Source organism: Shewanella sp. 10N.286.52.C2 (assembly GCF_002874545.1).
Taxonomy (GTDB): Bacteria; Pseudomonadota; Gammaproteobacteria; order Enterobacterales; family Shewanellaceae; genus Shewanella.
In genome coordinates this window covers 1-57,671 of record NZ_MCTV01000033.1, presented here as the reverse complement: position 1 = coordinate 57,671, position 57,671 = coordinate 1, and the positions used below count along the sequence as shown (strand labels likewise).

The window sequence follows — 57,671 nt, the reverse complement described above, 5'->3', positions numbered from 1 at the left end:
TGTCATGGTGCAGCATGCTAAATTAAGCGATAATGACTTATCTTAACTTTTAGAGACTTATCATGATTGTCGATACCCTAGCAAATCATCAGCTTTATCATGCTATTAGCCCAAGATTAGCCACTGCACTTGCTTACCTCGCAGCCACTGATTTTAGCCAATATGAATTAGGTAATTACCCCATTGAAGGCAAAGATATATTTGCTATCGTCAATGATTACCAAACTAAGCCGAAACACACCGAGTCTTTTGAAAGTCATCAGCGTTATATTGATGTGCAATTTGTGGTTAGCGGTGAAGAAGAATTTGGCTATTTACCACTTGCAGATCAAGCGCCGTTAGCGCCTTATCACAATGAGCATGATTACAGTAAGTACGATTATGAAGCCAATAAAGCTAATGCGGCTTTTATACCCTTAAAGGCGGGTATGTTTGCGATTTTCTTCCCTGAAGATATGCATATGCCCGGCACCAGTGATACAGCCAAAGATGTCAGAAAAGTAGTCATCAAAGTGAGAGTTTGAGTTTCAGTCAGCTGTTGAGTTTACGTCTGCTTCAAAATCTGAAGCAAAACTTAAGCCTAGTCTGCTCATCACAAATAAAAAGGGAATAAGCGCTAACCGCCTTATTCCTTTTTTTTATCGTTCTTAAAATCAATAACAAAACAACTTCAAATCTTAGTTCACTCTAGTGACCTTTGGTTCCATACAAAGTTGCCGCCACACCAATTTAAAAACTCTCTTTACTAAAATGACAATTTATAGCTGTATTTTTTAATCTAAGCAAAAATGTGATCTTGATCGTTGTTATTAAGCTGTTAATATAACCACAAGAAATTAGTTATAACTAAAAGCTATATAACAACTAATCAACATGCGAGTCTTACCCCTATGAAAAGCGCCACTGAACTAAGCCAAATATATCTCGATGCTAATGCCACAACTCCTGTGCTACCCCAAGCTGCAACGGCAGCATTAACTACAATGGAAACCCTATTTGGTAACCCAAGTAGTAGCCATATCAGCGGCCTTAAAGCCAAAAACCTGATGGAGCAAACTCGGGTAAAGGCTAAACAAGTGATTGGCGCTGACACAGGTACCGTTATTTTTACCAGCGGCGCCACAGAAGGGATTCAAACCGCGATCATTTCCGCCTTAGTCGCGGCTAAAGCTGCCGCTAAAACTAGCCTCAAGCAAGATCAAACATACAGCTTGTTATATGGCGCCACTGAGCATAAAGCGGTGCCAGAATCCTTAAAGCATTGGAATGCCATTCTTGAAATAAACGCAGAAATTAAAGCGATCCCCGTTGATCATATGGGTAAACTTGATCAGGACTTTATTGCTAAAGAAGCGCCGAATGCATTAATGATTTGCACCATGGCAGTAAACAATGAAACCGGGGTTTACCAAGACTTAACTCAGCTTGATCGCATCATCCGCCAAGCTAACCCTGATATTTATTGGTTAGTTGATTGTGTCCAAGCACTGGGTAAAACGGCATTAAACTTAGCCAACACCAGTATCGATTACGCGCCTTTTAGCGGCCATAAACTGTATGCCCCTAAAGGCATTGGCTTTGTTTACATCCGCGAAGGTGCTCCATTTACGCCGATTATTGCTGGCGGCGGCCAAGAAAGCGGCCTGCGCTCGGGTACTGAAAACCTGCCCGGAATGGCAGCCATAAGTGTCATTTTCGATATGCTGTTAAATAACTCGCAATCGATGGGTACAAACCAGTTTGCCGATGTCGACACCTTAAGGGCTTATCAACAACAATTAATTGATACCCTTGAAAGTGCTTTTCCTGCTGTAGTGTTTAACCACAGTTTTAGCAATAGCGTGCCAACAACCATCAACTTTGCTATTGCAGGCTTTAGTAGCAAAGAGATTATGGATTTATTTGATGCCGCCAATATTCGCGTCAGTTCAGGCTCTGCTTGTTCATCAAAAGTCACCCGTAGCTTTGTATTAGATGCCATGGGATTACCCAAGTGGCAAAGCGAGTCAGCCATCAGAATGTCTTTTGGCCCCGCCATGACTCAAACGCAGGTGGATGAAGCCTGCATCAGAATTCAATCTGCCGCCAATGCATTAACCCATAGCTGTATGATTTTAGACAGTGGTGAAATAAGCGATAAACAGCCATTAAATGGTTTGGTTCAATTACGCTCAGGCCCGAGCTGTAGTTGGATTTATGCCGATCAACAAAGTAAGCAAGCAATCATCATCGATCCACTGCCAGAACTAAATGAACGCTTAGATACCCTATTGCAGTGTCAGCAACTTGAATTAGTGGCGGTGATCGACACCCATGGTCATGCCGATCATGTCTCTAGTCGCCAATACCTTGCCGACAAACATTTGCCGGATCAATTAAGCGATCATTTAGGCTGGCCGCAAAACTGCAGCAACGTCACCCAAGCGGGCGAGTTGTTTGAGTACATCACTATTGGCAATCAAGCACTGCTGAAAGTTGCCACCCCAGGCCATACCGCTGACAGTATTAGCTTGCTGTTATGTGACCCATTTTCTAATGAATTATCTAATGAATTATCTAATGAATTACCTAATAAATCGACTGATGAATTACCTAAGGCAGTATTAAGCTCTAAACCACTTAGCCAGCAATGCCGCTTTGCCTTTGCTGGCGACACGATTTTAATGGGCAGTCTCGGCAGAACTAACTTTGACAGCAGCTGCGCTAAAGCCATGTTTACCAGCCTTAAGCGACTGCATCAGCTTATCGGTGACAACACCCTGATTTGTGCCAGCCATGACTATAACAATGAGTTTACGACCTCATTAGCAGCTGAATCTAGCCGTAATGCACTGCTGGCCAACACCTTAAATGGCCAATTAAGCCAAAGCCAATTTGAAAGCCTAAAAGCCCAGCTTGATAGTCAGTTGTGTGATGAGTCAGGCAGTGAAATTCTTTGCGGCGCATTGCCAGCTAACGCTGCAGCTAAAGTGAATATTACCGAATACAACACAGAGAGCTTAAGCAGCGCTTTATCAGCACAGCAAGTTAGCGTCATCGATATTCGTGAGCCCCATGAATACGCACTGCAACACACCAGTAGCTCCACTGAGAATGTGCCACTAACCCGTTTAGTGCAGTTTATTCAGCAACACCAACACCAAAAACATAAACCTTGGGTGTTAGTGTGCCGTAGTGGTAGCCGCTCAATGGTGGCAGCCCAAGCCATGCAGCGCTTAGGCTTTGATAATATTGCCCACCTTAAAGGTGGTTATGCTTTAAGTTAACAGCCATTGTGAATACATTGACCACAGAGTAAATAACCAGCCAATTGCTGACAACTTAAGGTGTATATTGCTTGATTTGAATCGCCCCAGAATTTTCTCTGGGGCTTTTTTATTGGTAAAGATTGGTCAGGCGGTTATTTCTTGTTAAAATCGCTGAAAATTTATAGGAGCGTACCAAATGGCAATGTATGTTGTGGGTCATAAGATCCCTGATTCAGATTCAATCTGCGGTGCAATCGCACTTGCTTACTTAAAAAATCAAATTGAAGAACCTGCTATTGCAGCACGTTTAGGTGAGCTTTCACCAGAAACAGCCTATATCCTTGATAGATTTGGTTTTGAAGCACCAGAGTACAAAACAAGCTACGCTGGCGAAGAAGTGTATATCGTTGATCACTCTGAATTAACTCAAGCACCAGATGACATTGCCGAAGCAACCATCGTAGGTATTGTTGATCACCATAAATTAGGTGACTTAACCACTTCTACTCCGCTTGAGTGCTGGATCCGTCCAGTAGGTTGTAGTAACACAGTGATTAAAATGATGTACGATTTCTACCAAGTAGAAATCCCAGCTAACATTGCTGGCATCATGATGTGCGCTATTTTAAGTGACACTGTGATTTTCAAATCTCCAACCTGTACTACTGCTGATATCCGCTGCGTTGAAGCATTAGCTGAAATTGCCGGTATTGAAGACTTCAAAGCTGTGGGCATGGAAATGTTCAAAGTTAAATCAGCTGTTGAAGGTACGCCAGCACGTGACTTAGTCATGCGTGATTTTAAAGACTTCAACATGAACGGTAACCTAGTGGGTATCGGTCAATTAGAAGTTATCGACTTATCAGTATTTGACGATATCAAAGCTGATTTAGAAGCTGATATCGCAGCGCTGAAAGCTGAAGGTAACCGTCACAGCGTATTATTATTGCTAACCGATATCATGAAAGAAGGCTCAGAAATGTTAGTGGTTTCAGATGACGCTGACTTAACTGAAAAAGCCTACGGTAAAGCAACCGTTGAAGGCCGAGTCTGGCTAGACGGTGTATTAAGCCGTAAGAAGCAAGTGGTGCCATCGCTACAAGATGTATTTGCTAACGCTTAATATGCGTTTTTAGCAATATAGCGAGTCGCCCAACTAAAAAGCTGAATCAATGATTCAGCTTTTTATTAGCCTAAATTCATCAGTAAGCGGTTCTCACATAGCTTAAGGTAATGAGTTAACGATTCAATCGCTCCAGCCATTCAGCAGAGTCAGCCACCATAAATTTATAGGACTGATGGTTTTTAAGTTCCACTTTAATCGCATCTGCGGTAAGGGGTAACACTCCACCACCGGTCCCCCAACATTTTTCAACACTAACAATATCCTCAAGGTCTATCTCATAAGGACCCATTTCAAAGATTTTATTAAAGGCTTCAAAACATAACCGTGTTTCAGTCAAATATAGTTGTCCATCACCGCTAAAGGCACCGTTTTGCGCAGTAGCAAAAGTAGACTTAATCACGGTTTCATTGGCTAAATTGATGCTACCCATGTGTATATCCCTATGTTTACTCTTTCATGAAACAGTGAACGCCAACATGCTGATTGCATAGCGAAGCTTAACCAAGTAAGTTGACTTTAACTCTACTACGCTGCTGATTAAGTATAGACTTGCTATATGAACATGGCGTAATTAACAGCAAATTTTTAAGGCCTATATGAATCCAGTCAATCGCAGTGCCAGATTAATGGGGTTATTAATGATACTCATGCCAATAGGACTCACGGCTTGTATTAACGTCCCTCATTATCAAAGCGAACATGTGCAAATTTTATGGCAAGGACAACAGCTTGATGATTGCCAACTAAAAGGGCCAATAATTGGCTCCCAAGGGCATTGGTATGATTACTTGTTTATTTCGAATAAGGATTTAACTCAAGGGGCGATTAATCAGCTGAGAAATGAAGCATTAACGCTAGGGGCAAATACGGTTTATTTGCTTAAGCCGCAGTCGTTTACCACTTCAGTGACGATATTGGGCAATGCTTATAATTGTTCTAGTACAGTAGATTTGAAGTAAAGATTTAAAACAGATATTTAAAACAGGCCTTAAATTCAAAGCTAATTCAATTTAGTAACAATTCATTTGTAGGATGATAAATGATTACCCACGATCCAAACCCGCAGTACCTTGCCAGCAACGAACGCTATACAAAAATGGCTTATGCCCGTTGTGGTAACAGCGGTATTCGCTTGCCAAAAATTTCATTAGGCTTATGGCAAAACTTTGGCGCATCAGACCCCCAATCGAATGCGAGAAACATCCTGCAAACAGCTTTTGATGCTGGTATTACCCACTTTGATTTAGCCAATAATTATGGTCCCCATTACGGCGCGGCGGAGTCCACCTTTGGTGATATTTTCAAACAAGACTTTAAGCCATATCGAGATGAGTTGATCGTTTCTAGTAAAGCGGGTTACGACATGTGGCCAGGGCCTTATGGTATTGGCGGCTCGAGAAAATATTTGATCGCTAGCTGCGATCAAAGCCTTAAACGTACTGGGCTAGATTACTTTGATATTTTTTATCATCACTGCATGGATCCTGACACTCCCATTGAAGAAACCATGCAAGCGCTAGATTATATTGTCCGCTCAGGCCGGGCGATGTATGTGGGTATTTCAAGTTATCAGCCAGCAGAAACGCTGCAAGCGATCAGTATCTTAAAACAGCTAGGCACGCCATTATTAATCCACCAGCCACGCTACAATATGTTTGATCGCTGGATTGAAGATGGCTTAACCGAGGTATTAAAAGATCAAGGCGTTGGCTCAATTGTATTCTCGCCATTGGATCAAGGTGTGCTCACTGATAAATACCTCCATGGTATTCCCAAAGACTCGCGCGCAGCCCAAGCCCATCAAATCTATTTAGCTGATAACGATCTAACTCCAGAGAAAATCGCCAAAGTGCAGGCATTAAATACCATTGCCCAAACCCGGGATCAATCTTTAGCGCAAATGGCGATCGCATGGAACCTTAACAATGATGCGGTAACCAGTTGCTTGATTGGTGCAAGTCGCCCAGCACAAGTTCTCGATTCGGTGGCCGCACTAGATAACCTTAACTTTAGTGCAGCTGAATTAGCCGCCATTGATGACATTGTTATGTAATTGCTCAAATCCAAGGATTACAGATGAAAGGATTACAGATGAAAAACAGCATCATGGGAGCCGCGTTAATGACAATGGTAACCAGTAGCTTATTAAGCGTTAGTTTAGTCAATCCTGCAGCGGCGCAAATTGACCCAAGCCAGCTTGATAACATCAAAGCGCTCAAGCTCAATAACAGCCAAGTGATAACCGCAGGCTTGCCCACAGCAGAGCAATTTCAGACGCTTAAAAATTCAGGGGTAGAGGTGGTGATCAATTTAATCCCCAAAAACAACTCAAATTATTTAGCGGCAGAAGATAAACTAGTCACAGATGCTGGCATGGTTTACCACAACATTGAAGTCGATTGGCAGCAACCCACCATGGAAGATGTAGCGCAGTTTATTAGCATCATGGAGCGCAATAACGATAAATCGATTTTAGTCCATTGTGCGTTAAATTATCGCGCCTCGGCTTTTTACTATTTATATCAACTAAGCCAAGGCGCAGATCACTCAGAAAATGCCATGATGCAAGCGTTATCACCTTGGGGCGATTTACCCCAAAGCTTTGCTAAATACCCGCAGTGGAAAACCTTAATCGATGAAGTACGCGGCAAATATCAGTAATAAATACTGATATTTTAGCTGTGAGTTTTCAGTAGCGAGTTACTCAGTCGTTAGTATTTCAGTAGTGAGTAATCAGAATTAGCCAACAAAGCGGCGATATTCACTTCATATATCGGCGCTGGGCTACCCTCTGAGGTGATATAAAAGCGGCTGGCATCGTGATTAAAGCTCACCGCTTCTGCTTGAAATAGTGTCGGAAAATCAATAATCTTTGGCGTGGTTGATAACAGTGTTAAAGCGCCTGTAGGCTGTTGCTGCTGAAAGTAATAAGCATGGCCATAGGTTAACACCACCGCAGATAAGCCATCCTTTGAAAAGCTCATTGCTGTCGAGTTTCCGGCAAAAAGTGCTAAGCGTATACTCCCGAAATAATCTGAGAATGATTCTGGTAATGCCGGCGGTGCCCCTAAAGGTGTTGCCACAAGCGTGTCCCTTTCTTGCTTAGGTAATGGCATAGGTAATTGCGAAGGAAATTCTGAAGGCAATAACGCCGGTGATTGCGCTAACTGTAACGGTAACGGCAATTGATATAGGGTTTGTGGGGTGTGCCGCTTACTCAGTAATACAATTTGCTGGTTAACCACATCAACAGCAACAGACTCACAATCCTTTGGACCATCTGGGTAATTAAATGCCAGTGACACAAGCGGGGTGAGCTTAATTGATGCGGCCAATTCAAGTTTGCTGACATCTGGCTCTGCAATGATATGAATAAAATACTGACTTCGATTGGCACGATTATCACCGACATCGGCGATTAACAGATACGCTTTACCATCGATAATAAACGAGCTCATATCTTCCCAATCGATATTTTTTACCCCTTCAATGTTCACCGTCGCCAGCACGTCACCGGATAAATTTATCGCATACACTGCGGCGCTATCGCCGCCATCATTGTGCAGCCACAGCACATCATGGTGTATATTTGAGTAAGCTAAGCCACTGGCTTCAGCAATTTTTTTATGGCTAATATTGCCCACTTGGCTAATGTTAGCTTGCTCGGTTTTGACCGAACACGCCGTAATAGCAACGGCAAATACTAAATATAAACAGAGACGTAAAAACTGATTTAGACATTTTGCGGCCATGTGTCAAACCTAATCCATTAGCTGAGATGCGAAATTTGATAATGACACAGTTAGCGTGATATTTAACCACCTTGCTAATATTTAAATCTAGACTGTGCTAGAAAGAGATTAAATTCGATCTAAAAACAAACAAACAGACAGTGATAAATTAATCTTCAATTGGCTAATTTACGGGTTTTTCCCTTGGCCATTTGTTAGAATCCCAGCTTATTTTTTGGCAACTGTATTATTGCCACATTCTTTACCTAGCTCGGGCTGACAATCAGTTTAGTTCAGTGCACTCAAGTTTTACTATTAAAGGCAGGCTATGACCGTTCTTCTAATGACTCCACCTATGACCCAGTTAAATACGCCCTATCCGGCAACAGCCTATTTGACTGGTTTTTTGCGTACGAGAGGCTATGAAGCAGTGCAGCGTGATCCTGCCATTGAGCTTTTCCTAGAAATGATGACTGCGCCTGCGCTGGACATTATTCGTCAACATGTGGAAGCTAATTTCGAGCACTTTGAAGACGATGAATTACCTGATGCTATTCATAATTTTCTGGCTGAATTTGATCGTTATCATTTGACTGTTGAGAGCGCGATTCGGTTTTTACAGGGTAAAGATCCCAGTCTTGCACTGCGGATTAACTCGCGCCGATTTTTACCTGAAGGCCCAGCATTTGAAGCCATTGCGCAAATGGAAGCGGTATCAGGCGATGTACTGCAAGCCGCTTTTGGTAATCTTGGCGTTCAAGATAAAGCCAAATATCTCGCGACCTTATTTATTAACGATCTCTCCAGCGTCATCACTCAAGGGGTTGATCCTTACTTTGAAGTGAGCCGCTATGGCGAGCAGTTAGCTGCGGCTAATCCAAGCTTTGATAACCTTTACGATACCTTGATGGACGAGCCAACCTTTAGCTCAGAAATTTTAGCGCAATTGGTTGAGCACTATTTAGAAGAAACCCAACCTAGCGTTGTAGCCTTAACCGTGCCTTTTCCCGGTAATATGCTCGGCGCGTTACGTATTGCCCAAACCTGTAAAGCCATTAATCCAGAGATCCCCATCATCATCGGCGGTGGTTTTATCAATACCGAACTACGGGCACTCAAAGATCCTCGGGTATTTGAGTTTATCGACTTTATCTGTCTTGATGACGGCGAACGCCCGTTAATCACCCTGCTGGAATACTTTCAAGGCCAACGTGAAGTCGATGATTTAGTGCGAACTTACTTCCTTGCCGAAGATGACAATGGCGAGCCTTACGTTCACTTTAATGAAAACCCAGAACTCCACGATATCCCGCAGGTGGAAGTCGGCGCTCCGATATACGATGGCTTGCCATTGAGCGAATATCTGTCTTTGTGTGAAATGCTCAACCCAATGCACCGTATTTGGAGTGATGGCCGCTGGAATAAACTCACCATCGCCCATGGCTGTTACTGGCGTAAATGTAGCTTTTGTGATGTCAGTTTGGACTATATCGATCGCTACGATACTGCTGGCGCTGATATTCTGGTTGATCGCATTGAGCAACTCATTGAAGAAACCGGACAAACAGGGTTCCATTTTGTCGATGAAGCGCTGCCACCAAAAACCTTATTTGCCTTTGCAAAACGCTTAATTGAGCGCAACGTGGTGATCAGTTGGTGGGGTAATATCCGTTTTGAAAGAACCTTTAGCCAAGCCCGCTGTCAATTGCTAGCCGACTCTGGTTGTATCGCGGTCAGTGGCGGCCTTGAAGTGGCGTCTGATCGTTTATTGAAACTGATGAAAAAAGGCGTCAGTGTTGAGCGCGTTGCCCAAGTCACTAAAGCCTTTAGCGATGCCGGTATTATGGTGCACGCATATTTGATGTATGGCTTTCCGACTCAAACCGAGCAAGAAACGGTGGATTCATTGGAAATGGTGCGACAGATGATGCAGCAAGGTTGTTTCCAGTCTGCCTATTGGCACCGTTTTGTGGCCACGATCCACAGCCCTGTTGGTATGAATCCAGAAAAATTTGGTATTACTCTTAGCGATCGCCCTGAAGTTTTATTCGCTGAAAATGATGTCGATTTTAGCGATCCTACCGATACTGATCATGAGATGTTAGGTGAAGGGCTGCGTAAAGCGATTTACAATTACATGCATGGTATTGGGTTTGATCAGCCGATGAGTTTTTGGTTTGAACAAGGTGTCGCTCGCACTAGCATGAAAAAAGATCTGATCTCAAAAGCGATTAGCAATCTGATCGACAGCAGTGAAGAATGATCTGCTATTAAGGCTCATAGCTAACGAGCTAATTTTATAACTCACAGCGCTTATAACTAATAGCGCTTATAACTAATAGCGCTAGCCAATAAAAAGGCCACTTTCTTGTTCCAAAAGAAAGTGGCCTGTTACTTTTACAGCTTATTTTACATACTGCATACAGCCTTTTGCAAAGCTGCCAACTTCTTTGTTAAGTCACGTAGTCTTAAATAACGCTTACTGATAAAGAAGCGTGCGATATTGGCGTGTTCCAAACACCTAGATATCACACTGTGCACTTGGCTTTTAGCATTTAAAGGATGAGGTAAAAATGCTAAAAACCAGTACCTGTTGTCACTCTGTTAATCGCGAACTCATTATCAATATTAGTATTGATAATCAAATTGCAGAGTGAATTCTGTGCCAGGCTCTTTCGCGTATACCACCACATCTTGTTGGTCGTATTCGGTGGTTTCACCTAGGATATTTTTCACTTTAAATTTCACCCCAAAGCTTTCAGTAGGTAAAAAGCTATAGCTAAAATCTAAGCTGTGAAAGGGTTGCTCGTACACATCATCTAAACCACCACGGCCACCATAAGCAATACGCTCACCAAACACGTTATACACTAAGGTTGCACTGTGAGACTCATTAGACGAATCAAAGCTTAACTGCATGTTGGCAACCCACTCAGAATGGCCTGTCATGCGGCGCTTATTATTGGTTGGGTCAATTTCACCATTACTGGCAATTTCAATTTCTGAGTCACTTAGGGTTAAGTTACCCGCTACGAAAAAGTCCTCCCAAACACTACCATTGCTGCCAATAAAGCCTAAGTCATGTAAAAACTCAGTTTCGATACCGTAGATATAACCTGACTCAGCGTTGTAAAACTTAAGCTGACGACCCGCTTCTGAGATACGTTGAATCGCTTCTATGGGTGCTGCAACGTCTTTATAAAAGCCACCAACACTTAAGTTTGCGCCATCTTCTGAGTAGTATTCCCAGCGTACATCTAGGTTATAGATATCTGAGCTTTCAAGTTCTGGGTTACCGAAGAAATCAAAACCGGTAATTGGGTCTTGAAACCGCACTGGCGCCACTTCACGTAAGTCTGGGCGAACCAAGGTTTTACTGGCGCCAAAGCGCCATTGGCTTTCATCTGATGATTTCCAGGTTAATGCCAATGAAGGAAACCAGCCGTCTTCTGCGATAGCATAATCTTCAATATCGTAACGACCACCTTCATCTGAAACCTCACCATCTGGGGTTAATGGCAATGTCACGCGGCGAAAATCTTCATAACGCACACCTGCGGTTAAGCGCCATACATCATCAAAATCCACATCAAAATTGACAAAACCGGCGTCTATCATTTCAGCGGCGACATAATCTTCGGTGTCGGTTGAGGCGTCTTTTAATTCTAAATCAAGCGTGTCATTGGCAATGTTGTCATCAGAAAATATATTGTCAAAGTCACCCGCTAGAATATCGCCATTGGGGTCTGTTGGGCTTAAGCCGACATCAAATCCCAATCGCGTGGCATAGCTTTCACGGGTACGTTCAAAGTACTCATAACCACCACTGATTTTTAGCACGTTCATGCCAAACTCAAAGGGTAGGGTTAAATCAAATTTGTAGTTTTCGGTATTATCATCAAGGCGGCTATAAACATATTTAGGCGCATCTTGGGTATTTAAGTTACGGCTAGTAATGCTATCAGCATCATCAAGTATTACATTGTAAGTGTAAGATAATTCGCTCGGTGCATAGCGCTTTGATCTGGCGTTTGAATACATCCAGTTGGCTTCTAAATCCCACAGATATTCAAAGAAATGCTCACCTTGAATTTGATTGCTGATAAGGTTACGTTCTTCATAAGCAATATCATAAACCTGCAACGCATTAGGCTCGGCGATGGTATCAATGGTTTCTTCGATGGCCACTGAAACATCATCAGATGTATCACGTAAATAAGTCGAGAAGGTTTGAATTTTATGGTCGTAACCAATTTCTAAACCTAAGTTAACCATGCCTGACATTTGTACAATTGAATCGGTGCCCATGACGTCTTTTGAGTTTTCGATTTGTACCTTGTTCTCATCACCATCTAGCTCAACTTCGCGCTTGGTGTAGTTTTCAGCTTGTTGTTTATATGAGCCTGCTGCCATCATCCCGAAAATGATGTCATCGCTTAAGTCCCAGCGATCGCCAATGGCGATATTACCGCGAACTCCAGGATCCGTACTTTCAGTAAATACCGTCATGTCGCGATACATATCATTGGCTAAACCACGGTTAATGGCTTGAGCACTGGCAAAATCAATTGTGCCATTTGAACCAGTAACAATATCAATGGGGCTAATTCCGCCATATTGATTGGTCACCTCGTTAATGCTGTTTGGCATTGCCCGAGTGCCATCATCTTGGCCAGTCCAATCATCGCCGCCACCGTTATAGGTATAAGTGTCATCGCTATCATTAGTGTTATAACGGCCACCTATTGACGCTTTAAAGAAAAAGTCTGCAGGAATAGATTTTGTACGAATATCAACATGACCACCGCCAAATGCAGCTGGCGTGCTGGCTGAACTGGATTTTTGTACTGATAAAGATTCAATGATAGAGGCTGGGAACATATCCAGCGGTACCACATTACGGGTAGGGTCTGGCGATGGTACAACCGCACCATTTAATGATGTACTAGAATAGCGCTCACCTAAACCACGTACATAAATGAACTTGCCATCCTTCAGGGTTAATCCGGTAACACGTCGAAGCGCGGCGGCGGCATCACTATCTCCGGTGCGAGAAATCTGGTCTGCGCCCATAATATCAACCACGGCGGGTTGCTCACGGCGCTCTTCCATCGCTTCTGAGGCAGAGCTACGTAAACGCCCCGTTACCGCAATGACTTCAATAGGGAAATCTTCACCAGGATCATAAGCTGGTGTCTCTTCCGAGTAAGCTGGTAGTGTTGCAAAAAGAGAAGCTGCAGAAATAGCAGTAACAACAGCTAGGCTTAGCTTATTAGCGATAAAACTCGGCTTGGTTTTCATAACGTTTTTCAATCCTGTACACAGTTCAGGTCGCGCCACTAAGATGTGATACACCGGTGACAATTAATGTAAATTTAACTAACTATTTTGATTATCTAATCGGACTTTAAGCAGCATCGAGGAGTACTCACTCCCCGATGCCTAAGGTTTACTACTCGCTTTTATTTAATAAAAGCCCAACCTTCACGCCAATCAGTTTGGCCATCGAATGCACCGATATAATCAGTTGATTCGAAGAAGGTGTCAGTCGTACTCATATCAAGACCCGTACCCAATAACACAGTGTCAGTGCCAGCAGGCATGCCATTAGTTAACGTCACTTCTTGAGCAGAGTTACCTGTTTGAGCTAAGAACCAGGCCTGCGTGTCTACCGCATCGGTTGTATCTGTGTTGTCAGAGCTGTATTTGAATGGCTCGTTACAGTCGATAACAGAGTGAGACATCACTAATGTTTCATCGTTAACGTTGGTAACAAGACCTGCGTAAGTACCGTCTAGTTCTAAACACTCACCTGATTCAGTCTCAGAAGTTGCACCTTTGCGACCTTGAATCAATAGGTTGTGAATTGATGCACGAGTAGCAACACGAAGAATGATGCCTTCGCCTTTATCGCCACTGGCATTTTCAATATCAGCACCAGGAAGAATTGTTACGTTAGAGATAGTTGGGTTTGAAATCGGCGTGTCGTCAGTGCCTTTATGACTATCGCCTTCAATACCACGGTTAGCTTGACCATCTTCATGGGTGATATACACGTACTGTGCTTTACCCTGCCAGCCGTTAGTCCAATCTAAGCTGTCATCAAAGTTATCCGTTAGGTAAACATATTTAAGATTGACTGCACCGCCCCAAAACTCAACACCATCATCGCCATTTGCATGGACTTGAATATGGTCAACTTGGGTTCCACTGCCCACTGCCGCAAATGAGATGCCGTTCATTTCTTGGGTATCATTGACTTTAAAGCCGGCGTATTTGACTACCACATAGCTGATTTGACCGCTGTTATCTGCATTGTCGTTACCGCCGTATGGGAAGTCGCCCACTTCAAATGACACATCACAGTTGTCTTTATCAGGACACTTGTTGGTTTCGCCATTACCCAGAATAACTAAACCGCCCCACTGACCACGCTCACCTTCTGCGCCAGCTATTACATCTTGCTGAGAGGTCATAACGATTGGATGCTCAGCACTGCCTTGGGCGATGATTTTAGAGCCACGACTAATGGCGATGTAGCTGTTGTCGGTCGCAAATAATTGCGTACCCGCTTGAATTGCCAGTGTTGCAGAGTCTGCGTTATCACCACCTACAATCACCGCGCCGCCATCTACTTTGTACATCACGTTTTGACCAGCAAGCAGTGTTGTATTGGTGGTGATGTTACCTTCGATTGAACAGACTAAAGTCACGCTGTCATCTTTATAAAGGCCTGCAACCACATCTTCTGAAGTTGTGCCTACAGGGCAAGATGTTAAAACTGGTAATTCAGTTGGTGCAGGCGCTACATCTGCATGAATGGCCGTGGTCCAGCCTTCCGTCCAGTCAGTGCTGCCATTAAATGCGCCGATATATTGGGCATCATCTAAACGGTCATCCATGTTAGCTAAATCAGCTGCGCCGCCAGTTAAAGCAACAGAAGATGAATTAGGCATATACCCTGATAAATCTGCAGCACCGGCTAAGTTACCTTCTTGGGCCATAAACCAAGCTTCAACGTCGTAAGCTTTGGTGTAACCTTTATCAGCATCAACCTTGGCACTCTTAAACGGCTCAACACAATCGATTAAGCTGTTTTGCATGTTTAAGTTGCCAGCTTCAGCGGTATCAACTGTATTGTCGTCATTGATTTCTAAACATTCGCCAGAATCAACATCGCCTTTAACCAGCATGTTGTATGCGTTAACAGCCGTGCCTTTGCGCAGTAAAATACCTTCAGCGTCATCACCACCACTGTTAGTGCCGTTAGCCACTTGAATGGTGAAGTTAGCTAATGTAGGCATAGACTGTGGTTCAGCATCAGCGCTGCTGTTGCTGTCACCTTCGATACCACGGTTTGAACCGTTATCCTCTTGACGGATATAAACGTGCTGGGCACTACCTTGCCAACCGTTAGTCCAATCTAGAGAGTCATCAAAGTTTTCAGTTAACACCACATGTGAAAGCGAAACGTTACCGCCCCAAAACTCAACACCGTCATCGTTATTTTTATGAATTTGGATATGATCAACAGTTGTACCTGCGCCAACTGCCGCGAAACTAATACCGTTCATTTCTTGGGTGTCGTTGATTTTAAAGCCACCAAACTCAACCCGAACATACTGAATAACACCTGAGTTATCTTCAGTGTTATCACCACCGTAGTTGTGGTTACCCACTTCAAATGCAGCATCACAACTGGTTAAATCAGGGCATGAGTTAACAGGTGCGTTACCTAAAACGACTAAGCCGCCCCATTGACCCGCTTCGCCAGTTTGGCCTAGCGCCGCTTCAAGGGAAGTAAATACGATTGGCGCGTCAGCTGTGCCTTCGGCCATAATTTTTGAATCACGGCTAATGACTAAATAAGACTCGCTACCACCAATAATTTTAGTGCCAGCCATAATTGATAATTCAACCGAGTCAGCTTTATCGCCGCCAGCGATAACTGCACCATCAAGCATCCACACCACATCGTTTCCTAAAATGATGTTCGCGCCATCTTGACCACCTACCTTTACTGTTGAAGCTGCAGTAGAAGGTGCCAGTGTGCCTGTTAACACCCACACTTCTTTACCATCGATAGCCGCTATCGTAGTGCTTTTTTCTGCAAAGCCGCCGTAAGCAAGTTGTTGGTCCGTTTCAGTCGGTGTGGTTGGATTCGTTGGATTTGTAGGGTTAGTCGGCTCTTGTGAACCCGTATCAATATTGATATCGCCACCACAGCCCGCAAGTAATAAGGTTGCAGAAAGCGCAGCTGATACAGCACTAAGTTTAAACATTTTTTTCAGTTCCATTGTCATCTCCGAAGACGGGTGTAAGCGAGTTAAGTTGTTTCAATGGACGACAAACTAACCCGCAAAAATGACAAAAAGACTGCGTTAAAATGACAGTGAAATTTCACTAATATGATACAAATATTAATAGATAATAAAAACAGAGACTTACTGAGCGGTTTAAGTTACTTTTTATTGTCACATTATTAACAATTATTTTACCTAGGTGTCTTGTGGTGTGTTTTTTGGAGTTGAAAAAGTCTGTTTTTTGAGTTGAATAAGTGACGTTTTATCATTAATAATTGAATTATCAATATAGTCATCATTCAATTAGACAATTGTTACTAGCCTAAGCAGATTTGAGGTTGGAATGAAAATTAAACGCAAGATACACAACAAACCGATTTATTAAAATAGCCTAAAAATACTGCTTAATAACAGTATTTTAGAATAAACTGGTTCGCTATTATTTCGATTTAAGCCGCTACCACAGCACGTGTTTTCCACTGCACGCCAATCAGACCTAAAATCACTAATACGCCCACAAAACCAGTACTTAACGGGTTAAACAATACCCAAGGTACCACGGCTATTGCCAGCACTCGCTCAATCGGTTTAAGCGGTCGTAATAGATAACCTTCTATCGAAATGGCTATCACGACAATAAAGGTCGCGGTTTGCACTATGGCAAACGTAAACGCCATTAAACCGGCATCAGGGTTAAGTAAATCAGTGTAAGCCATCATGATGGGGATAATAAATAAGCCTTATCTTAACCAACAACCTATATATCACATGCTAATTTATGATCAATTCAGGTTTAGGTGATCAAGCTAAACCTCTCAGTTAATACTCAAAAAAACGAGTATTGCTGACACTTATCATTAGTTCACTTTAATGCGCTCTACATCTGCAGCAGGCTCATGGATGACAAAATCAAGCTGCACTTGTGCATTTTTAACGCCATTTTCTGATTCGTTATAAACCCATTGTGATAAGGCATCTTTAGCTGATTGGTCAAATACACCTGTAGGAGATGACTTAATCACTGCAACATTCGACACTTTACCGGATTGACTAATATCAAACTCCAGTTGCACATAGCCATTGAGCCCTGCAGTTGCCGCTTTAGCAGGATAAATAGGGTCTATACGCATTGTAGGGACAACATGTGTCTCCGCTTGCTTAGCTTGTGAACCGGCATGAACTTGCTGGTTTATTATTAATCCACTGATACCTAATGCTAGGGTGATCCCCATGATGACGAGTGTGTTTTTTCCGTGCTGTTTTTTCATCTGTATAATCCTTTCTTTTAAGATGGTTTTATCTCCATAGTGAGTGTGTAACATGCTCAAAGGAACATGTTGCGAGTAGGCCAATAGCGCATGGCTATAGGCAATTTTATTATTTTTATCCATTTCTGATGTTACTTGAGCATCACACGACAACTCTTGGTCATGTCTAAAACGCCTGTAAGCAAACCACATCAACGGATTAAACCAGAACATCAATAGCACGCTACAACCAATGACATTGCACCATAAGTCTTTACGCTGATGATGGAACGCTTCATGAGCGATGATTGCTTGCTGTTGATTAATATCTAATGATTTGAAATTTAACGGCACCAGAATACAAGGTGACAATAACCCCACCAGCATTGGAGACTGAACGGATTCATGAGCCAATATATCAACCCCCTTATTGGTTTCAGCGACTTTAACCGCTGAGGCCACAATGGGATTAAATTGAGTCTGTTGGTACACCATACTCAATAATAACAAGCTCATAATCGCGATGTATAAGTAGTCGAGATACAGTGAGCTAATGAGCATAGAAGATAGCTTGATAGTATCAGTGGCAAGCACTTGATAATGCTGCATGACTGCAGCAGGCTCAGGCAATGACAACCATGAAAGCTTTAGGTGCATAAAGCCCTCAGGAAACCACAGCTGACCTACTGAAATTAGCAATAGTATCGGCACTGAACTCCATAACACATAAGTATAATGGGCACCGATTTTTGCCAAAATAACCCGATGAAACACCATCATCGGTAAACAAAATAGCGTTAATATTACGGTTTGTTCCATAAACCAATTCAGCATCATTTTTGCTCCTGCTGCCAATCATCAAGTAATGACTTTAATTCAGCAACATCTTCAGCTGATAACTTATTGTTCTTTGCAAAACCCGCCACTAAAGGGGTTAACTTGCCAGAGAACATACGTTCAACAAATGATTCGGACTCTTTAGCTGTGTAGTCATGCTCAACAATCAATGGTGAATAATGGTAAACCCGACCTTGCTTCTCAAAACTAATCGCCTGCTTTTTTACTAAGCGGTTAATTAAGGTTTTAACGGTTTTTTCATGCATGTCATGACTTAATGCCAGAGCATCAACCACTTCAGTTGATGTTAAAGGTGCCCGTTGCCAAAGTTGTTTAAGGACTAATAGTTCGCTATTGCTGATGTCTTTCATCGTTTACTTCCAATGCTATTTGTTTTCGATGCTATTTTTTCAATACTGTTTTTTCAATGCAGTGTTGGATAAAAGATGTTTGAAATACTGCTTCTTTCAATAAAGTTTGCTTCAAACATTAGGATTACGGTTGTAATCTCCAATTAAGATTACAATCGTAATCCTAATTAAGCAACACCTTATTTGCAGTTTTTTTGAACAGCTATATTCGTGAATGGAGACTATGGCCAACATGCCAGTAAGTGAAAATGCAGCTTAAGCGACAATAAAGTGATGTAAATCAAAACAAAAATGCCAGTCGATTTACATCGACTGGCATTGGTTTTAATGGCTATCTGTACTGTGATTGAATTTAAATAAACAGTATGGAAAGTCTATTTCATTTCAATCAACTAGCGAGCTTACTTAAGCTCTGCTGGCCATTCTTTTTTAACGCGCTTATCTAAGAATATTTCTTTAGACGCTTGCATTGCTTCTAAGTCAAGACCCACTAAAGGTTGTACCTTCGCTTTAGTGTCGTACTTAGTCGCATCATACTTGTAGCTAGGTGCGTACTTGGCTAGTAATGCATTAGCTTCAGTCAATGCTGCATCTAAAATGCTATTAGATTTTTCAAGCAAACGTACTGCTTCAGTCGGGTTATGCGCATGAATACCGTGAGATGCTGTTGCACTATCCCAGAACCATTGCGCATTTCTGACTTTAGTCAGTAAGCTATTCATTTCACCGGCTAATGGTGTTTTCGCTTTAAGTGCAGCTTCATAGTTGCCTTTTGCTTGTGGAATAGTTTGACCAGCTTCTAGGCCTTTAATGCCATTAGCAGCCCAAATAGCTTGTGCTTTAAAGTGTACTTCAGTTAACCGTGGGTCGGTGCCATTAGCATCGAAACGTAACTTAGTGATCTCAGCTTTACGCTCATCAAGGATCTCTTTAAAGTCACCGGCTTCATGACAAGATTGACAGTCTGCTGGCAATTTATCAGCTTCAAAAGTCACTTTATGGTTAGAGAATTCAGCGCCTTTAGCGTTAGTCGCTTTCGGCATATGACAAGTGGTACAACCAAACTCTAAATGGTCATCCATTGCATGTTCTGTTCTATCTAACATGTTTTCAAATTCTGGATGCTGCGCTTTAATCATTGGCGCACCAGATACTGCGTTGGTCCAATCTTTAAAGCCGCGTTGGTCAAAATACGCAAGTTGTGCTTCAGCAGCAAAACCTAGGTATAAACCATCAGTACCGGTGTAGTTAACAAACTTTTTGTAATCAGTTTCTACGCCAGGCACCCAATAATCAGTTGGGTATTTCACTTTTTTACTGTCTGTGCCATCAAAATAGTATTCAACATGACACTGAGCACAGGTTTGACTGGCTTGCATCGTTGAATCTTGCTTAGCGAAATCTTTACCAATCGTTTTCATCGCACGATCGGTATAAGGACGGCTCAATCTAAGCTCTTCTTTACCTAACTCATGACAATCGGCACAGCCAATAGTGTTAGACATTTCATGGCCCCATGTAGACCATGCATTGTCAGAGAATTTTCCTTCGCCTACTTCGTCATACATACGGGCGACATCAGGACTTTTACATGACCAACAGCTAGCAGCCATTGCTTCGCCAACGACTTTACCGTCATGACCAACAACAGGATGACCTACACGTAATGTTTCGATAATATCGGTCAAAGCATAGTGATGACCACGAGCACGGTTATAGTCTTTAGCAAAACCATAGCCAGCCCAAGCTGAAACTAGGTTTGGGTTAGCCGCTAAAAGATCGTCAAGTTCACCAGACGCTGGTGTGCTTTGCTCAGTTTCAGCCCAAGTTTTATATTGCTCAGGGAAGGTTTGCTGCCAGTTTTCACTCTTGTATAGATCAACATCTTTAGCAACTGCAGTACCTGTAAAAACTGCAGATACCATCACCGCTAGCGCTAGCTTTTGTAATTTCATCATCACTCCAAATGGAACTTTATTTATATTTATTAGCATTCATCAATTGCTATAACTTTAATACTTACTTATTAAAGTTTAATAAGTAATATCACAGGAAATATAAACTCACATTTATTTAAATCATTAATGTGACAATGTTCTAATCCAATACAATAACCTTGCATCAAAGCAATACTACTTTTGAGGTATTGATAATACTATTATATAAAAAACCTTTGAATGAATCATGAATCTATCTTTTAAAAAGTAGCCGCCAATAAAAATAAAAAATAATCAATAACTAATACATTGAAACCAAATACGCCATCAAGTGTTAAATAAACATTAATAAAAGCTTAATTCAAACTTAAATAGACAGGATTTTAATTGACAGATCAAAAAATGAGAAAAACAGCAATTCATACACTCATTAAAAATAGAACGTCATATATCAAACCAATAAAATAGCAGATAACTAATAATCAATTGCTAGCAGAACTAATAAACTCAATAATTAATTAGTATTAAGTTTATAAGGTGGAGGTAATATTAATTTTAAAATTAATACTTAATGGCAATCGCGCCTTGCTTCAGCAATTTTATGATGAGTTTCATTAGCCGCGGTGAGATTGGTATCACAAACAAAATACTTGCGACTTAACTGGGTTAGCCAGTCAGTTTAGTCATCACACCAGCTAATATTGCCAATGTTAATTCACCTTCAAGTGACTCCTTTATCCATGGGGAGTTCGCGAACGTTTTATGAACAATAAAATCTGATTTGACCTAAAGGTTGAGCTGTGATCATATGCTCTCTTTTTCTAGAGTAGCAATCATGAGTACCGACGCATTTTCTCAACATTTTAGCAAGCTGAAAGATCCCGGCGGAGAATTTGGCCTGCATGAGGCATATAACGTTAAGCATGTTGCGTGCGGAAACAACAAAGAAGGCGAGTATTCGTCGGAAACAAAAGATAGCAGCTATGAATATCGACTATTTTGAGAAGGTATTTATGGCTGGCTGCAAAGCTTTGAGCAAAAAATAAACACTCATGCTCTCACCCTGCTCCTTTATCGCTCCATTAGTTCCAGTAATAGAAACTTTACACTAACCCGACCCTACCATTTTTTAACATAAATTTTAGTAAAAATTTATGTTAGATGATTTATTACCCCGTGAGCATTAAAGTATTTTTTGCAACTAAAACAACACTATGCGTGCGTAACAAATCTAAATCAAGTCACCAATCCCACAAAAAACATATAGCCGATAATCCGCAAAAAAAACAATTATTTAACACAAGCCTATCTTATGTTACAAATTGTACACCCTCAGTTTATAGAGGGGCCGTAAAAATTTTAAGGATTAAGGATGAGACATGAACTTTAATAAAACAGCAATAGCCACCGTTATTGGTGCAACTCTTTCAAGTATGTCATTTAGTGCTTTAAGCACTGAATTGAACGAGGCACCAAACTATAAATCATTTGATAAAGCTCAACTTGTTAAAAAGTATAATAAAATTGAAAATGCCGCGACCGTCAGCGGTATGAAAAATCAATTTGATGCTCAGCTAGGTAAAACCACATTCCAATGGGCTGGTAAAAATCAGTCTACGCCAAACTTAGGCGCCCTAAAAACAGCCAACAAAACGGCTTATGCCGCCGATTTTTATTTGGCTCAATTAACGGGTATGTCATCAGCTAAAAGAGGACTGGCTCAAGCGGTTCTAGCAAATACTCATGATATGGGTCGCGGCCCGATTATTGCTAAATATAAGCAAGAAATTGCCGGTGTTGAAGTATTTAACAGTGAATTCAATGTCATGATGGACAGAGAACTAAACCTTGTTGCTTCTTCTGGTTACTTTAGTTCTTCAGCCAATACTAAGTCAGCAGCTTCTATTTTAAAGAATACTGACTCTGCATTTGGTGATGCTGCCAATTCAATAAACGCTGCATTTAAGGCAATGGGTGGCAACAGTAACGCAATAACCCTAGCCTCAAAGTCTTCGAATGGAAAATATGAAACATTTGCCGTGACTAACACAGCTAATGATAAAGTGTTGGTGGGTGAACCTCGCGCAAAGAAAGTATTCTTTGAATATAAAAACAACTTAGTTGCTGCCCACTACGTCGAAATTGAAACAGGCTCTGTAGATAGCCGTGAGTCTGAGTATTTCAGCTACGTCATTTCAGCTAAAACCGGTGAAGTCCTATTTACGAAAAACTTAACCAGTCATGCCGCTGATTTTGATTACCGTATCTACGCTGATGCTGACGGCAAGCCTTGGGATAGCCCACACGGCAATGTGATGCCAGCTCCAGAAGGCAGCGATGTTGACGCTTATCTAACCGCACCTTACTTAGATGCACCATTAGTAGGTTTAAGCCACGGACCAATTAGCACAATGGACCCTTGGTTAGCAGATGATGCAACAACTACCTCAGGTAACAATGTGAATGCCTATGTTGATGCTGTAGCACCTCAAGGCTTCACCAATGGTGATTACCAAGCAGAAACCACCAGCGCTAACACATTTGATTATGTATACAATGTCAATGAACCTGAGTACTCAATAAACAACCGCAAAGCCGCTATTGTTAATTTGTTCTACATGAACAACTACTTACACAATGATTATTATGATCATGGTTTTGATGAAGCAGCAGGTAATGCCCAAGCTGTAAACTATGATCGAGGTGGTATTGAAGGCGATCCGCTCAATGTAGAAGTACAAGATAACTCAGGCTTTGATAACGCTAACATGTCGACCCCTGCTGATGGTGCGTCACCACGCATGCAGATGTATTTATGGGAAACCACTCAAGCTGAAAACGGCGTTGATTATGGTTTAACCATCACTTCTCACGCTGCATTGGGTTTATTAGACATTGTCCAATTTTCAAGTTTTGGTGCCGATGTTTATGAGATCTCGGGCGATTTAGTTCGTATTGAAGATGGTGTTGACCCAATTAGAGATGGCTGTGAAGCTTCTGTGAATGGCGCTGATATTGCTGGTAAAATTGCCATTATTGACCGCGGCGCGTGTAACTTCACCGTGAAAGTTAAAAATGCCCAAGACGCTGGCGCAGTGGCGGTGATTATTGCCAACAACATCGATGATGGTACCCCTGCACCAATGGGCGGAGCTGACGATACAGTCACAATTCCAAGCATGGGTATTAACTTCAGTGACGGCGCTGCTATATATGCGCTTTTAGATGCAAATGAAACTGTTTCTATTGAAATGTTCAAGAATGACCTAACCCGTAACTTTAAAGACAGTTCTTGGGATAACGCCATTGTTGCCCATGAGTGGGGGCACTACATCAGTAACCGTTTAGTCGGTAATGGTTCGGGTTTAAGCAGTAATCAAGCACGTTCTATGGGTGAAGGTTTTGGTGACTTCCATGCATTATTATTTGGCTCAGATGCTGCAGATAACTTAGTAGCAGGTAACGAGGATTACGCTGGCGCATATGGCGATACTACTTATGTAGCAAGCTTTGTAAACGGTATCCGTGAGTTCCCATATTCAACTAATATGGACATTAACCCATCGACATTTGCTTATGTTGAAAGAAATCCACAAGTCCATGGTTCGGGCTCTGTCTACGCTGCAATGTTGTGGGATTCATTTATCGGCTTAGTTAACGATGAACGTCATACCTTCGACGAAGCTAAGAGCTTGATGAAAGACTACTTAGTTGCCGGTTATAAAATGATGCCAATGGCGCCAACCTTTACTGAAGGCCGTGATGCACTCCTTGCTGCAGCCTATGCTAACGATATTGAAGATTATAAAGTGATCTTAGCCGCTTTCGCTAGACGCGGAATGGGTGTCGGCGCGAAATCACCAAGCCGTTTCTCCACCGACCACGCAGGTGTTGTTGAGTCATATGAAACTGAGTTAGCCACTTACGCAGTAAGTGAACACATGCTCAATGCCAACTACGAAGGCTTGATGTCAGGATATTGTTCAAGCGATAACATTCTTGATAAGGGTGAAACTGGCACCATTAGCTTCACTATTCAGAATAATGGTACTGAAGCATTAGCAGGCCTGACAGGGACTGTTATGGTTGAAAGTGATCATACTGTCACCTTCGCCAATGAAGGAGTTATTAGCTTTGATGATATTGCGCTATTTGGCTCAGCAACCAGTTCACCATTAGAATTTACCCTAGATAACGCAGGAACAGGCGAAGAGCTAGTACTGAAATTTGTACCTGATGTTGCCGAGGGAGCTGAAGCTGATGAATATTTGCTATCAACAACGGTTAACGTCGACTTCGAAACTCGCGAGTTAACGGGTACAGAGCAATACGAAGATCTTAACACCCTTTCTAGGTTGAATGACTTTAGCGAGAATGTGATGGCTGGCGGTGATATGGCTGGTGGCACTTTCGGTTTAGATCAATGGGATGAGTTCGATGGGCTCATCTCAGCAACAGGCAATAGCTTTACTTCAGATGTCGCCTATGAAACTCGCCCAATGACTGTGGGTTTCGCAGGGGATTACACCGTTAGTTTCTGGCATTTATATAATTTAGAAGAAGGTTTCGATGGCGCAGTAGTTGAAGTCAGTATCAATGGTGGTGACTGGGTAGATGTTATCGAGGCTGGCGCCACATTTGAAGGCGACGGTTATACGGATACTGGCCTTGAATATACAGAAGCAGCTATTGCTGACCGTGACATGTACTCAGGTATAAACTGGGGTTTTGAAACCATTAACTTTGGTGAATCACTCAACGGTAACCAAGTACAGTTTAGATTCCGCGTAGCCACTGACTCAGCCGTTGTCCCTGACCCATTCTCAGGATTTGCTGCAGGTTGGTATATTGATGATATAACCTTTAGCAATATCCAAACGAGCATTTTCTCAGATGTAGTCGCAGGTGACACTTACGCGTGTGAAAACCGTTTACCAAGCGTCTCGGTCATGGCAAATGCCGCAGAAGTTAATGAAGGTGAAGAAGTGACCTTCACTGCGACAGCAATTGATGCTAATGCTGCAGATACTTTAACCTATGTGTGGGAACAAACCGCTGGTACAGCAGCAACATTAACCACCACAGATACTGCTGAATTAAGCTTTACTGCGCCGTTAATTGCTTCTGGCTCTGAAACACTAGAATTTACATTAACGGTAAACGATGGTGTGGCAGATGTTGTCACCGCTGTAGCTGTTACAGTAAGTGATGTTCCATCGCCAGTAGTGGTTGAACCACCTAAGAAAAAATCTTCTGGTGGTTCTATGGGTTGGTTAGGATTGATATTATTACCATTTGCAGCGCTTCGTCGCCGTAAATAAGGATTAATAAATGCTAAAAGCCACAACACATTGTTGTGGCTTTTTTATTTGTTCGCTGATTTAAAATCTTATTTACTGTCGTATTTTAAAACTCGTATTTAAAAATTAGCATTTAAAACTCCGGAACATGACCTTTGCCACTATAGTCGACCTCTAACTCAACCACGCTAAATCGTACATCTTCGGCTAACTGTTTATACCAAGCATACAAATCGGCATCAGCAGAATGGGGGGCAAGTCGATAGGTTTCTTTAGCTATGTTATCTATAGAAAAGTCGCTTTCAAGCCACTGTGGAGTGACCTTTGAGATAATAACAAAAGAGCCCTTCGCAACGCCGTAGTCATTCATTTGCATATTAAACAGTGACTGACCGGTTTTGATAACGACATTATCCGTAATAAATTTTTCATTATTAATTGCCACAGAATACTGAGATGGCTCACCTGCCGCAGAAGTCTGGGTTGTAGATAAAGCGGCGATCTTTTTCTGTTTTTCAGTTTCAATGTTGGCAGTCAGGGGTTCTGTCAGGCTTACTGTATCGACAGCATTTAACGTCGCGGGGTTTGCCTCACTTTCCTTACTGGTACTCTTGTTACTAGCCTTGTTCATGTCTGAATTAATGTCCGAGTTAGCGGCTGAGTTAATGGCAGAATTAGCGGCTGAGTTAATTTCCACTTCTTGAGGCTTATCAGCACTGCAGCCACAAAGTGCGACCAATGACGCTAGCATAATTACTTTTTTCATTACTTCCCTTAACGAAATAGATTATTCCCTTCCACTTTACCCTGCCTTAGTCAAAGTAACAAATACGCAAACTTATATTTGTTCAACCCAAATATATGAATTAAAACGAGACAGTTTTGTCGATTCAGTGAGCTTATAAACGCCTTATTGATGATGATTAATCACCAATAGAGAAGCCGGAGCACTGCAACTACACTGGTAGTTACAGTACTCACACCCATACAGGAAAATTGTTACCTGACTTAAAGCTGGCTACTTTCTGCGATAGATCCACTGATACATAGTCGGTAATACCAACAGCGTCAGTGCGGTTGAACTAAACAGTCCGCCGATAATCACTATCGCTAAGGGTTGCTGAATTTCACTGCCGACACCTGATGAGATCAAGATGGGAATTAAGCCTAAAGCAGAGGTTAGCGCGGTCATTAATACCGGACGTAATCTACCAACAGTGCCCTCATAGACGCTATCAAATAGACTTTCATCACCGTCAGTAGCTTCAACAGTTAACCGGCGTTGGTTAATCGAATCCACCAGCACCACCCCGTTTAGCACCGCAACGCCGAATAAGGTGATAAACCCGATAGAGCTAGGCACAGACAGATAAGTGCCCGTGACATAAAGCGCTACTACACCACCAATCAAGGCTAACGGCACATTAGCCATAATCAAGGCGACTTGTTTGATCGAGCCAAAGGAGAAAAACAATAACAAGGCAATTAGGCCAATTGATATTGGCACCACTAACATCAATTTTTGTTGCGCGCGTTGTTGGTTTTCATATTGACCGCCAACGACAACGGTATAGCCTGCAGGCAATTCAGCTTGCGGCACAATGGCATAGATATCATTAACCACTGAACCCATATCACGACCCGAAACGTTTGCTTGTACCACAACACGTCTTTGCACATCATCACGGCGAATATTCGGTGGCGCCATTTCAACGCCCACTTCAGCCACTTCCCCTAATCTCACTTGGGTGCCATTTACGCCCATCATGATCAAATTACCTAATACATCAGGTGAGCTACGGTACTCTTTCGCTAAACGTACGTTAATATCGTAGCGTGCATTACCATCAATCACTTGGCCAGCACTCACACCACCAATACCTTGGCTAACAAGGTTCATCACTTGATCGACACTTAACCCATATCGAGCCAGTTGATCGCGAAGTGGCCTAATAACCAATTGCGCTTCACCACTGACTTGCTCAAGTGATACATCTACAGCGCCAGGAATAGCACTGACAAGCTCAGTAAGTTGTTGACCTTTTTCAGATAGCACATCTAAATCTGGACCAAAAATCTTAATGGCTAATTGCGCTTTAACCCCTGACAATAATTCATCAACGCGGGTGGCAATAGGCTGTGAGAAAGTAAACAATAATCCAGGGAAGATACTCAGCTTTTCTTCCATCAAATGTTGTAGCTCAAAGCGATCGCTGGCGCTTTGCCATTCACTGACGGGCTTTAAGCCAATGTATATTTCAATGTTACTCACTGGTTCAGGATCGCCGCCTAGCTCAGGTGCGCCAATACGACTTAGCGCATATTCCACCTCAGGAAAGTCCATTAGCATGGCTTCAATTTTAGGAGCAATGTCGAGCGATGTCCCTAGACTTGCCGTTGGCGCAAGCGTGACACGTAAGTTGATGGTGCCTTCTTCAAGTTCAGGGACAAACTCTGTGCCTAAACGTGGCACTAACATCATGCTGGCAATAAACAACACCACGGCGGTGCCCATCACTGTCACTGGACGATTCATGATTGATGCGAGTAATTTACGGTAACCTGCTTCAATCGGCGCTAAAACCACGCTTTTTTTGATGGTAACGCCACGATTAAATAGATATACCGCCATCGCGGGTACGGCTATTAATGCCACTAACAAGGCTGAAATCATCGCCAGAATGATACTTACCGCCATTGGCTGGAATAATTTACCTTCTACCCCCTCAAGTGCAAATAACGGAGCAAATACCACAATGATAATCGCAGTAGCAAAGAAGATTGGGCTACATACTTCTTTAGCTGCTTTCATCACTTTGGCAACGGTAGATGTTAAGTCAGTCGTTTTGGAATCAGTATTTGATCCATCCGCTAAGGTGCCTTCCTTTCTGGTTAAATGCTTGAAAATATTCTCAACCATCACCACTGAGCCATCAACTAACATCCCGATGGCAACAGCTAAACCGCCCAAAGACATCAAGTTAGCAGACATGCCGTAATACGACATGATAAGTAGTGCCATACCAATAGAGATCGGGATAGACAGTAATACCAGTAAGGTCGCTCTGATGTTGACTAGAAATAACGCTAAGATGATGACAATAAAGAAAAATGCCATTAATAAAGCATTCACCACGGTCGTCACTGCTTGTTTAACCAGATCAGATTGATCGTAAAACACCTCAAACGATACGCCTTCCGGTAGCGATTGTTCAATTAAGGCCACTCTGTCACTGATATCATCAATGGTCGCTTTAGTATTTGCGCCCATGCGCTTAAGTACGACACCCGCGACCACTTCACCCAAGACTTCGACTTTATCATCTTGCTTTCTAGTCATAGTCACGGCGCCAACACGAATTTCACTGCCATAAGCCACTGTCGCAATATCTGCTACCCGTACAGGCGTGCCGCTGACTTCGGTTAATGAAATTTGGCCAATGGCTTTAAGCCCTGCATCACCAGCAGGCAATAAACCGTAGCCACGAACAACTAGCTGTTCCTGACCTTGATCCATAAACCAGCCGCCCGCATTACGGTTATTGCTTTCTAATGCATCGGTGACTTGCTGCATTGTCAGGCCATAACTGAGCAATTTATTGGGATCAATTTGTACTTGATATTGACGAACATCACCGCCAAAAGATAACACTTCAGTGACACCACTCACTGGCATCATGATCAATTTGACTAAGTAATCATTAAGACTACGAAGCTCTGCAGCGTCGACACCTGACTCTGGTGTTGCACGCAAAATATATTGATATATCTGCCCTAGCCCTGACGTATTAGGGCCAATTTCTGGCACCCCGACGCCGTCTGGGATCATTTCACGGGCAGCTTGCAGTTGTTCAAACACTTGCTGACGAGCAAAGTAAATATCGGTGCCTTCAGCAAATACCACTGTCACTATCGACAAACCGGTGCGAGATAATGACCTCACTTCAGTCACTGCAGGCAAGGCATACATTGCCGATTCAACCGGGTAACTGATCAGTTTTTCAACTTCTTCTGCCGCCAAACCTTCAGCCGCGGTATTGACAGTGACTTGTACATTGGTGACATCCGGAAAAGCATCGAGATTGAGTTTGGGTAACATAAACGCACTGGCTACAGCGATACATAGCAAGGCTAAGCCGACAAGCAATCGGTTACGGATGGCAGACCCTATTAATTTAGCTAACATGGCTTATTCCTTCCTAGTGGTTGTGGATATCAAAACCGGCTTTCGCCAATTCAGATGCCAACAGGAAAGCACCGCTAATCACTACCTGACTGTTTGGTGCCAGTCCGGTAACCATGTTCATGCCACGTTGACGTTCAACGACTTCAACTTCTACCGCTTCAAAGCCATCCTCAACTTGAATAAACACCTGCCAATCTCCATCACCGCCGCGAGTTAGTGCTGCGTCGGGTAACACCACACCGCCATTAAGCGCATTAGGTAAATATAATTCGGCAAATTGCCCTGCATGCAAGCCGTACTCAGTATTATTGATACTGACAAGCACTTGCTCGGTACGTGTAATCGGGTTGAGTTCATGCGAACGACCAATAATCGTGCCTTCAATCGAGACCTTGCCCACCTTTACCATGGCTTTATCGCCAGATTCAATACCATCAGCTTGTATAGCTGACAGTTGCGCTTCAACCCATAAGTGCGACTCATCAGTTAACTGCATTAATGGCGCACCGCCTGCAGATACTTGCCCTAACATGGCGACATCTTGTTGAACACGGCCACTAATGGGTGCCAGTAATTTGAAACTACCTATTTCACTCGGCTTTGAAGTTAACGCCACTATCTGTTCAGGCGACATTTTAATTGCTTCAAGGTTTGCTCGGGTTAACTCGGCTTGAACTTGAGCCAGTAAGCGCCGACTGGCCGTTACGGTATTCTTATTCATGCGATTTACTCGGCTCCACTCAGCGGCCGCTGTAATATAATCAGCCTGAGCTTGCGCAACTGCGACCCCCCCTAAGGTCAACAGTACTTGTCCTAGAGTCACTTCTTGCCCCGGTACGACGTGGCGCTTTAATACTCTGACATCTAATTGCGGCGCTATGGTCATGGTGCGATCGCGATCGACAATCAATGTGGCAGTAGCAACATCATCTAAATTAAACGTGCCAGCACTGAGGCTGACAACATTAATACCAGCAAGTTGTTGTTGCTGTTCGCTTAATACCAGCGCTTCATCACTGTGATCATCGACTGTGTCATTACTTTTTTCGACTAGAGCTGCAGCTGTCTCAGTTACGCCTTTTTCATCTTGGGGTTCATTATTTTCAGGAGCCTGCTCTTCTGTCACATGAGCTTCTGCAGCATGCTCTTCACTGCTGTGGATATTTGCCTGTGCAGCATCCGTATTAGCGTAAACACATCCGCTCATACCAACAGCCATACCAACAGTCACAGCCATCAATAACCCAAAGCTAATACTTCTTAAAAAACCACCTTTGAGACGGTTTGAGTAGGTCGCACTTATGTCATCCGATTTAAATTGATAAATCGCCTGTGTAGAAGGATTTAGTTGCATATTTTTCATCTTTATTACCTATGTGTCCCGCAGTTATTGCGGGGGTTTACTGATATAAAAGCGGTTATTGATAACGCTTTGCGATAGCGTTCATTTGCGACTGTTTATCGGTTCATAAACGTCAATCAACAACATAAGAATGCTTAATATTCAGTAACTAATATAGTGGGTTTAATTGGCTATTTTTAGTGATTGGGTCATATCCCTTGAGGTCAATTGCTCACGCAATATTTGCTCAAGCTGACCACTATTGCCCATCCAAGCAAGCCAATTTTCATACAAGCTTGCCTCCAGCCTTAAGCCGGCAATGTAGCTACTGCTCATTTGCTGCTGACTTTGCAAATAGTCGCTGGTGGCAATATCGCCACTACGCCATTGCGTCGATAAAGCAGAGGATGCAGCCTGACCTGATTTTTGCACCAAATCCTCCCACTGCTGATATCGTTGTAACAACCGCGGCACCGCTCGATTAAATTGCATCCATTGCTGCTGCATGAGTCGCTCTTCCACTAAATAAGCTTGCTCTGCGATGCTAATATCTTCGCTGGCGGTGGCGATTGCATCACTGTAGTTATTGCGAATTTGCAATGGAATTGAGACACCAACAGCAAACTTATTGTCACTGCCTTCGCGCTCAGCACTTAAGCTAATGCTTGGGTCTTCAGCGAGATCAGCTTTCATTTGGTTTACTGTCAGCTTGGTGAGCATCACTTGTTGATAAGCACTTTTTAATGCTGGCAATTGCGGCGATACCGATTGAAAACTCGGAATTTTAGCTAAGGCAAGGTAGTCAATATTCAGTAAATTATGGGTCATGACTTCAGCAGATTGAGATGGGTTTGAAAATAATATTGGCCCTAATAGGCCATAAACGGCAGTTTCTGCGTTGAGCATTTCTTGCTCTGCAATCGCTAAGTCAGCAGCATTATTGGCCACATCCAATTGCATCAGTTGCAGCTCAACCATTGAGATATCGCCCACTTCAGCACGCTGTTTAGCAAGCGCTAATTGCCTTTGGGCTGAATCAAATTGCTGCTGATTAAATGCCAACAATTTCTGATTCTGTTGTAGGTTAGCCAATGCCAGTAACTGCTGCGATAATAACTGACTGCGGTTAAGTTCAATTGACGCTAGCACCATTTCAGATTCTAACTGTGCCACTCGAACCGCTTCACCGCGTTTATCACTCCAATCAATGGTTTGACTCACTGCGATTGAGTAAGTGTCATCACCGGGGGCGTTTTGATAATCCAAGCCAAGCTCTGGATTATAAATGGCATTATCTGCCGAAGTTAACGCCAGCTTAGTTTGCTTCATCAACACTTTCTGGGCTCTCACCTCAGGCAGTTGCTCAAATTGCGTCATTAACTCGGGGAGCCACACATTCACACTTGAATGAACTGCTGTTTGTGATTGCGTTAGTGCCGCGAGACTCCCATTAGAGCCAATATTTTTGTCGACATCAGGTGTCGAACTATGCGCGTTAGCTGCAAATAGCGGTATCGCAATTGCAGTCGCAATGAGGGTTTTTCTCATCATAAATCCTAGATTTCAGTATTAACTGAAACGCTATTGTCAAATTTACGATTAATATTTTTCAGTAAAAAAATTATCTAAGTTCAGTGTGTTAGTACTGCTAAAAGCGACAGACACATACACAGTTTCTCATTTAGCCAATAAAGACTAGATGGCACTACTGAGCTGAATTGATACAAATTAGATAATGGTGAGAAATAATATTAATCACATAAAAATCAAAAAGGATTTATGCGATAGGGGGGCGGTAACTTAGACGAGATTCAGGCGGTAAGTAATCTTCAATGAAGGTTTTTGGTGATTCAGAAAAGGGAATACTTGGCAGCAGATTAGCCACAATGCCAATGGCAGTGGCTGAACCACCGTGACACTGACAATCTAAACAAAGCTCATAGCTTTGGTTTTGAGTATTATCATTGGTCGCATGTTGATGGTCTGCTACGGCAAATAAACTATCAACATCATTCTTATCACAAATATCTACTGGGGCAGAAAAAACCAAATGTGAATGATTTACGTCTTCTTGTTCGCTTTCTCCAAGATGCAGTTGATGCCCGCCAAAGTTAGTACTGAAAAACTGCAGTAACATAACGGCGATCATATACTTGGCATATTTTTGAATAACGACCAATGAGTGCAAAGCGTACCTTAGTGGTTCTGAGTGATTAAATCTTAGCGATTAAGTTGTGTAACTGAATCGGTAAATATGACTGCGAGTGTAACTGAAAGTTCACCACTCGCGACCATTAAATTCATCAAGCAATACTTAGATCACAAATTATCATGCTAAAAAATCAATTAAAATACACAATGCTTCGCATAATCAGCCGCTTCATTAGCAGTCCAATCACCGCTAGGTTTTTCTTTCATTTGCTTACACCACGCCTCACTGCCTACTTCTGGTGAACAGGCACTTAGACCGATAATTAATAAACCTGCGCTTAATACTGCCGCTATTTTTGAAGATGATTGAGTTAATGACATACTTTCTAATTCCCTGAATGGTTAATCAAATAAATTATTGTTGTAGCCAGGCTATGGCTTGCTGTTTTTGCTCTAATGGAAACCAAGCCACCTCACCTTGCATGAAAGGACCCAGTAAATTAACCGCATTGCCTACCCAGTCAGGGCCACCGACAAACACTAATGCATCAAAATGGGGTAATTGCACTTTATCGCCCCCAGACAAGGAGCTGACATCCCAACCTTCAAGTAACACGTCCGCCTCTATGTATAAGAAAACCTTACCAGTTTGCTCGCGATAGTCTGTGATTAAAGGTTGTAGTTGAGTGCGATAGTCTTGGGTAGATAAACGCCCACTAACGAATAAGCTAATAACGCCTTTAGCGATATCGGGGATTTGGCACAACATAAAGCAACTCCAAACGGTCAATGTGGCCTAGTTTCTAGATAATTATTGATAGTAACAAATCTTATCCGCAGTACTAAACAAAAGTTTGTTAAACTCAAGTGGTAACAAACAATAAACTCGAATCAGCCCCCTTAAATAGACCCAAGTAAATGGTAAAAAGTAGAATCATATAATGATCAAGATAACCAACAGCGTCAGCATCGAAGATAATGAAATTGAATGGCAATTTATCCGTTCAAGCGGCGCTGGTGGGCAGCACATTAATAAAGTTTCCACTGCAGCGCAGATTATTTTTGACATACGTCAGTCATCGCTACCTGAGTTTTATCAGCAAAAGCTATTAGCCAAAGCCGATCATCGCATTACTAAGAGCGGTAAAGTGATCATAAAATGCCAACAAAGCCGCAGCCAAGATTTTAATCGTCAGCTGGCATTAGAGCAGTTTATTGAGCTAGTAAAAAGTGTCGGTATAGTGCAAAAAAAACGTATTGCCACCAAAGCGACTAAAGGCAGTCAACGCCGCAGAGTCGATGCCAAAAAGCAACGCGGCGCTACGAAAGCGCTACGAAAAAACAAATCTGATTATTAAGCTGCAATCGTTTTCAAACTCGCCTTAATACAGCCATGAAAATTTATCCACTTATGGCAATAATTACATGATAAATTAACCTTATTCGGTATTATCAATACTCATCAGTAGCAATTTTAAGGAAAGTGCATGACGCCCAAAGCCAAGATTTTACTAGTTAATGGCCCTAATTTAAATTTATTAGGCCGTCGTGAGCCAGGCCTTTATGGCAGCGATAACTTAGACACCATTGTGGCAAAGTGTCAGTCTCAAGCCCATGGTGCCGAATTAGACTTTGATCATATCCAGTCTAATGCCGAACATGCACTTATCAATGCGATTCATGCCACTGATGCCAAGTTTATTGTGATCAATCCTGCCGCCTTTACCCACACCAGTGTCGCCCTGCGCGATGCACTGCTTGGGGTGAATATTCCGTTTATTGAAGTCCATATTTCAAATGTTCATGCTCGCGAGCCTTTTAGACATCATTCTTATTTATCAGATAAAGCGGTCGGGGTAATTTGCGGCTTAGGCATTCAGGGCTATGAGTTTGCAATGCAAGCCGCTATTAGCCAGCTGAGCAAGGATTAAAGAAAGGACTAGCGTTAGCTATAGAGATCTACAAGATATGAGTAAATTAAAAGCAGATGTCAGTATTATTCAAGCGGGAATTTTCAGTCAATGGGATTCTGATAGTGATGAACTGCCAAGATTTTTAAAAGCCACCGTACATGTGCCTGCTGAAATAGACATTGAATTTGGCTTTGTCACCCGTATTCGCAAAGCCAAAAATCAAGTGTTAGGTTACTGTATTTATCACCCCGATATTCCCGATGCAGAAGGCAATATTCAAGCGCCTTTCGATGGTGAAGTGTACATCAAAGAAAACGATTGGAAGTTTTACCTTGGAGACTGTATTTGGGCGCCAATTGACAACAAAGTCGGCAACTGGCGCATGACCCTAGAGCTAAACGGCAAAGTTATCGCCGATAAAACCTTTAAAGTGCATTTGCCTGAATAAGTTATTTTTCCGCAATAACCGCGCAATTGCGTCCAGCTTGTTTAGCTTGGTATAACGCGGTATCGGCAAGTTTGAGGATTGAATCCCACTCTTCTACTAGCCTTTTGGCTGTTGTCGGTCGACTTGCGCCAATCGATACTGTCACCACTAAATCATCAGCTGGAGTTATAACGGCTTCAGTGCTAATAGCCTGATTAAAACGGCTTAACACTTCATCCAGAGAGGTGGGGTCGGCTTCGTCAACTTGCAATAATATAATAAACTCTTCACCGCCCCATCGTACTAATACATCCCCTTTACGAATGCTGTTCGATAAACGCTTGGCCACTTCTGTGAGCACGATATCCCCAGTATCATGACCATAATTATCGTTCACTTTTTTAAAGTTATCGCAGTCAATCATCAACATACAATAATAAGCATTCGGAAATGCGGTTAGCTCATGATGAATAAAGTGCTCGATATAGCGGCGGTTGTGTAGTCCTGTGAGTTGATCGTTATTTGAAGCTTTATACAAACTTTTATTTGATGTTCGCAGGCTATCGATGTTCTTTTCACTTAAAAAGTAACGTCTAATTAATAACACTAAGCCAATAGCTAAAATAGCCAAAGCTAACAACCATATTCTTTCTTGTAGCTCTTTTTTATCAAGTGTGGCGGCCTTCAGTTCATTTTCTGCGGTTAATAAGGCAATTTTTTCATCTTGAAGCTGGCCTTCATACAAGGCTTTTAAGGCAAATAACTGTTCTTCACGCTGATTGAAAAGCAGCTTTTGGGTGCCTTCATAATAAGTGGTTAATTGCTCAATGGCCTCTGGGTATCGCTGCTGTGCTTGATAGACTCGCGCCAATAATTCATAGGACTTTAATAGTGAGTCTTGGTTATCAATGGCCTTAAGCCCGGCCATGGCATTGTTGGCATAATCACCAGCAGTGGCGCTATCACCCTTAAATAAACTGACCTCGCCGAGACCCATTAAGCATTCGTTATAAGGTAATTGATCATGCACTTGCTTCGCGAGCTCAACACATTCCATTGCCACTGGCTCAGCCTCAGCAAAGAGTTGCTGACTAATTAATAAGTGGGTCTGGGTCATTAAGGCGTTGACAATAAGCTGGTTATTATTGGACTCCCGTGCCACGGCAATGCTTTTTTCACTGTATTGGGTCGCCGCTTCTATATCATTAATTTCTAGCATATTGTTACTAGCATTACTGTATAGGATCACTAAGTACTCAAAGCTGACATTATCACTTTTAAGATATAACTCAGTGGCTTTTTTATTGTATTCAATCGCGCTAGGCCAATCTTCAACCATAGAATAAAGCACTGATATATTTGAATATAACTTAAATACAAAATCGCTATTATTGGTGGTTTCAGCCAGTTTAATCGCTCTTTGATAATCCTCAATCGCTAATTCATAAGCTAAACTACGTGAGTGAATTATGCCTCGTATATTAAGTGCACGAGCCAGTAAGCGGTCATAATGCAGTTGTTCGGCTAAGCTGATCGCTTGCTCTATCAGTCGCAGCGCTTTTTTACCTTCACTTTTTCTCGCCGCCAAGGTGCCTTTAATGGTTAGGCCTTCGGCCACAATCCAGTCTTGGCCGCTATCTAGGCCAAATTGATATAAGGTTTTAGCTGTTTGCTCCGCCGCCTCAACATCAGACAGTACAAATTGAATGTTATAAAGGATCAGATAATAAATAGTATGAAAATAGTCATTATCATCGATGACACCTTGAGATTTAAGTTGCTCTAAAGCCGTTAAACTCCCCTCAGGATCTTTATCAGCCTCATGATATAACTTAGTTAATTGTTGGCCGTGTTCACTGCTGGCGATCTCATCTAATAGATCAAATGCGGCAGGCTTTTCTGCACTAGCAGATGTCGCAAAAATACAGCAAAAGAACAGCAATAAAGCAGGTAATAGTTTATGGCGCAGCAGGTGATTCAAGTGAACCTCGTCGTTTACAACTAACTAAATCGAAAAATTAATCAAATAGCGAATACTTGGAATAACTAAAGCAGAGAACCGCTACGGCATACTCTTGAGTTGACGGAGCATAAATGGTCTTACAACCCCAACTTAGAGTCATCTGCTATTTCGCTCGACAATTACAATATAAAAAACTATTTCGATTATTTTCAGATATTTACAGGATGTAAAAAGGTAACAGATTTCGTTAAAGAGTGTGGATATTTTCGATGAAAAATATGGCTAAGGCTACAATTTGTTACTTTTAAAAATAAATATGAGAGCTTGATTTCAGTGCTTGTTACAGAGGGCATATAAATCCTCCTTCAGAAGCGGTAACACATACCGACAAGTAACTCGAAGCTTGATATAATCCCTTTTTGCCTTTTTAATGCTAACGAGCACAATTATGTCATTGCAGTCTTCTCTTACTCACGCCATTAATCAACGCGCTGAATTTTTTAAACAAGCAGCGCTTCAACAAACCGATTGTTTTCGGGTATTTCATGGCACAGTTGAAGGCGAAAATGGTCTTAATATTGACCGTTATGGTAATGCATGGCTCATTCAAACATTCCATCAGACCTTAACTGAGCAACAGCTTGCGCAAATAACTGAAGTCCTTAACGCACATATTGAGTTACCTATTATCTACAATGACCGTGCTAAACGTAATTCACGCATTGAAAATAATCTTGCTGATGACTTCAATGACTTTGCCTGTTCAGAGCAAGTTATCCAAGAAAATGGCATCAAGTTCACCTCAAAATTACGCCATGAAGGCCAAGACCCGTTATTGTTTCTCGATATGCGTATCGGTAGAGAATATGTCAGAGCCAATAGCCAAGGCAAAACCGTGCTAAACCTATTTTCATACACTTGCGGTATTGGCACTGCAGCAGCCATAGGCGGTGCAACTCGGGCAGTTAATGTGGATTTCTCATCATTTGCTTTGGCTGCGGGTAAAAAGAATGCTGAGCTCAATGAGGTGGCTGATACTTGTGAGTTCATTCAAAGCGATGCCTTTCCTGCGCTGCGTCAATTAGCTGGTCTTAAGGTTGGTGGGCGCCGCGGGCAAAAATTACCTAAGTACCCTAAGTTAGCTGCGACTCAATTTGATTTGGTATTTTTAGATCCGCCACGTTTTGCAAAAAGCCCATTTGGCACCGTTGATCTGATTAATGATTACCAAGGTTTATTTAAGCCTGCAATGCTAACAACAAAAAGTGGTGGCACCATAGTGTGCTGTAACAATGTCGCCAAAGTGGAACGACAAGCCTGGCTCAACAGCTTAGTGCGCTGTGTTGAAAAACAAGACCGCAGTGTCAGCTCAATTGAATGGTTGCATTGCCATGAAGACTTCCCGTCTTTTGATGACAACCATCCCCTTAAGATTGTCGCACTAACGATTGATTGATTCTTAATGATAAAAAAAGCCAGCTTGCATCATAGATACAAGCTGGCTTTTTACTTTATAGGCCATTATTTTCTATTCATAACGCCCATCAATTAACCCATTAGGTTTTACTAATTTTTTAGCACTTATCCCTCGCAAAAGTTAACCTCTGAACAAGCAAAATTGAATTTATCAATTAAACTTAGGCTCATGGTTCATTTTTACGCACAGTGGAACGAGCCATACATTTCGCTTTAAAAATTATAAATACCTTATTTTTATAATTAATATCAGCACATTGACTCATTAATAGGAAATTTAAATATTATGAAAATCAGCGCTCGTAATTCACTGGTTGGTAAAATCACCTCAATCGAAGAGGGTTCTGTAAACAATGAAGTGGTCATTGAACTTGCACCAGGAGTTGAGATCACATCAGTAGTCACTAAAAAGTCTTGTCAGCAACTTGGTTTAACTGTGGGCGGTAATGCTTACGCGATTATTAAAGCTAGCAATGTCATGGTTGCTGTTGATTAATACCCTTTACCATTTGGCTGTTACAGGTTTATTTAAAGTACATAAAAGTACCTATTAGCCCGCTTTAGCCAGCGCTATATGAGCGAAATGAACTTCCTTTCATTTCGCTCATATATCTATAAACATCAGCATCGGCAAACCACTCCAATGAGCAATTTTTCAGTTTTAGAATAAATAGCACACACCATAAAACATACTATGTAATCTGCTTTGATTGAGTCTAGCGGCAATTATTTATCTTAAACAGAGCCAGATACAGTCACTAAAGTGACTTTTTATTCCTCAAAACTCAGATTCTCCACCTGCAAATTCACAACATAAGCAGTGCAATTAAGCCAACAAAACCACCTTTACAATTAACATCAAGGGTTTAGCTTTTAATAACTTGTTAAATCAGCTCAACAAATGAACGACACTTGGCCTTTTAAGGCAATCCCCATGATATTTACCGCTAAGTTCCTCTATAATCAATATAACTAATAAATTAAAGCAAAATATTTATGCATATCTAATTGTGATATCTAATCACATTGTGTAACTCATTCAGTGCAAAACAAAAGGAGTTCCATGAATACTGTTTATTCTATTGGAGAGCTTGAATCTTTCCTCGTGGCAATTTTGGTACTATTCATTGGCCATACAATTAATCGACACGTACCTTCTTTCAGAAAATATAATATCCCAGAACCCATCGTGGGTGGACTTATCGTTGCAGGCGTAATCACCATATTACACTTCAACAAAATCAGTTTAGAATTTACTCTTTCAATGCAAAATACCTTGATGCTGATGTTTTTCAGTACCGTGGGGTTAGCGGCAAGTTATAAGCTATTAATGAAAGGCGGTACTAAGGTCATTGTCTTTTTAGGCATTGCATCTTTATATATCATTATTCAAAATGCGGTGGGCGTTAGCTTAGCCAGCGCTTTAGGGCTAGAGCCGATAATGGGCTTAATCGCTGGTTCAATTACCTTATCAGGTGGTCACGGCACGGGTGCTGCTTGGGCGCAAACCTTCCAAGACAACTATGGTATTAATACTTTAGAGTTTGCCATGGCAGCGGCCACCTTTGGTCTAGTCATGGGCGGTATTATTGGTGGTCCAGTTGCCCAGCGCCTTATCAATAAACATAATCTTGTTTCTTCATATGGTGTGGGTGGTAATCATCACGTAGATCATCCTGACTTAGTAACCTATGACCAATTAGAAATTGATCGCGTTACCGGTAAGAAAATTTTAGAAGTGCTATTCATTCTGCTGCTATGTGTGGCAGGGGCTAAGTGGTTCGGCAAATTTGTTAGCTCCATGGATATTGCATGGTTAAAAATGCCTGACTTTGTTTATGCCTTATTCTTTGGCGTGGTCATCACCAACGCCACTGAGTTGAGTCGCGGCTACAAAATCAACAGTGAATGTGTTGATATTTTAGGTACTGTGTCCTTGTCACTGTTTTTAGCAATGGCATTGATGAACCTAAAGCTGTGGGAAATATTTGATTTAGCGGTACCGCTATTAATCATCTTAGTGTCTCAAGCGGCTATTTTAGCGGTGTTTGCCTACTTTGTTACCTTTAGATTAATGGGCTCAAACTATGACGCTGCAGTGATGGCTGGTGGTCATTGTGGTTTTGGTATGGGCGCAACCCCAACTGCGGTAATGAACATGGGCGCATTAGTTTCACGTACAGGTCCGTCGCCACAAGCCTTTATGGTAGTGCCTATTGTAGGGGCATTCTTTATTGATATTGTGAATGCCATTATCTTGCAAGGCTATTTAAGCTTTATGGGCTAGCGCTTAATACGCGAGTTTAACCGCTCGCTTTAGGGCTTAGTTAAAGCTAAACACAGATACAAAAATGCCAGTCAGTGACTGGCATTTTTGTCTTAAAGAAAACCGAATCCGCGACTAAGCCGTTGCCTCTTGGGTTTCTTTACCTGCACAGTGACCACATTGATTAATCACAAAACCAGCTTCAGTTTCAGTTAAACGACCGTTGCTAATAAACAGTTCAACTAACTGTGCGGCGCTCATATCACTGGCACGACAAGTATGAAACTCTGCATTTTCACCAAATTCTGCTGCCATCAACGCCAGCCATTGTTGTTGTGGCTGCGGGGTATTTTGATCTTTCATCAATTTGATAACGTTACGACCATGAATTGATTTTGACATTAGAATTCCTCAACAGTTAAAAAGCTATTTTACGACACAATCACTATTCCACTATTGCGTTAGCTCATGGTTTAACAAAAATTAACCTACTGAATTATCATCTAGACGCTGATTGGCTATAGTGAGCCGCCCACGAGGCTGTTAAAGTAGTAACTAAGCAGCAATCTAATCAAGAAGTAGAGCAACATGGCAAAAAGTATCTCTCAAGAAACCCAAGCTGAAGCAATGAAAATGGCTAAGGCTACTCAAAAACCTTCACAAACCAAAGAACAGACCAAACTCATCGCTCAAGGTATTGAGAAAGGTATAGCTGAATATAAGAAGTTGCAGAAAGCCAAAGCTCGTGGGGCTGATAAACAGCGGAAACAGAATCTTAAAGCTAAAAACCAGCTCAAGCATGATGTAGTTGAACAGCAGCAGCCGCCACAGTCTCAGAAGTCATATTTACCCTGGGTGTTGCTTATCGCCAGTTGGGTCGGATTTATTGCATCTCATGTCCTGCAAGCAAACTGATCATTCTTAGCTAAGGGGATAAGGCGCCCCATTTATTATTTTTGCCACAAAGCAAAACAGTCAGCATAGCTGACTGTTCTTAAATTAAATCTTGCTGCAAATTAGCTTACATTTTTAAGCTGACATCTGAAGTGATTTTAGTCGAGCACGCTAATACATACCCTGCGGCAATTTCTTCAGCTGTTAATGTCATGGTACTGCTAGATTCAGTAGTCCCTGAGGTCACCTGGCACTTACAGGCGCCGCACACACCACTTCGGCACGCTGCGATTATCGGTAGCCCTTCAGACTCTATGCCATCAAGTAAGGTTTGCTCAGCCGATAATGCAACTTTTTTATCCTTGATTGAAAGCATGAAGTTGCTAGTTGTAGCCGCAGTATTTGTGCTGCTTGGGGGTGATTTAACCGCGCCAGTAAAGCTTTCTTGATGGAAGTTTTTCATCTCGAAACCACTGGTTTCAATCAAGGATTTAACTGACACCATGTAAGGCTCTGGGCCACACACAAAAATTGTGCGAGTCATAAAATCAGGCACTAATGCTTGCAGCTTTTCAATATCGATACGGCCTAACATACGGCTGTCGTTGCCAGTATGATTAACGCCTTCAACAAGCTCATCTGCATTTTCAAGCAGGTAACTTAATTGAAATTGAGCACTGCGATAAGCCATCGCACCTAAGCTATCAGCAAAGATAATATCTTCATCTGTTCGAGCGCTGTGCACAAAGGCAATATCACTGCCTACTTTGGTATCGAGCAGCCAACGTGACATTGAATACATTGGGGTAATGCCACTGCCAGCACTTAAAAATAAATACTTTTCAGCCGCTATATCCACTAAGTTAAAGGCGCCATCTGGGCCGACTAAGGTGATGATATCGCCTTGATTAACCTTATCAGCTAAAAAGTTTGACACTTTGCCACCAGCAATGCGCTTCACCGTGACCACAATTGAATAAGGTCTAGATGGAGACGATGACATGGTATAACTGCGATAAACTATTTCGCCTTCAATCTCTAATTTGAAGGTAATAAATTGCCCCGGTTTGTAGTTAAACTTAACAGGGGTTAAACCTTGAAAACGAAAGCTCACTACATCATGGGTTTCATGCCATTTTTCAGTACAGCGCAATTGCACTTCACCACGTTGCCACTCATCAGCATTTAATAATAACTGATTTGCATTGATGGATTTTTTTGCTTCAGCAGTAGTTGTAACCTCAGCCGTTTTCTTTGCTGTGGCAGCCAATGCACCCGATATTGAAAAACTCGGCGCAGCGCTGACCTTAGCAACTGACTTTTTGTTGTCATCTTTTGTTGATTGGGCGGCTGATAACGCTGCTGAAAATGAAAATCCTGATGAACTCATATTGCACCTGTATGGGAAACCATGTGTTAGAAGTAGAAAGTAAAAAACAGACAATAAAAAGGTGATATAAGCGCTAAGCCTATATCACCCAATAACCACTATTTAAGCCGCATTAATCATCGCTTTAAGATCTGACTCAACATCAGTGGTGTTACGTAAACCAAATTGGTCTTCTAACACTTTTGCTAAGTTTTCAGTCAAAAACGCTGGCGGAGTTGGGCCTGTACGAATGTTTTTAACGCCCAGTGATAATAGTGTCAGTAACACCACAATCGCTTTTTGCTCAAACCAAGACAGTACCAAGCTTAAAGGCAGTTCATTGATATCACAGTCAAAAATATCTTTTAATGCTAAGGCTAACTGTATAGCAGAGTAAGCATCGTTACATTGACCCACATCTAATAAACGTGGAATACCATTAATATCGCCAAACTCAAGTTTGTTGAACTTGTACTTACCACACCCTAAGGTCAGGATAATGGTGTCATCAGGCACTGATTTAGCTAAGTCAGTAAAGTAGCTACGTTCAGATTTATCGCCGTCACAACCACCGATTAAGAAAAAGTGCTTAATAGACCCATTTTTCACGTTCTCAACTACTGTTGGTGCCGCTTCCATTAAGGCATTACGTGCAAAACCAATCGTAATCGCATGTGGGATTTCATCGTAGCTAAAACCTTCAAGCTCAAGGGCTTTGTCAATCACAGCGCTAAAGTCTTCACCTTCGATGTGAGCAACACCAGGCCAGCCAACAATGCTACGGGTGAATATACGATCTGAATAATCGCCCACATTAGGGTCAATAATACAGTTTGAGGTCATCACAACAGCGCCTGGGAAAGTGCCAAATTCACGCTGTTGGTTCTGCCATGCGCTGCCGTAGTTACCCACTAAGTGTGGGAACTTTTTAAATGCAGGATAAGCTAATGCCGGTAACATTTCGCCATGGGTATAGACGTTAATGCCCTTACCTTGAGTTTGCTCTAAGATAAGTTCTAAATCTTTCATGTCATGACCTGACACTAAAATCGCCTTACCTTTAAATGATTTGGTGTTTACTTCAGTTGGCTCAGGGTGGCCAAATGCCGTCGTTTCACCCGCATCTAACATCGCCATTACGCGATAGTTTAATTGACCGATTTCCATTGCGGTAGCAAATAGCTTGTCGCCATCAACTGAGTCTTCGCCAAGGAATGACATGATTTGGTGAAATTCACCGGCCACATCGGCATCAGTTTGCTCAAGTACACGTGCATGCTCCATGTAAGCTGCTGCGCCTTTAAGGCCATATAAGCAAAGTAAACGTAAGCCCATGATGTCTTCATTAACATCGTCACCACGGTTTGGCAGTGCAACTGGAGCTTGTAGTAGCATTTCAGGCTGAGAAGCCGCTAAGTTAAATTCAGCTTGAGCTATCACTTCTTCAGCAGCAACGCCTTTTTCAGCGCAGGCTTGTTCGTATGCCGCTTTTAACTTGTTACGGTAAGTTTGAGCTTGATGTGCGTAATCAGCTAAACGTCCATCATCAAAGTTCACATTAGTTAATGTGGCAAAAAATGCCTTAGGAACAAAGGTATCAATCTCGGCATCGATGATATCGAACTGACGCGCCTTAACCGCATAAGCAGAAACGCCCTGCAACATGTAGATTAATAAATCTTGTAGATCTGACGTAGATGCTAACTTACCGCACATACCTTGAGAATAACTACAACCGTTGCCTGCTGGGGTTCTAACTGTTTGTTCGCATTGAATACAAAACATCACTTTGCTCCTGAATTTAATCATGCATAATATTTACATGTTTAGATGCAGTGTACTTAGATCAGCAAAAATCTAAACTGATTTTTACAATATTTAATCGATTTTATGATCTAGATCAGTTTCAGCATTCACTAATATTTAGCCCTATTCACATCGGTTTTATCAATAAAGGCATCATTTAATTAGTCATTTTGTAGTTCATTTAATCGCCAAAACCAAATTGAAAGCACAAAAAAACCAGCAAGTGATTGCTGGTTCTTTTCGTGTGTGTTTTGAGGCGTTATAAGCCTTAAAACTGATTACTGCGCCAATAGTACTGAGAAGCTTCGCTGCAGATTGTCAGGATCTTGTTTGCCAAATTTAACTAATAAATCATCTTTACCATCGGCATTGATATCGGTTGCCGACAGCATCGAACCTTCAACTGGAATGATCATATCCCATTGCTGAGATCGTTTACTAAAAGGCGCGCTACCTGCCTGACCCAAATAAATATCTAAGGTTTCATTATCATCAGACAACAATAACTCTTTATAACCATCGCCATTGATATCCGCTAAGGCCACGACAGGCTCACCACTTTGGCCAGAACTTAGGCTGAAGTTTAATTCAACTTCTTTACTGGCATTGGCCTTTTCACCAAATTTATTCGCACTATTCATTTTAAACACATGAACATCTTGATCAATACTGCCAGACAGCAAGGCGCTGACGATCTGCGAAATACTAATATCAAAACCTGACACAATCACCTCATCGACATTGTCATTATCAATATCATCAAAGCGTAAGCCCGTTAAGGTACCTTCAGCTTTAATAATCGTCTCAGGTTCGCGGCCAAAAGCCACCACGCCATCGTTATTACGTCCTAAGTAAATTTCATAGTCATTGGTACGATCAAACACCCCAGAGCTTTTGGTATATCTGACCACCAAGTCAGTAATCTCATCGCCATTCACATCACCAATACGCTCAACTTTACGGTACAGTAAATCACTTTGATCTAACGACTTCCCATAGGCATCACGCTTATTCCACCAATCAATACCACTGATGGGTTGACTCACCGAAATATATTCTGCGATCGCGGCGAACTGCCCTTGATCGTTTTGATAATACACTTCGAGCGAGCCCTCACCGACTTTGACAATATCATCGCGACCATCAAAGTTCATATCACTGTGATAAAGCGTAGCGCGGCTATATTCAGCGCCATTATTGGTCAGCTCAACTTGAGGCAGTAACGGCAGTGATTGTCGGATGAATTGAGTATTACCAGCACCGAGCAATACATGCATTTCTCTAAAGTCACTTATCAGTACATCAGCAATATCATCATTATTAATATCACTGACAAAATCACCACGAGAGATAAAATCAGCATGGCCTGTAACAGCTAATGAATTAATATCAGCAACGGCAACTAACTCACCAGAAAGCGGTTTTGCTGCAGTATCTGTTTGTTGGCTGGTAATTTGTTTAGGTGAAAGTGAAGCTGAAAGATCTTGCACTAGCATGTCATCAGCGGAGATCGCATCTGCTGGGAGCATACTCACATCTAGCTTGTTAATAGCGCTATTAGCCATAACTGGGGCATAACGTAGTAATTGCTCTGCAGTGACGAAATACAGCTGTTGCAGCGCAAGCATGCTATCAGTATTAGAGTCGATTTCATTAATATCAAAGCTATAAATATCTTTGTTTAATAATACTTTATCTAGCATCACTAATTGCTTATCGACAATGCCGTATACAGCAAACCAGCGCTGATGTTCATCATCAACACCCAGTGCTAGTAACTCATTGCCCTCATTATCGAGTAAGTTAACGCTTAATACTGGATGAGTCAGTTCAAATTCGGTATCAACTGTAAAAGTGGTGAATTTTAGCTCTGTATCTGCAGCAAAAGCTGGATGGATAAAAGGTAAAATACAACAGCTTGCTACCAATAGCGCGCGGGTTAATTTATTCATCCTGAAAACATATCCTTAAACATTATCTTTAACTTATATAGTTAAGATAACCTTGATTGAATAAAGTTCATACAATGAAATTGTTACCACTTACGTATCGAGAACGATTCAAGCTGCAAAAGGAATAGGAATTGACTAACAACTTATCTTGCCAAGATCAAAGTGTCTGATAGGTTAGCTTTACTAGTTCTTCACCGTACTTACGCTCAAGTTTACGCACGATAAAGTGACCTCTTGCCATGTCTTGAAAATGATCGATAAATAAGGTGTTAATGATCGCCCCACCCGCAGCGCCTATGGCAGGTACAGCTTGAGCGGCCACCTTTTGAGTCACCTGCACGCCAAAGCGCTCTGCCACCACGGTCACTAATTTAACCATCATTGGCGCAGCTTCTTTACTAAAGCCTTTAGTGGCAACGTATTCAGCGGCTTCAGCAATTGAATTGGCTAACACGGTGCGCACCGCAAAGTAGCCTTTTTCAGCTTGATCGTCATCATTTGACTCACCCCCTAGGGCAAAGACTTCTATGCAGGCCATTTTAGTGGCCACTTCATCGAGTTGCTCACCCTCACTGCGAGCAATATCGGCAATGGATCGCAACATGATGGTGGTTGAAATCGGTAGCTCTAATGCCAATGCGCTTAAGCCGAAAAAGCCCCCCACACCACCACTCACTGCAACACCGAGTTTGTGCCAACGATCAGAAGATTGCTCATGGGGGATGTTTTTCATGGTAAATAGCGCCGCATCCGAGGCTTTCATCAACGCCATTTCTGTGACTTTGCCAATACCATTACTGACACTTTTAGGCAGTAGCGCAAAACCTTGCTCAATGGGCGAGCCAATAAAATCTGTGATTTTGGCTGCTAAGCCGGGGTTTTCAAGTAACTGCTTAGCCTGCACTAATTGGGCATTATCTTTTACAGATAGACTCATGGCTTTCCCTTCTTTCACAGCCGCACGATTAACAACAGCGCTAATAGCTCACTAGATAATGGTGACTTTCTCAATCACTATCGCCGTTTTAGGCACATCGTCATGACCTGCTACCGTGGCCGTTTTAGCTTTTTCAATTTCTTTGACCACTTCAATACCGGCAACCACTCTGCCAAAAACCGCATAACCCCAACCGCTGTTGGTGGTCGCTGTGTGGTCTAAAAAGCTATTATCAGCAGTATTAATAAAAAACTGCCCGGTGGCCGAATGCGGCGCATCGGTTCTTGCCATTGCTATGGTGCCAAGTGTGTTACTCAAGCCACGATTAGCTTCATTAACGATAGGATCGCGAGTGGGCTTTTCTTTCATCTTGGCAGTAAAACCACCCCCTTGGATCATAAAGCCTTTTATCACCCGATGAAAAATAGTGTAATCATAAAAGCCATCCTGACAGTACTGTAAAAAATTCTTCGAACTAACAGGGGCTTTTTCCATATCCACTTCAATATGGATATCGCCAACATTGGTGGTAAAAATAACGGTCATGGGATCTCAATTTAACAACGAAAAGTTAAGCTCAATTATAGCGTTTATCCTATGCTTCAGGCTATAAATAAGCGTCATGCTTTAAGTCAGATAAAGTAAGCTTATTTGCTACTATTAAACAAATCCATTGCCGCGCGTGTCATTGCCCGCACGCCGGTGCTGATAGTTAACGGATAATCTGGGGCAAACTTACTCGAATGCAATGATGGCAAGCTGTCGCCGCTATCAATACTGGCTTGATACACGCTTGGCTCAACAGCCCCTAACCAAAATAAAGTGATCGGAATATTTTGCTCAGTTCGGCCATATAAGCCAAAATCTTCTCCGGCCATAACCTGTGGCGCTAGCACCACATTATCTTTTCCTAGTTCAGCTTCAATGCTGGCCTTAACTTGGGCAGCCAATGCTGGGTCATTATAAGTCGAAGGTATTTTTTCATCTTCATGCACATACACTTCAGGCATCAGTTCATCAGGTAAACCCGCACTAATCGCAATGCCCTTAGTGATACGTTTTATGGCAGCGATTTGCTGCTCACGTACTTCAGGGTTATATGATCGCAGAGTTAATTGCAGCTTCACTTCATTGGAAATAATATTATGTTTTGAGCCGCCATGAATTGAACCTACTGTGACCACGTTTGGCTCAAGGGGTGACACTTCACGGCTTGGAATGGTTTGCAATGCTAATACTGTGCGCGCCGCCAGAACCACAGGATCGATAGTTAAATGGGGGTAAGCACCATGGCCACCTTTGCCTTTAATGCTGATATCCACCGAATCCACATTGGCCAATGCATAACCACTAATAGAGCCGACTTTACCAGCAGGAATAGATGCACTGACATGCAAACCTAACACCTTATCAGGAGTGGGAAACTCGCTAAATAAACCTTGCTTGAGCATGGCTTTTGCGCCGCCGCCCATTTCTTCTGCAGGCTGGGCTACCATCATCAAAGTGCCTTGCCAAGCTGACTTGTGCAACATCAATTGCTCGGCTGCGCCAATCATGCTGGTCATATGAATATCATGGCCACAGCCATGCATAATGCCCACAGTATTGTTATGTGCATCTTGGGTTGTCACTGTCGATGCATAAGCTTTGCCCGTTTGTTCAATAATAGGTAAAGCATCAATATCGGCGCGGATCATCACTGTAGGCCCGTCGCCATTTTTGAATATGCCCACGACGCCGTAGCCGCCATAATTATCAGTGACTTCAAAACCTAATTGCCGTAACTCTTTTGCCATTCTGGCACTGGTATTTTTCTCTTGATAGGACAGTTCAGGGTGTTGATGAAGGTGAGTATAAAGCTGTTCAAGTTGTGGTAATGCTTTGGTCACTGAATCATCAAGATCTACAGCGCGTAACGAGGTGGTGGTTATCGTTGCTGCTAAAGCCAGTGATATCGACAATGCTGTTGGTATGGCTGTTAAGCGTGCTGATAATGTCATGGTGTCTTCCTTGTTGACTGTTCATCTTGACTGAGAAGCTTGACTGCTAAAAGTCGTAGTCGCTGATAATTACTATTTATTATATTGAATTAATAACCTAGCATAGCCTTGGTCAATTTTATAATGTGTTGTAAACATTTAGCCGTTCAAAAAGGAAACATACTCGTGATGATGGAAACAGGTCGATTAGTTCGCTGGAATAGCAGTAAAGGCTTCGGTTTTATTGAGCCTGATGAAGGTGGCAAGGACGTGTTTATTCATATTTCAACCCTTAAACATATGGCGAGAAAGCCCATTCAAGGTGATCAAATTGCGTATATCGTAGCGCAGCAAGCTGACGGTAAAATTAAGGCGATCGAAGCGCAAATAGTGGGAGTTGCCACAAAATCAGACAGCCATGCTCACCAAAACTCAACACGAAATAACAGTGGCAAAAAAAGATCGCCGATCAAAATGCAAAAAGCCACCACAGCTTCTGGCACCATGAGTCGAATCATTATTATTTTGATTGTTATCGCCATCGGTCGATTTGCTTATCAAGCTTACTATGACATCACCAATTCAACAGGGGCAGAGGTCAGCACACAGCCACAAAAAAGTAAATAATGAGCAAAGGCTAGCCAATCGATACGAACCAGTATCATCCTGCCATATGCAATAAAAAATGGGTGTCTTACTGTAACGTTGAGCAAGTTGATAAAGTTGAGACACCCATTTATGTAACTTTTACTTACTTAGAAGTGTGCCGCCCTAGCAGTCTGAGGCTAAAACACATATATTTGAGCTAGATATTGCGCTTTTAGGGATAAAATCATGCTGCAAACAACATGGCGAACGCTTTTTACTGCTTTTGTGTTGTTATCGATGTCGAGCCTAATGCCAACCGCCATGGCTGCGGACGATATCAATTTAAAAAAAGTTGCTGAAGCAGAAAAGCGCAGTGAAGCCATAGCCGAAGCTCAAGGTGGACTCACCCTCGCCCGAGATGGCGAAACTCCTTTATCAGCCCTCATTGAAATCGGTCGAGCGGTACAAGAAAACGACTGGGAAGCTGCCACTGAGTTTATTGATCTGCGTTACCTGCCCAAAGATATTAATCCCGAAGATGGTGCCGATTTACTGCGTAAACTGGCGATATTATGGAATAAACAAAACATCCTCGACCTTTCGCAGATCAGCGATCAACCAGAAGGACACCTTAACGATAAACTGCCAAGCTATCGTGATTTGTTAGGGGTACTAGAAACCAGTAAAGGCCCTGTTCCGGTCTATTTACAGCGAGTTCCAGACGGTAAAAAAGGCAAAATTTGGAAGATCTCTAACGCCACTATAGCCCAAGTTCCTGAGCTATGGGACGAATATGGCTACAGCCCGCAAATCGAAGCACTGGCTAACGTTTTACCGCAATTCACCATGTTCCATATGGAAAACTGGCAACTGCTGATCTTTATTCTGTGTATTTTCTTTGGTTGGATCGCCACCGGATTAATCAGCATTGCCGCCAAAACCATTGCCGCTAAATTTGAACATAAACTGGCTGGATTAACCCGTTTTTCAGGCAACAGCTTGCGCTGGTTTTTATATCTTTCGAGCTTGCAATATGTGGCGCTGTCATTAGGTTTATCGATTAGGGCACGTGTATGGTTTGATAACAGCACCTTGCTGTATATCGCCAACACCATTCTAATTTTAGGTTTAGTGGAATTGTATTCCGCAATAAAATCCAAGCAATTAAACGATCAAGATAAAAGCTACTCCGTGGCCTTACTCAGGCCTATGGTAGCAATATTAAAAATCGTCATTGTGGTGGTTATTGCCTTAATGTGGTTTGAAAGCTCAGGATACAACATGGCCACCATTTTAACCGGCCTAGGTGTCGGCAGTTTAGCCATTGCCTTGGCGGCGCAAAAACCATTAGAAAATGTCTTCGGCGCATTAACTTTATATGCTGCAAGACCAATAAAACCGGGGGATTTTTGCCGCTTTGGCACCACTATGGGCGTAGTTGAAGAAATTGGCTTACGCTCGACGCGGATCAGAAAACTCGATCGCACCGTAGTGCATATCCCTAACTCGGTATTTTCATCCCAAGAGTTAGAAAACTTCTCTGTTATCGATCGTCGCCGCTATAAGCACGATCTGCGCATTAGCCTTGATACCAGTAAAGAGCAACTGCAAATGCTGTTAATGGAACTGCGAAAATTATTATTGTCACACCCCAGAGTGTTAGAGATTGCTCAGCGGGCGCGTTTTCTTGCCATTGAGCGTGATGCGTTTGTCGTCAACGTAAATGCCTATATCGATACCGGTGATATCAATGAATATTTTGGTATTGCTGAGGATTTAAACTTTCACTTACTGAATATTTTAAAGCAGTTAGACATTAAAATTGCCCCTATTGGTCAAAATGTCATGCTACAAAATGCCAGCAGCGCAGACGTCGAGGTACAACAACAAGCGGAGCAAACCATTAAACAATTAATCGAGGAAGATGCCTTACCTTTTCCCAATTACAGCGAAGCTACCCGTGATGAATTTAAAGGCACAGTGCCCTACCCACCTGTGGGCAGTGTCACTAAACCTAAAGATGTGATGAAATCACCAGAAGAAACTGACATTGAAGTAGAACTGAAAGGATAAGTTTTACATTCCAGTCGCCATTAAAAAGCCGAGAACATCTCGGCTTTTTACGTAATCGGAATAACTAAGCAACTCACCCATGGGTTAGTTTTTAAGGGGATGATCTTCAGGAAGTTGGCGACTGATCCACAAAATCAATTTATGCTTACGATTTGGGCCATCATCATTATCTTCAGCTAATGCTTGAATTAGCCCATCTTGCACCAATAAACGGTAAATACATTCCACTTTATCTTTTGGCGATATACCAACACCAAAGTTTTCAAAACCGCGACGTTTTGCATAACCCTCACCAATTTCCATTGCGAGTTTAAGCAATTTAGTATCGTTCTTACCTGGCTTCATATAACCACTCTCGTTTGGGGCTTTACGCTAAAACTACGCTATTGGGGATAAAATTCAATCACTGCTGCGTAAAAACAGCAGCCAATAACTTGTTTTATTCTTAGTTGAGCAATTATCAATCGATTAGCTTATCACTTTAGCTATTAAGTAAAATTCTGGCACAATAGCTAGATTATGGTTTTATGAAGTGGCTACAACATCAAAAAGGGAAAGTAAGGGTTTAATGACGATAGATAAAGCAGTTATTAATAGTATTACCACGGCATTAAAAGCTCAAAGCATAAGCGAGATTGAGGTAATTCAATCCTTATGGGGCGGTTATGGCGAACTATTTCGCGCTAGGCTTACTGGTAGCCAATATTCATCTGTTATCGTTAAACATATAAAACTGCCACAGCCAGAGTCACATCCCAAAGGCTGGAATACTGCCCTGTCACATCAACGTAAACTTAAATCCTATCAAGTTGAAGCCAATTGGTATCAGCATTACGCTCAGCTATGTGGCAGTGGCTGTGATAATGATCGTGAAAGCGAAAGTGAAAGTGAAAGTGAAAGTGAAAGTGAAAACAGCGTCCCCCAATGTTTATACATTCAACGCAGTGAATTAGAAATCTTACTGATCCTTGAAGACTTACATACCTTGGGTTTCGATCAGGTATTAACCCGCGCCGATCACACTGCAATTTTGGCATGCCTTAAATGGCTAGGACATTTTCACGGCCAATTTATGGCTAATCCGTTGATAAAAAGTCAGTCCCCTCAAGTCACAACCACCGACCTATGGCCCACAGGCAGCTACTGGCATTTAGATACTCGGCCCGATGAATTACAGGCACTCAGCGATCAGCCGTTAAAAAAGGCAGCCAATAGGATCGATCGCGCTTTAAAACAGACGCCATACCAAACAATAATCCACGGCGATGCCAAACTCGCTAACTTTTGTTTTAACACTCACCACGACAAAGTCGCAGCGGTCGACTTTCAATATGTGGGCCAAGGTTGCGGCATGAAAGATGTGATTTTACTGCTAAGCAGTACGCTGACATTTACCGAACCACATAAACTAATCGAGCAATATTTGGATTACTATTTTAGTCAGCTCGCCAGCAGCATTAATCTCCATCAGCCAGATATTAATCCTAAAGAGGTTGAACAAACTTGGCGCCCTTTGTATTGCATAGCATGGGCCGATTTTCAGCGCTTTATTAAAGGCTGGAGCCCAAAGCATGTCAAAATAAACGCTTATACAGAAATGTTAACCGCACAGGCCTTAAGCCAGCTAACGGCATCATCAAAGTAGCTAACACGCCTAAGTGTTTTTTACAGCGATATCGATATCTACTGCTTTAATCACAACTTTGATAACAACTTTAATAACAACCTTAGCGACAAAAGACATAGCGATAAAAACTAGCCAAGCAAAATCTACAGCGTAAAAACCAAGCAAAATCGTCATACAAAGGTATCCACTCTGTTTGCTTGACTATCGCTTACAAAAGCAACCATTTATTGATATAACTAATGTCTAATGTACTAATTTTGCATATCAAAACCTTGTCGTTTTTTAACTCGCGACATTGAAAAATATCTGATATTCAATGGATTGTAATAATGAGCAAAGATATATTTTTCTTTGGTGACTGGCAGGTTGACCCTAATAGTAACTCCCTTAGACAAGGTAAAAAAACCAAACAACTTGAGCCTAAGGCAATGGATGTTTTACTGCTGTTATGTCAACAGCAAGGCGAGGTGCTCAGCAGCGATGATATCGTCACTCAATGCTGGCCAGAAGCCGATGTCGGCGATAATCCACTGCATAAAATCATTAACCAATTACGCCGCGCATTGGGCGATAAAGCCACTGAACCCAGCTATATTGAAACCATTCGCAAGCGCGGCTATCGCACTCTTGCTAAGGTAAATTTCCCCATTGGCCATGAAACCGTGGCCGACAGCCAAACGTGGCAAGCAGGTTCACCCTTTCCGGGCTTACAAGCCTATAGCGCCAATTACGCCGAGGTGTTTTTTGGTCGCAGCAAACAAATTGCCACCTTGCTTGAACGCATCAGTGTACAAGTTAAATATGGCCGCGGATTTTGTTTAGTTTTAGGCCCTAGCGGCAGCGGAAAATCATCACTCATTAATGCCGGAATCATGCCCAATTTAATGGCTAATACGGGTTACAACGGGGTAAAGGTTGCCAGCTATAGCCATTTAGATTTTGCCAATGTGGCTAAAACACAATTATTTTCCGAACTGGCCAGTATTATGCTGGACTGGGAAATCAACGATATACCAGTATTTAGTGGTGACAGCGCCGAAACCCTGTCGCACAAGCTAATAACAGATATGCCCACCATTATTGAGCAATGTCAGCAGGCCATCAAACTCAGCAGCACTAACGAGACTCACTTAGCATTGTTTATTGACCGCTTAGAAGTCTTACTGTCGTCGCCGATCTTTGCTGACGATCAACGTTATGCATTTATTGAAATCTTAGAAAAACTCGCCAACTCTTCTGTGGTATTGATTATCAGTGCCTGTCGTAATGAGTTTTACCCATTACTAGTGACTTATCCCAGTTTAATGGCGGGTAAAGGTAAAGGGGCTCATTTTGATTTAGCGCCGCCTTCGCGTAATGAATTACTGCAAATGATCCGCCTGCCAGCAATTGCAGCCAATTTAAGCTGGAGTGTCGATCCTGAAACAGCCATGCCGCTAGATGAAATACTCTGTACAGAGGCCGCCAGTAATCCTGATGCATTACCTATGTTGCAATACATGTTGCAAGCGCTCTACCTGCAACGCAGTAAAGACAATCAATTATTGTTTAGCGTTTACCAACAATTAGGCGGTATCGAAGGCGCAATTGGTAAAAATGCCGATGAAGCCATGGCGCAATTAACTGACTCACAGCAAGCCTGCTTACCCCAAGTATTGTCCCTATTGGTAACACTGCGAGAGGATGAAACCTCCATCACCAGCCGCACCGCAACTTGGTCACAACTGCAAAGCAAAGAACAGCACACATTGACCCAAGCTATGGTCAATAGCCGCTTATTTGTGTCCCACCTGCAAAATGGCCAAGCCTGTTTTAGCATTGCTCACGAAGCATTATTAAGGCGCTGGCCACGGGCAACCGCCTGGATTAACGAACACAATGATAGCCTGCGAATAAAAAGTCGCTTACATCATCTGACTAAACGCTGGCTGGCAGAAAATAAGCATAAAGCCTATTTGCTAGCAGAAGGAAAACCGCTAAAATAAGCCCAAGCACTTAAACATAATCCACTGTTTGCTCAAGATCTAACACCACAAGAGTTGGCATTAATCAGCGCCTCCAATAATCATGAAAAACGTCAGCGCTGGCAAAAAGTCGCCGACGCCATTAAAGCCTCTGTGCCTAATAACGAATGCACCGTGGCCAGATATGGCGGCGAAGAGTTTGCACTGATATTGCCAAATTTAAGCACTGTAGAGGTGGAGCAAATAGCCTTACTCGTTCAACAAAATATCAAGGCCCTAACTTTTATTGATATTGGTTTGGATGAATCAGTCAGCATTAGTGTAAGCCAAGGCTATGCATGTGAAATCAATAGCCAATTTCGAACGGCTAAAGCCTTGTTATGCGCTGCAGACACCGCATTGTATCGCGCCAAAGCCAATGGCAGAAATCGTATTAATGCGTCTTGTTAACCACTTCAATAAGCTAACTAACTGACCCCCCCTAAATAAGTAAAAGGTAAGCAAATGTAAGTAAGCACAAACTCACACCTTAATCTTATCTAGCTTGGGTTAAGGATGTTGCAGCGAGTACAACTAACAATACTCGCTGCCAAGTCACAGGTCTCATAGTACTTATGTCAATTCGGATACCCTGTTACAGCGTTATGCTTTCGTACTG

General features: G+C 42.3%; 44 protein-coding genes and 2 pseudogenes. 21 read left to right on the top strand and 25 right to left on the bottom strand.

What is annotated here, in order from left to right:
* Positions 1-62 precede the first annotated feature (62 nt).
* From BCU94_RS12255 to BCU94_RS12245, 3 genes are all read left to right on the top strand, one after another.
* Positions 63-524 carry a YhcH/YjgK/YiaL family protein gene (locus BCU94_RS12255; protein ID WP_102476535.1) on the top strand — a complete coding sequence of 154 codons (462 nt, stop codon included), beginning with the start codon at positions 63-65 and terminating at the stop codon, positions 522-524.
* A 366-nt stretch (positions 525-890) separates the two neighbouring features.
* Positions 891-3,266: an aminotransferase class V-fold PLP-dependent enzyme gene (locus BCU94_RS12250; RefSeq protein WP_102476534.1), complete on the top strand. Its 2,376-nt coding sequence runs from the start codon at positions 891-893 to the stop codon at positions 3,264-3,266.
* Between the two features lie 178 nt (positions 3,267-3,444).
* A complete protein-coding gene (locus BCU94_RS12245; RefSeq protein ID WP_102476533.1) occupies positions 3,445-4,371 on the top strand; it encodes a manganese-dependent inorganic pyrophosphatase in 927 nt (308 codons plus the stop codon).
* A 115-nt stretch (positions 4,372-4,486) separates the two neighbouring features.
* On the opposite strand, the gene BCU94_RS12240 is transcribed toward BCU94_RS12245, so the two are convergent.
* Positions 4,487-4,804: a GRAM domain-containing protein gene (locus BCU94_RS12240; protein ID WP_102436583.1), complete on the bottom strand. Its 318-nt coding sequence runs from the start codon at positions 4,802-4,804 to the stop codon at positions 4,487-4,489.
* A gap of 166 nt (positions 4,805-4,970) precedes the next feature.
* Here BCU94_RS12240 and BCU94_RS12235 point away from each other — a divergent pair, with 166 nt between their 5' ends.
* From BCU94_RS12235 to BCU94_RS12225, 3 genes are all read left to right on the top strand, one after another.
* Positions 4,971-5,333 carry a DUF4156 domain-containing protein gene (locus tag BCU94_RS12235; RefSeq protein ID WP_102436581.1) on the top strand — a complete coding sequence of 121 codons (363 nt, stop codon included), beginning with the start codon at positions 4,971-4,973 and terminating at the stop codon, positions 5,331-5,333.
* An 80-nt stretch (positions 5,334-5,413) separates the two neighbouring features.
* Positions 5,414-6,427 carry an aldo/keto reductase gene (locus tag BCU94_RS12230; protein WP_102476532.1) on the top strand — a complete coding sequence of 338 codons (1,014 nt, stop codon included), beginning with the start codon at positions 5,414-5,416 and terminating at the stop codon, positions 6,425-6,427.
* 23 nt (positions 6,428-6,450) lie between these two features.
* Positions 6,451-7,035 (top strand): protein tyrosine phosphatase family protein, encoded by a 585-nt coding sequence (locus tag BCU94_RS12225; RefSeq protein ID WP_241904995.1) that lies wholly within the window; start codon positions 6,451-6,453, stop codon positions 7,033-7,035.
* 50 nt (positions 7,036-7,085) lie between these two features.
* On the opposite strand, the gene BCU94_RS12220 is transcribed toward BCU94_RS12225, so the two are convergent.
* Complete coding sequence (locus tag BCU94_RS12220; protein ID WP_102476530.1) at positions 7,086-8,126, bottom strand: hypothetical protein; 1,041 nt, start codon at positions 8,124-8,126, stop codon at positions 7,086-7,088.
* 307 nt (positions 8,127-8,433) lie between these two features.
* On the opposite strand from BCU94_RS12220, the gene BCU94_RS12215 reads away from it, so the two are divergent.
* On the top strand, positions 8,434-10,368 hold the full coding sequence (locus BCU94_RS12215; RefSeq protein ID WP_102436573.1) for a radical SAM protein: 1,935 nt from the start codon (positions 8,434-8,436) through the stop codon (positions 10,366-10,368).
* A gap of 365 nt (positions 10,369-10,733) precedes the next feature.
* On the opposite strand, the gene BCU94_RS12210 is transcribed toward BCU94_RS12215, so the two are convergent.
* The 6 genes from BCU94_RS12210 to BCU94_RS12185 form a co-directional block, all read right to left on the bottom strand.
* A complete protein-coding gene (locus BCU94_RS12210) occupies positions 10,734-13,406 on the bottom strand; it encodes a TonB-dependent receptor (RefSeq protein ID WP_102436571.1) in 2,673 nt (890 codons plus the stop codon).
* A 161-nt stretch (positions 13,407-13,567) separates the two neighbouring features.
* On the bottom strand, positions 13,568-16,402 hold the full coding sequence (locus BCU94_RS12205; RefSeq protein ID WP_102476529.1) for a hypothetical protein: 2,835 nt from the start codon (positions 16,400-16,402) through the stop codon (positions 13,568-13,570).
* Positions 16,403-16,857: 455 nt separating this feature from the next.
* Entirely contained in the window at positions 16,858-17,127 is a 270-nt protein-coding gene (locus BCU94_RS12200) for a hypothetical protein (RefSeq protein ID WP_102436567.1), read from the bottom strand.
* Positions 17,128-17,265: 138 nt separating this feature from the next.
* Positions 17,266-18,492: a M56 family metallopeptidase gene (locus BCU94_RS12195; RefSeq protein ID WP_241903462.1), complete on the bottom strand. Its 1,227-nt coding sequence runs from the start codon at positions 18,490-18,492 to the stop codon at positions 17,266-17,268.
* A complete protein-coding gene (locus BCU94_RS12190) occupies positions 18,489-18,863 on the bottom strand; it encodes a BlaI/MecI/CopY family transcriptional regulator (RefSeq protein WP_102436565.1) in 375 nt (124 codons plus the stop codon). Before BCU94_RS12190 ends, BCU94_RS12195 begins: the two co-directional genes overlap by 4 nt.
* A gap of 401 nt (positions 18,864-19,264) precedes the next feature.
* Positions 19,265-20,818 carry an ammonia-forming cytochrome c nitrite reductase subunit c552 gene (locus BCU94_RS12185; protein WP_102476528.1) on the bottom strand — a complete coding sequence of 518 codons (1,554 nt, stop codon included), beginning with the start codon at positions 20,816-20,818 and terminating at the stop codon, positions 19,265-19,267.
* Positions 20,819-21,684: 866 nt separating this feature from the next.
* On the opposite strand from BCU94_RS12185, the pseudogene BCU94_RS19810 reads away from it, so the two are divergent.
* Together BCU94_RS19810 and BCU94_RS12175 are read left to right on the top strand one after the other, a co-directional pair.
* Positions 21,685-21,846 (top strand): annotated as a pseudogene (locus BCU94_RS19810) (ISAs1 family transposase); the annotation flags it as partial.
* Between the two features lie 333 nt (positions 21,847-22,179).
* Positions 22,180-26,121 carry a rhombosortase-dependent M36 family metallopeptidase gene (locus BCU94_RS12175; RefSeq protein ID WP_102476527.1) on the top strand — a complete coding sequence of 1,314 codons (3,942 nt, stop codon included), beginning with the start codon at positions 22,180-22,182 and terminating at the stop codon, positions 26,119-26,121.
* Positions 26,122-26,233: 112 nt separating this feature from the next.
* Here BCU94_RS12175 and BCU94_RS12170 read toward each other — a convergent pair whose 3' ends face one another.
* The 7 genes from BCU94_RS12170 to BCU94_RS12140 all read right to left on the bottom strand — a co-directional run bounded on the left by BCU94_RS12170 (position 26,234) and on the right by BCU94_RS12140 (position 34,548).
* Complete coding sequence (locus tag BCU94_RS12170; RefSeq protein WP_102476526.1) at positions 26,234-26,866, bottom strand: hypothetical protein; 633 nt, start codon at positions 26,864-26,866, stop codon at positions 26,234-26,236.
* 252 nt (positions 26,867-27,118) lie between these two features.
* Positions 27,119-30,286 carry a CusA/CzcA family heavy metal efflux RND transporter gene (locus BCU94_RS12165; RefSeq protein WP_102476525.1) on the bottom strand — a complete coding sequence of 1,056 codons (3,168 nt, stop codon included), beginning with the start codon at positions 30,284-30,286 and terminating at the stop codon, positions 27,119-27,121.
* Between the two features lie 13 nt (positions 30,287-30,299).
* Positions 30,300-31,649, bottom strand: coding sequence for an efflux RND transporter periplasmic adaptor subunit (locus BCU94_RS12160; RefSeq protein WP_241904994.1), 1,350 nt, complete (start codon positions 31,647-31,649; stop codon positions 30,300-30,302).
* Positions 31,650-31,811: 162 nt separating this feature from the next.
* Positions 31,812-33,176 (bottom strand): TolC family protein, encoded by a 1,365-nt coding sequence (locus BCU94_RS12155; protein ID WP_102437639.1) that lies wholly within the window; start codon positions 33,174-33,176, stop codon positions 31,812-31,814.
* Between the two features lie 229 nt (positions 33,177-33,405).
* Positions 33,406-33,816, bottom strand: a complete 411-nt coding sequence (locus tag BCU94_RS12150; RefSeq protein ID WP_241903494.1) for a hypothetical protein — start codon at positions 33,814-33,816, stop codon at positions 33,406-33,408.
* Between the two features lie 158 nt (positions 33,817-33,974).
* A complete protein-coding gene (locus BCU94_RS12145; protein ID WP_102476524.1) occupies positions 33,975-34,160 on the bottom strand; it encodes a DUF3012 domain-containing protein in 186 nt (61 codons plus the stop codon).
* A gap of 34 nt (positions 34,161-34,194) precedes the next feature.
* Positions 34,195-34,548, bottom strand: coding sequence for an STAS/SEC14 domain-containing protein (locus tag BCU94_RS12140; RefSeq protein WP_102437635.1), 354 nt, complete (start codon positions 34,546-34,548; stop codon positions 34,195-34,197).
* A 172-nt stretch (positions 34,549-34,720) separates the two neighbouring features.
* On the opposite strand from BCU94_RS12140, the gene arfB reads away from it, so the two are divergent.
* From arfB to BCU94_RS12125, 3 genes are all read left to right on the top strand, one after another.
* A complete protein-coding gene (gene arfB, locus BCU94_RS12135; protein WP_076538839.1) occupies positions 34,721-35,137 on the top strand; it encodes an alternative ribosome rescue aminoacyl-tRNA hydrolase ArfB in 417 nt (138 codons plus the stop codon).
* Between the two features lie 129 nt (positions 35,138-35,266).
* A complete protein-coding gene (aroQ, locus tag BCU94_RS12130) occupies positions 35,267-35,710 on the top strand; it encodes a type II 3-dehydroquinate dehydratase (protein WP_076538836.1) in 444 nt (147 codons plus the stop codon).
* A 37-nt stretch (positions 35,711-35,747) separates the two neighbouring features.
* Positions 35,748-36,140, top strand: a complete 393-nt coding sequence (locus BCU94_RS12125) for a DUF3859 domain-containing protein (RefSeq protein WP_102437633.1) — start codon at positions 35,748-35,750, stop codon at positions 36,138-36,140.
* Position 36,141: 1 nt separating this feature from the next.
* Here BCU94_RS12125 and BCU94_RS12120 read toward each other — a convergent pair whose 3' ends face one another.
* Positions 36,142-38,100: a tetratricopeptide repeat-containing diguanylate cyclase gene (locus BCU94_RS12120; protein ID WP_102476523.1), complete on the bottom strand. Its 1,959-nt coding sequence runs from the start codon at positions 38,098-38,100 to the stop codon at positions 36,142-36,144.
* A 430-nt stretch (positions 38,101-38,530) separates the two neighbouring features.
* Between BCU94_RS12120 and BCU94_RS12115 the strand changes: the two genes are divergently transcribed.
* The 3 genes from BCU94_RS12115 to gltS all read left to right on the top strand — a co-directional run bounded on the left by BCU94_RS12115 (position 38,531) and on the right by gltS (position 41,845).
* The gene (locus BCU94_RS12115) at positions 38,531-39,538 is read left to right on the top strand and encodes a class I SAM-dependent methyltransferase (RefSeq protein ID WP_102476522.1); all 1,008 of its coding nucleotides are present in this window, start codon (positions 38,531-38,533) and stop codon (positions 39,536-39,538) included.
* A 306-nt stretch (positions 39,539-39,844) separates the two neighbouring features.
* Positions 39,845-40,054 carry a molybdopterin-binding protein gene (locus BCU94_RS12110; RefSeq protein WP_076538818.1) on the top strand — a complete coding sequence of 70 codons (210 nt, stop codon included), beginning with the start codon at positions 39,845-39,847 and terminating at the stop codon, positions 40,052-40,054.
* 567 nt (positions 40,055-40,621) lie between these two features.
* Complete coding sequence (gltS, locus tag BCU94_RS12105) at positions 40,622-41,845, top strand: sodium/glutamate symporter (protein ID WP_076538815.1); 1,224 nt, start codon at positions 40,622-40,624, stop codon at positions 41,843-41,845.
* Between the two features lie 114 nt (positions 41,846-41,959).
* Here the strand turns inward: gltS and BCU94_RS12100 are convergent, their stop codons facing one another.
* A complete protein-coding gene (locus tag BCU94_RS12100) occupies positions 41,960-42,226 on the bottom strand; it encodes a YecH family protein (RefSeq protein WP_102437627.1) in 267 nt (88 codons plus the stop codon).
* Between the two features lie 186 nt (positions 42,227-42,412).
* Here BCU94_RS12100 and BCU94_RS12095 point away from each other — a divergent pair, with 186 nt between their 5' ends.
* Positions 42,413-42,739: a DUF2956 domain-containing protein gene (locus tag BCU94_RS12095; RefSeq protein WP_102476521.1), complete on the top strand. Its 327-nt coding sequence runs from the start codon at positions 42,413-42,415 to the stop codon at positions 42,737-42,739.
* Between the two features lie 106 nt (positions 42,740-42,845).
* On the opposite strand, the gene BCU94_RS12090 is transcribed toward BCU94_RS12095, so the two are convergent.
* From BCU94_RS12090 to BCU94_RS12065, 6 genes are all read right to left on the bottom strand, one after another.
* On the bottom strand, positions 42,846-44,108 hold the full coding sequence (locus BCU94_RS12090; protein WP_102437624.1) for a hybrid-cluster NAD(P)-dependent oxidoreductase: 1,263 nt from the start codon (positions 44,106-44,108) through the stop codon (positions 42,846-42,848).
* 102 nt (positions 44,109-44,210) lie between these two features.
* On the bottom strand, positions 44,211-45,872 hold the full coding sequence (gene hcp, locus BCU94_RS12085) for a hydroxylamine reductase (RefSeq protein WP_102437623.1): 1,662 nt from the start codon (positions 45,870-45,872) through the stop codon (positions 44,211-44,213).
* 299 nt (positions 45,873-46,171) lie between these two features.
* Positions 46,172-47,845, bottom strand: coding sequence for a VCBS repeat-containing protein (locus BCU94_RS12080; RefSeq protein WP_102476520.1), 1,674 nt, complete (start codon positions 47,843-47,845; stop codon positions 46,172-46,174).
* 157 nt (positions 47,846-48,002) lie between these two features.
* Positions 48,003-48,782: an EcsC family protein gene (locus tag BCU94_RS12075; protein WP_102476519.1), complete on the bottom strand. Its 780-nt coding sequence runs from the start codon at positions 48,780-48,782 to the stop codon at positions 48,003-48,005.
* A 51-nt stretch (positions 48,783-48,833) separates the two neighbouring features.
* Positions 48,834-49,328 (bottom strand): peptidylprolyl isomerase, encoded by a 495-nt coding sequence (locus BCU94_RS12070; RefSeq protein WP_102476518.1) that lies wholly within the window; start codon positions 49,326-49,328, stop codon positions 48,834-48,836.
* Between the two features lie 101 nt (positions 49,329-49,429).
* Positions 49,430-50,782 (bottom strand): amidohydrolase, encoded by a 1,353-nt coding sequence (locus BCU94_RS12065; protein WP_102437615.1) that lies wholly within the window; start codon positions 50,780-50,782, stop codon positions 49,430-49,432.
* 168 nt (positions 50,783-50,950) lie between these two features.
* On the opposite strand from BCU94_RS12065, the gene BCU94_RS12060 reads away from it, so the two are divergent.
* Positions 50,951-51,388 carry a cold shock domain-containing protein gene (locus tag BCU94_RS12060; protein ID WP_241904998.1) on the top strand — a complete coding sequence of 146 codons (438 nt, stop codon included), beginning with the start codon at positions 50,951-50,953 and terminating at the stop codon, positions 51,386-51,388.
* A 207-nt stretch (positions 51,389-51,595) separates the two neighbouring features.
* Positions 51,596-53,422, top strand: a complete 1,827-nt coding sequence (locus BCU94_RS12055; protein WP_102437613.1) for a mechanosensitive ion channel domain-containing protein — start codon at positions 51,596-51,598, stop codon at positions 53,420-53,422.
* An 84-nt stretch (positions 53,423-53,506) separates the two neighbouring features.
* On the opposite strand, the gene BCU94_RS12050 is transcribed toward BCU94_RS12055, so the two are convergent.
* The gene (locus BCU94_RS12050) at positions 53,507-53,767 is read right to left on the bottom strand and encodes a DUF5062 family protein (protein ID WP_102437611.1); all 261 of its coding nucleotides are present in this window, start codon (positions 53,765-53,767) and stop codon (positions 53,507-53,509) included.
* 223 nt (positions 53,768-53,990) lie between these two features.
* Here BCU94_RS12050 and BCU94_RS12045 point away from each other — a divergent pair, with 223 nt between their 5' ends.
* Complete coding sequence (locus tag BCU94_RS12045; RefSeq protein WP_102476517.1) at positions 53,991-55,067, top strand: phosphotransferase; 1,077 nt, start codon at positions 53,991-53,993, stop codon at positions 55,065-55,067.
* Between the two features lie 9 nt (positions 55,068-55,076).
* On the opposite strand, the gene BCU94_RS19595 is transcribed toward BCU94_RS12045, so the two are convergent.
* Positions 55,077-55,223, bottom strand: coding sequence for a hypothetical protein (locus BCU94_RS19595; protein WP_157937397.1), 147 nt, complete (start codon positions 55,221-55,223; stop codon positions 55,077-55,079).
* Positions 55,224-55,378: 155 nt separating this feature from the next.
* On the opposite strand from BCU94_RS19595, the pseudogene BCU94_RS12040 reads away from it, so the two are divergent.
* Positions 55,379-57,109: pseudogene (locus tag BCU94_RS12040) on the top strand (winged helix-turn-helix domain-containing protein); the annotation flags it as partial.
* On the top strand, positions 57,089-57,463 hold the full coding sequence (locus BCU94_RS19665; protein ID WP_198590883.1) for a GGDEF domain-containing protein: 375 nt from the start codon (positions 57,089-57,091) through the stop codon (positions 57,461-57,463). The pseudogene BCU94_RS12040 and the gene BCU94_RS19665, both read left to right, overlap by 21 nt.
* The last annotated feature ends 208 nt before the right edge of the window (positions 57,464-57,671 follow it).

Bases quoted from the DNA above. Each gene is read 5' to 3' on its own strand.
- BCU94_RS12155 (WP_102437639.1), bottom strand. From the start codon at position 33,176: ATGAGAAAAACCCTCATTGCGACTGCAATTGCGATACCGCTATTTGCA.
- BCU94_RS12060 (WP_241904998.1), top strand. From the start codon at position 50,951: ATGATGGAAACAGGTCGATTAGTTCGCTGGAATAGCAGTAAAGGCTTC.
- BCU94_RS12210 (WP_102436571.1), bottom strand. From the start codon at position 13,406: ATGAAAACCAAGCCGAGTTTTATCGCTAATAAGCTAAGCCTAGCTGTT.
- BCU94_RS12070 (WP_102476518.1), bottom strand. From the start codon at position 49,328: ATGACCGTTATTTTTACCACCAATGTTGGCGATATCCATATTGAAGTG.
- BCU94_RS12195 (WP_241903462.1), bottom strand. From the start codon at position 18,492: ATGATGCTGAATTGGTTTATGGAACAAACCGTAATATTAACGCTATTT.
- BCU94_RS12050 (WP_102437611.1), bottom strand. From the start codon at position 53,767: ATGAAGCCAGGTAAGAACGATACTAAATTGCTTAAACTCGCAATGGAA.
- BCU94_RS12065 (WP_102437615.1), bottom strand. From the start codon at position 50,782: ATGACATTATCAGCACGCTTAACAGCCATACCAACAGCATTGTCGATA.
- BCU94_RS12200 (WP_102436567.1), bottom strand. From the start codon at position 17,127: ATGATGGCTTACACTGATTTACTTAACCCTGATGCCGGTTTAATGGCG.
- BCU94_RS12115 (WP_102476522.1), top strand. From the start codon at position 38,531: ATGTCATTGCAGTCTTCTCTTACTCACGCCATTAATCAACGCGCTGAA.
- BCU94_RS12095 (WP_102476521.1), top strand. From the start codon at position 42,413: ATGGCAAAAAGTATCTCTCAAGAAACCCAAGCTGAAGCAATGAAAATG.
- arfB (WP_076538839.1), top strand. From the start codon at position 34,721: ATGATCAAGATAACCAACAGCGTCAGCATCGAAGATAATGAAATTGAA.
- BCU94_RS12240 (WP_102436583.1), bottom strand. From the start codon at position 4,804: ATGGGTAGCATCAATTTAGCCAATGAAACCGTGATTAAGTCTACTTTT.
- BCU94_RS12230 (WP_102476532.1), top strand. From the start codon at position 5,414: ATGATTACCCACGATCCAAACCCGCAGTACCTTGCCAGCAACGAACGC.
- BCU94_RS12250 (WP_102476534.1), top strand. From the start codon at position 891: ATGAAAAGCGCCACTGAACTAAGCCAAATATATCTCGATGCTAATGCC.
- BCU94_RS12175 (WP_102476527.1), top strand. From the start codon at position 22,180: ATGAACTTTAATAAAACAGCAATAGCCACCGTTATTGGTGCAACTCTT.
- BCU94_RS12225 (WP_241904995.1), top strand. From the start codon at position 6,451: ATGAAAGGATTACAGATGAAAAACAGCATCATGGGAGCCGCGTTAATG.
- BCU94_RS19595 (WP_157937397.1), bottom strand. From the start codon at position 55,223: ATGACGATTTTGCTTGGTTTTTACGCTGTAGATTTTGCTTGGCTAGTT.
- BCU94_RS12215 (WP_102436573.1), top strand. From the start codon at position 8,434: ATGACCGTTCTTCTAATGACTCCACCTATGACCCAGTTAAATACGCCC.
- BCU94_RS12125 (WP_102437633.1), top strand. From the start codon at position 35,748: ATGAGTAAATTAAAAGCAGATGTCAGTATTATTCAAGCGGGAATTTTC.
- BCU94_RS12080 (WP_102476520.1), bottom strand. From the start codon at position 47,845: ATGAATAAATTAACCCGCGCGCTATTGGTAGCAAGCTGTTGTATTTTA.
- BCU94_RS12075 (WP_102476519.1), bottom strand. From the start codon at position 48,782: ATGAGTCTATCTGTAAAAGATAATGCCCAATTAGTGCAGGCTAAGCAG.
- gltS (WP_076538815.1), top strand. From the start codon at position 40,622: ATGAATACTGTTTATTCTATTGGAGAGCTTGAATCTTTCCTCGTGGCA.
- BCU94_RS12110 (WP_076538818.1), top strand. From the start codon at position 39,845: ATGAAAATCAGCGCTCGTAATTCACTGGTTGGTAAAATCACCTCAATC.
- BCU94_RS12245 (WP_102476533.1), top strand. From the start codon at position 3,445: ATGGCAATGTATGTTGTGGGTCATAAGATCCCTGATTCAGATTCAATC.
- BCU94_RS12190 (WP_102436565.1), bottom strand. From the start codon at position 18,863: ATGAAAGACATCAGCAATAGCGAACTATTAGTCCTTAAACAACTTTGG.
- BCU94_RS12090 (WP_102437624.1), bottom strand. From the start codon at position 44,108: ATGAGTTCATCAGGATTTTCATTTTCAGCAGCGTTATCAGCCGCCCAA.
- BCU94_RS12140 (WP_102437635.1), bottom strand. From the start codon at position 34,548: ATGTTGTGCCAAATCCCCGATATCGCTAAAGGCGTTATTAGCTTATTC.
- BCU94_RS12055 (WP_102437613.1), top strand. From the start codon at position 51,596: ATGCTGCAAACAACATGGCGAACGCTTTTTACTGCTTTTGTGTTGTTA.
- BCU94_RS12255 (WP_102476535.1), top strand. From the start codon at position 63: ATGATTGTCGATACCCTAGCAAATCATCAGCTTTATCATGCTATTAGC.
- BCU94_RS12165 (WP_102476525.1), bottom strand. From the start codon at position 30,286: ATGTTAGCTAAATTAATAGGGTCTGCCATCCGTAACCGATTGCTTGTC.
- BCU94_RS12170 (WP_102476526.1), bottom strand. From the start codon at position 26,866: ATGAAAAAAGTAATTATGCTAGCGTCATTGGTCGCACTTTGTGGCTGC.
- BCU94_RS12160 (WP_241904994.1), bottom strand. From the start codon at position 31,649: ATGAAAAATATGCAACTAAATCCTTCTACACAGGCGATTTATCAATTT.
- hcp (WP_102437623.1), bottom strand. From the start codon at position 45,872: ATGTTTTGTATTCAATGCGAACAAACAGTTAGAACCCCAGCAGGCAAC.
- BCU94_RS12220 (WP_102476530.1), bottom strand. From the start codon at position 8,126: ATGGCCGCAAAATGTCTAAATCAGTTTTTACGTCTCTGTTTATATTTA.
- BCU94_RS12235 (WP_102436581.1), top strand. From the start codon at position 4,971: ATGAATCCAGTCAATCGCAGTGCCAGATTAATGGGGTTATTAATGATA.
- aroQ (WP_076538836.1), top strand. From the start codon at position 35,267: ATGACGCCCAAAGCCAAGATTTTACTAGTTAATGGCCCTAATTTAAAT.
- BCU94_RS12205 (WP_102476529.1), bottom strand. From the start codon at position 16,402: ATGGAACTGAAAAAAATGTTTAAACTTAGTGCTGTATCAGCTGCGCTT.
- BCU94_RS12045 (WP_102476517.1), top strand. From the start codon at position 53,991: ATGACGATAGATAAAGCAGTTATTAATAGTATTACCACGGCATTAAAA.
- BCU94_RS12185 (WP_102476528.1), bottom strand. From the start codon at position 20,818: ATGAAATTACAAAAGCTAGCGCTAGCGGTGATGGTATCTGCAGTTTTT.
- BCU94_RS12100 (WP_102437627.1), bottom strand. From the start codon at position 42,226: ATGTCAAAATCAATTCATGGTCGTAACGTTATCAAATTGATGAAAGAT.
- BCU94_RS12145 (WP_102476524.1), bottom strand. From the start codon at position 34,160: ATGTCATTAACTCAATCATCTTCAAAAATAGCGGCAGTATTAAGCGCA.